Origin of the sequence: Anoxybacillus sp. ST4 (assembly GCF_019448545.1) — a bacterium.
Classification (GTDB): domain Bacteria; phylum Bacillota; class Bacilli; order Bacillales; family Anoxybacillaceae; genus Anoxybacillus; species Anoxybacillus pushchinoensis.
Map to the genome: position 1 here is coordinate 172,669 of NZ_JAHZOE010000002.1, position 57,671 is coordinate 230,339.

A 57,671-nucleotide genomic window follows, 5' to 3' on the forward strand; every position below is an offset into this window, starting at 1 on the left:
AAAAAGAGGGAGTTAGTGTCCATGAGTGGCTTGAAAAGCGAGCCGCTGTCTATCGGCCGGGGGAAACAGGACTGCTCGCTTTAGACTGGTGGAACGGAAACCGTTCAGTATTGGTCGACACGGATTTAACCGGGTTGATCATCGGTTATACGTTGCTGACGAAACCGGAAGAAATTTACCGTGCATTGCTTGAAGCAACGGCCTTCGGTACACGGAAAATTATCGATGCCTTTGTTGAAAGCGGTATCAATGTGGATGAGCTGTATGCATGTGGCGGATTGCCACAAAAAAATAAGTTACTCATGCAAATTTATGCCGATGTGACCAACCGTGAGATTAAAATTGCAGCGTCGAAGCAAACTCCAGCGGTAGGAGCAGCTATGTTCGCGGCGGTCGCGGCCGGCAAAGAAAACGGTGGGTATGAATCAATTATTGAAGCGGCACGAAACATGGGGAAAGTACGGGAAGAAACATTCAAGCCAATTCCGGAGAATGTCGCCATTTATGAACAGTTGTATCAAGAATATAAGAAGCTGCATGACTATTTTGGTCGTGGGGAAAACGATGTGATGAAGCGGCTTAAACATTGGAAAGAGCCCGCACGGGCGGTGAAAGAATCTATAAGTTTATCATGAATAGGGAGGGAGAATCGTGTTATTATTACGTCCTTATGAATTTTGGTTTGTGACAGGAAGTCAGCATTTATATGGGGAAGAGGTATTACAACAAGTGGAAGAGCATTCGAGAACGATCGTCAATGAGTTGAATCGTGATTCCGTGTTCCCGTTCCCCTTCGTTTTCAAATCGGTCGTAACAACTCCAGAAGAAATTCGGAACGTTTGCCTTGAGGCGAATGCGAGCGAACAATGCGCCGGGGTCATTACTTGGATGCATACGTTCTCGCCAGCAAAGATGTGGATTGGCGGCCTGTTGGAGTTGCGAAAACCGTTATTGCATCTTCATACGCAGTTTAACCGTGATATTCCATGGGACAGCATCGATATGGACTTTATGAACTTAAACCAATCGGCTCACGGTGACCGAGAATACGGATTTATCGGTGCGAGAATGGGAGTGGCTCGGAAAGTGGTCGTTGGTCATTGGGAAGACCCAGAAGTCCGGGAGCGGCTGGCGAAATGGATGCGGACGGCCGTCGCCTTTGCGGAAAGCCGCCAGCTCAAAGTGGCTCGTTTCGGCGATAACATGCGCGAAGTGGCGGTAACGGAAGGGGACAAAGTGGGAGCGCAAATTCAATTCGGTTGGTCGGTCAACGGTTATGGTGTTGGGGATTTAGTGCAATCGATTCGTGGTGTTTCTGAACAAAGCATTAACGAACTGCTTGATGAATACGTCGAACTGTATGACATGGTACCTGCCGGCCGTCAAGATGGACCTGTTCGCGAATCCATCCGCGAACAGGCTCGGATTGAGCTTGGGTTAAAAGCCTTTTTGCAAGATGGCAACTTCACCGCCTTTACGACGACGTTCGAGGACTTGCGTGGTATGAAGCAACTCCCAGGACTTGCGGTTCAACGGCTCATGGCAGAAGGATATGGATTTGGCGGCGAAGGCGATTGGAAAACAGCCGCCCTCGTCCGATTGATGAAAGTGATGGCCGATGGCAAAGGGACGTCGTTCATGGAAGACTACACGTACCACTTTGAGCCGGGCAACGAACTGATTCTCGGCGCTCATATGCTCGAAGTATGTCCGACGATAGCGGCAACGCGACCGCGCATTGAAGTTCATCCGCTTTCCATTGGCGGAAAAGAAGATCCAGCCCGCCTCGTGTTTGACGGCGGCGAGGGCGCGGCGGTCAATGCTTCGCTGATCGATTTAGGGCACCGCTTCCGTCTCATTGTCAATGAAGTCGATGCGGTAAAACCGAAACACAACATGTCGAAATTGCCAGTTGCCCGCATTTTATGGAAACCGCGCCCATCGTTGCGCGATTCGGCTGAAGCATGGATTTTAGCTGGCGGCGCGCATCATACGTGTTTCTCATTTGCGGTTACAACAGAACAATTGCAAGACTTTGCGGAAATAATCGGTGTGGAGTGTGTAGTGATTAATGAACATACTTCTGTCGCATCGTTCAAAAATGAATTGAGATGGAATGAGGTGTTTTGGGGTAGAAAACAAGGTTTACTATAATTTTAACATATAAGGAAAATATTTTATTTTGTTAGAAGGATAAAATAGACCATCGGTGAATGCAAGAACATAGTAAAAAGGATGATAATAATGGTTGTGCAAAGAAATAAAAAAAACAATTATATACTTTGCTATACTAGATTACCCGAAGAAGATATCATTTACTCTGAAAAGTTAGCCTATAGCATGCATCTTGCCTATAGTGACGATGGAGAAAATTTTGAACCTTTAAACCACAATTTCGGAATTTTGTTTGCGAGGGCAACCGAGAATGATAATGGCTCTCTAAATGCGAAAAGTTTGAAAAATCCATATATTTTTTACCTGGCAGACGGGACTTTTGGGGTAGTGGCTGTTCGTACAGAGTCAGATGGTACGAATGATGAAGAAAGTAAAGGAAAAGTTCTCGTTTTTTCATCATCTGATTTACTACAATATGAAGAAATTGGCTTGCTTGATTTAAAGGGAGACGCATTTGTTAACGATGTAGTTTGTAATTACGACGATGAAAAAAAGGGCTATATAATCAAATGGAATGATCACTTAGGAAATTATTATATGAATTTTATAGGAGACATTTTGAAACTACGCGATGTCTCCCATCCTGAGCCTGTAGAACCCTTTCAACTACGGTCTATGCGACCAAAAATACAAGGAGTTGTTCCTAGGAATATTATACAAGTTTCTGAAGAAATAGCCCACAGATTAATTTGTAAGCTCACAGTACCTGTCAACATTAAAATGGAAGTTCCAGAAAAAGTTATTGTTAAAACCGAAAGAGATTTGGAAAATGTGAAAGCAATCGCGATATATAGTGATGACACAACTGACATCAAACGAGTGAAATGGAATAAAAATGATATAGACTGGACTAGACCTGGGGTTTATAGGGTAACCGGTACAGTACACCAAGATCGTTATCCATTTCCGATCGCCATTGACAGAGCGGACCCATGCATCACGAAATGGAATGGAAAGTACTATTTTATAGCTACGAATGATGCGGATGGAAACCACTCCTTATATATAAGGGAAGCAGACACGATTCCAGGATTAGTTCATGCTGAAGAAATACTGATACTTGATTCAGAGACATATGAAGATATTAAAGGTTTATTGTGGGCACCAGAGTTTCATATTATTGGTAATGACCTTTACATTTTTCATGGTGCAACGTCGGATGGCTTTTACTATGAACAATCACATGTCATGAAATTACGAAGGGGCGGGAACCCCACTTGTGCAAATGATTGGTCAAGGCCATATCGTGTTTTAAAGAAAGATGGCACATATTTATGCGAAGCGGGAAGGACAATATCTTTAGATATGACCGTAATTCCCTGGAATGGGGAGTACTATGTAGTCTGGTCTCAGAGGGAGTTTATACCACAGGATCTTGGAGCGTGGCTCTATATTGCAAAAATTGATCCAAATGAACCTTGGAAATTAGTTTGCGATCCGACAGTACTTACTAAACCTGAGTATGGGTGGGAAAATAACAATGTCTTTGTGGTTGAAGGACCATTCGCTCTAATTAGGGACAATAGGTTATTCTTAACATATTCTGGATCATTAATAGATGAAACATATGTTATAGGGCTGTTGACGGCTGAAAAAGGTTCGGACTTGATGGATCCTACTTCTTGGAAAAAGTGTAACTATCCATTGCTTACCTCGATGAGTGTTGTAGGTGAATATGGTCCAGGACATAATTCCTATATATCAGATGATTATGGGGTTATATGGAACGTGTATCATGCAAGACCAGGAATAAAAGCTCCTCGTTCTTCTGGGATTCGGAGGGTACATTTTGATATAGATGGTTATCCGAGGTTAGACTTAACAGAGGATAGGGACATTAACAAAGATTTAAGCAAAATAGCTATTGATGTTGTTTTAGTTTGAAAATAGAAAGGGAGAGTGACAGATGGCTGAAAAAACAGCAACGATGATCATAGAGAAAGATTTCAAAGTCGCTGAAATCGACAAGCGTATCTATGGTTCGTTTATCGAGCATCTTGGTCGTGCTGTATATGGAGGAATTTATGAGCCGGGTCATCCTGAAGCTGATGAAAATGGCTTTCGTCAAGATGTTATTGAATTGGTGAAAGCGTTGCAAGTGCCAATTATCCGATATCCAGGTGGGAATTTTGTGTCTGGTTACAACTGGGAAGATGGAATTGGTCCAAAAGAAAAACGCCCACGACGGCTTGATTTGGCATGGAAGACGATCGAAACAAATGAGGTTGGATTGAATGAATTTATTGATTGGGCAAAGATGGTCGGAGCCGAAGTGAATATGGCCGTCAACTTAGGCACGCGAGGTATTGATGCGGCACGAAACTTGGTCGAATACTGCAACCATCCATCGGGCTCGTATTACAGCGATTTGCGTATTTCTCATGGCTATAAAGAGCCACATAAAATTAAAACATGGTGTTTAGGTAATGAAATGGATGGTCCGTGGCAAATTGGTCATAAGACAGCTGTTGAATATGGGAGAATTGCTTGTGAAGCAGCCAAGGTGATGAAATGGGTGGATCCGACAATTGAACTTGTGGCGTGTGGAAGTTCTGGAAGAAATATGCCGACATTTGCGGAATGGGAGGCGACTGTTCTCGATCACACGTACGAGCATGTTGATTATATTTCCCTACATCAGTACTTTGGAAACCGAGATAATGATACGGCAAATTACTTAGCCATGTCGTTGGAAATGGATGATTTTATTCGATCTGTTGTAGCGATTGCTGATTATGTGAAGGCGAAAAAGCGCAGTAAGAAAACAATCTATCTTTCGTTTGATGAATGGAACGTATGGTATCATTCCAATGAAAATGATAAGCGGGTTGAGCCTTGGACGATTGCTCCACCTTTATTGGAAGATATCTATAATTTTGAGGATGCACTTCTTGTTGGTTGTATGCTTATTACACTAATGAAACATGCAGATCGAGTGAAAATTGCTTGTCTAGCTCAGTTAGTTAATGTCATTGCACCAATCATGACGGAAAAGAACGGTCCAGCATGGAAGCAAACGATTTATTACCCGTTTATGCATGCTTCTATTTACGGAAGGGGAGTAGCGCTTCATCCAATCGTTTCTAGCCCGAAATATGATAGTAAAGATTTTACGGACGTCCCATACCTAGAATCAATCGCTGTTTACAATGAAGAGAAAGAGGAAGTAACGATATTTGCGGTTAACCGTGATATGGAAGCACCATTATTACTCGAATGTGACATTCGCAATTTTGAAAATTATCGTGTCATTGAACATATTGTCTTGGAGTGTGACAATGTAAAGCAAACAAATTCAGTACAATCGTTCCCTCTTGTTCCTCATCGAAATGGTGATGCTCGATTGTTGGATGGAAAGTTGCTAACTAAGCTATCGAAGCTATCATGGAACGTCATTCGTTTGGCTAAACATTAAATAAAGGATTCTTTCCAAATGTATGATGATTTTTGATTATTTGTGGACAGTTTGATAAGATGTGAGGGGTGCAACTTTTCTCTCCAAGAGTCAAAAAACTAACTCGAAGCACACATGTGTTTTGAGTTAGTTTTTTTCTTTTCAGAAAATTTTTATTGACGAAAACGAAAAAATTTACTAAAATTTTTACTAGTAGGCGAAAACGCTTACATAAACAAGTTCAAAAAAGGGGAGGAGAACGAATGTTTAAACGTTATTGGAAATGGTTTGCTTTGATCGTGACGTCAGCACTTGTGTTGGCGGCTTGTAGTGGCAAACAATCATCGACGGACGACAAAGGGGAAGGATCAAGTGAGAAAGTTGTGTTGACAGCATGGGCTTGGAACGTAAATGTTGGCGCTTTAAATGAAGCGATGAAAGAGTTTCAGAAAAACAACCCAAACATTGAATTAAAAGTAGAAGATATTGGGCGTTTAGATGTATATGATAAATTATCCACAGGTTTAGCCGCGGGGGGGACAGGTCTTCCTGACATTGTTCTTGTAGAAGACGATCGTATACATGGTTATGTAAATGCGTTTCCAAAAGGGTTTGTTAATTTGTCAGAAAAAGGATTTGATCAATATAAAGACGTGTTTCCCCCATTCAAAAAAGATTTAACATCTGTTGATGGAAAGTTTTATGCGATGCCGTTTGATGCAGGTCCAACAGGAATGTTCTATCGCACAGATTTGTTTGAAAAGGCAGGAGTAAAAGCAGAGGACATTGAGACATGGGACGATTTTTTAGCAGCAGCGAAAAAAATTAAAGAGGCAACTGGTGCATTTGCTATGCCTCTCGACAAGTTTAAAGACGATCCGATTTTCCGTATGATGCTTAATCAGCGCGGTGTTTATTACTTTGATCAAGATGGAAACATTGACTTAACAAATCCGAAAGCTGTAGAAGCGATGGACATGTTGAAAAAGTTTGATGAGGCTGGACTCATTAAGGATGTTGACGGATGGAATGGTGTTGTATCAGCAACAGTGGATGGTTCGGTAGCTACTGTTCCGTTTGGTGCATGGTATTATGGAACAATTGTTGATCAAGCAAAAGATACGAATGGAAAATGGGGAGTATTTTTGCTTCCAGCGTTTGAAGCGGATGGCAACCGCGCGGCAAATTTAGGTGGAAGTAGCTGGATGATTCCTGCTTCTTCAAAACATGTTGATGAAGCATATAAGTTTTTAGAGTTTTTCTCGACAACGAAAGATATTCAGTTAATGGCGATGGAGAAATATGGTTTATTCCCATCATTAGCGAGTGCATATGATTCTGAATTATTTACTAGTGGTGTAGAATTTTTCGGAGGACAAAAAATTTGGGAGTTATTCGCAAATGAAATGAAAGATATTCCAACAGCTTATTATACGAATGACTATGCTGTTGCTTTAGATGAAGCAATTAAAGCACAGGCTGATGTGTTTAACGGAAAAGAACCAAAGAAAGCGCTCGAAGAAGCAGCTAAACGTTTGAAAGATCGCACGAAGCGAGAAATGAACACTTATTAAAATATTGATATTTGAAAAATGAATGAGAGATTTAGCGATATGACTAAATCTCTCATTTCTACTTAAAAGCAAATGAGGAAAGGAAGAGGGCATTTGAGTACGAAAATCGTTGAAGCAAACTCGATGACTCCTAAAGTTGAGGGGCACACAAAAATGAAAAAACATGTATGGAAAAAGAAAATCGTGCCGTACATTTTCATTGCGCCTTCTGTCATTTTCTTTTCAATTTTTATGCTTTATCCAATTGGATACTCTTTCGTTATGAGTTTTCAAACGAGTGTAGGAGGGGAGATGACATTTAACGGTTTTGAAAACTATAAACGCCTATTTAGTGATGCGATTTTTTTAAAAGCATTAAAAAATACGTTTATTCTTTTAGCTGTTCAAGTACCACTTATGCTTTTTTTAGCGATTATTTTAGCCGTTCTTCTTCATTCGTCACTTTTAAAATGGAAAACGATGTTTCGTGTATCTTTTTTCTTACCAGCTGTTACGTCGCTTGTGGCGTATTCAATTATTTTTTCAATTATGTTAATGAACGATGGCTTGATCAATCAACTATTAGAGTGGTTAGGAATCGGAGCAATTCCGTGGTTATCTCATCCATTTTGGGCGAAAGCATCTCTTATTTTAGCGATGACATGGCGTTGGGTTGGATATAATATGGTCATTTATTTAGCTGCTCTACAAAATATTTCTGAAGATTTATATGAAGCAGCAAGTATCGATGGGGCAAGTAAAGTGAGACAATTTTTCTTAATCACTATCCCTCAGTTGAAACCGGTCATTTTATTTACAGCTATTTTATCAACAATCGGAACACTTCAATTGTTCGATGAACCATATACGTTGACAAAAGGTGGACCGAGCGATGAGACGTTAACGATTGGAATGTATTTATATCAAACAGGTTTTCGTTATTTTGACTTTGGATACGCCTCAACCATTGCATATGTCATTGTCGTTTTAATTGCTATTTTGAGCTTTATTCAGTTTAAAGTATCGGGGGATGAGCGATGAAAAAAATAGGTTTATACGTTACGTTAACGATAGGGGCGCTCATTTCGTTATTTCCGTTTTATTGGGCGTTTATCGGTGCGACGAATGAAAGCGGGAAGCTTTTTTCGAAGCAGCTTTCATTTGTTCCGGGGACAAAGTTGGTTGAAAATATAACAAATTTGAATGAGTCTATTGGAATCGGTCGAGTGTTGTTTAACTCCTTGTTTGTTTCTCTTACGTATACAATCTTTAGTTTGCTTATTTGTACGATGGCCGCATATGCATTTGCTAAATTTGAATTCAAAGGAAGAGATACGATTTTTGCTATTTTTCTCTTGTCGATGATGATTCCATATCATGCAACCGTTATCCCATTGTTTAAAATGATGGCTGCGTTTGGATGGTTAAATACGTATAAAGCATTAATTTTTCCGAATTTGGCGTATCCATTTGCAATTTTTTTAATGAGGCAAAACATGTTGGCATTTCCTAACGCTCTCATTGAAGCAGCAAGAATAGACGGGGCAGGAGAATGGCGTATTTTCTTTCGCATCGTATTGCCGTCCATGAAACCAGCGCTTGCAGCGACAGCTATTTTTCTATTTATGTACCAATGGAATAGTTTTTTATGGCCGCTCATTGCTGTTTCGTCAACAGATATGTACACGTTCCCGGTTGCGCTTTCTAGTTTATTTGGGCTATCGCGTATTGATTATGGGCAAGTTATGGCGGGTGTGACATTAGCTACTGTTCCAATTATTATTTTCTTTCTAGCGCTACAACGCCATTTTATTTCAGGTATGTTAGGAAGTGCGGTGAAGTAAAATGCCTATCTTTATTAACGAATCATTAGGACAGTTTCACTTGCAAACGAAGGAAAGCAGCTATATTTTTTGTGTATTGAAAAACGGACAACTCGGTCATTTACATTACGGAAAAAAAGTAAATCATCGTGACAATTTTTCTCACTTATTTCAGTTGCCGAATGAGCCCGTTGGCAATGCAACATTTTTATACAAAGGAGATCAAACGTTTTCTCTTGAAGTCATCAAACAAGAGTATCCTTCATATGGGACAACAGACTTTCGTGAACCAGCATTTCACATATGGTATGAAGACGGAAGTCGTATTACTCAATTTGTTTTCCAATCATACGAGGTGTTGAAGGGGAAACCAAAGTTGGAAGGTCTCCCAGCCACATATGTAGATGATGAGAATGATGCCGCGACGCTCATTGTTACGTTGTGCGATAAAAGAACGGGAATAAAGCTGCAGTTGCAATATAGTGTATTTGAGCACGAGAACGTCATAACGAGAAGTGCTCGTTTAATAAATAACGGAAAACACTCGGTTGCTATTGAGAGAATGTTAAGTGCAGTTGTCGACTATCCCGATTCTCAGTTTGAAATGGTTCATTTAGATGGCGCCTGGATTCGTGAGCGTCACGTTACTTCTAGAGTGATACAAAAAGGAGTACAGTTTATTGATAGTAAGCGCGGTACGAGCAGTTCACAGCATAATCCTTTTTTCGCTTTAAAGCGTAAAGATACGACAGAGCATATAGGGGAAGTGTACGGCTTTAGTCTCGTATATAGTGGAAACTTCATTGGAGGGGTGGAAGTAGACCATTATGACGTTGCTCGCGCTTTCATAGGATTGAACCCATTTGACTTTAGATGGATATTACATCCGAATGAGTCGTTTCAAACGCCCGAAGTCGTCATGGTATATTCATCTGATGGACTAAACGGAATGAGTCAAACGTACCATCGTTTATACGCTTCGCATCTTGTTCGAGGACTTTGGCGCCATCGTCCGCGCCCGATTTTAATTAATAATTGGGAAGCAACGTATTTTCAATTCGATGAAGAAAAATTACTGGCCATTGCAGATGCAGCAAAAGACTTAGGCATTGAATTGTTCGTTTTAGATGATGGGTGGTTTGAAGGAAGAAATGACGACACGACGTCGCTAGGAGATTGGCGTGTGGATCAAAATAAAATTCCGAACGGCTTATCTTCATTAGCTGAGCGAATAAACGAGAAAGGGTTACAGTTTGGAATTTGGATTGAGCCGGAGATGGTGTCAGAAAAAAGTAGATTGTATGAGGCACATCCGGATTGGGTGTTGAAAGCTCCAAATTGTTCTACCGTTTCGCACGGAAGAAATCAATATATTCTCGATTTAACGAGAAAAGATGTGAGAGATTATTTGTACGAGACGATTAGTCATCTTCTAAAAAGCGCAAACATCACATACGTGAAATGGGACATGAATCGCAATATGACGGAAGTTGGTTCAGCTTCAATAGAAGCGAATAGGCAAGGGGAAGTTGCTCATCGTTACATTCTCGGACTATATGAATTACTTGAACGATTAACCTATACGTTCCCACATGTTTTATTTGAATCTTGCGCGAGCGGCGGAAATCGTTTTGATCCGGGGATGCTCTACTATATGCAACAAGGTTGGGCAAGTGATAATACAGACGCATTTGAGCGTATCAAAATTCAATATGGAACATCACTTGTCTACCCAATTAGTTCAATTGGTGCACACGTATCCGCTGTACCTAACCATCAAACAGGGCGTGTGACCCCTTTGGAAACAAGAGCGCATGTTGCTATGTTTGGAGCGTTTGGGTACGAATTGGATGCCACCGCTTTAACCGCCCAGGAAAAACAACAGGTGAAAGAACAAATTTTGTTTTTTAAACAACATCGAAAACTTTTGCAATACGGTACGTTTTACCGTTTACTTAGTCCATTCGAAGGGACGGATGCTGCTTGGATGGTTGTTTCAGATGACAAAAAGGAGGCGATCGTTGTCTTTTATCGTCTTTTAGCTAAACCAAATCCTCCATTCGTGAGGCTTCGCTTAAAAGGATTAGATGTATCGTTTAAATATGAGGTAAAGATGGAGAAACAGACGCAAGTGCTCTATGGAGATGAGCTTATGCATATCGGTCTTTTTATCCCACCGTTTTACATGGGGACGGTAAAAACAGAGGAGACAGTCATGATTGGAGATTATGTATCTTGCTTGGCGGTGTTAAAGGCAGTCGATTAGGAGGAGAAATATATGGATGAGCTAGTACGTGATTTTGCTCGATTATTCGGTGAAGAAGGGAAAGAAGTACATACTTTCTTCGCCCCCGGCCGTGTCAATTTAATCGGTGAACATACAGATTATAACGGAGGATACGTTCTCCCGTGTTCGCTGCATATGGGGACGTATGCAGTCGCTCGTTTAAATGATGATGGGATGATTCGGCTCTATTCAAAAAACTTTTATGAAGATGGAATCGTTTCGATGACAAAAGAAGAACTTGCCTATGATGAGCGTCATGGATGGGCGAATTATCCAAAGGGAATTATCCAAGTACTTATGCCGAAAAATGTTCAAAAGGGCATTGACGTCCTGTACTATGGCAACATTCCAAATGGGGCAGGGCTATCTTCTTCTGCTTCTATTGAGCTTGTGACCGCCGTCACGTTAAATGAATTGTTTCAACTAAACATAGAGATGATGGAATTAGTAAAAATCAGTCAAAAAGTCGAAAACGAATATATCGGTGTGAATTGTGGCATTATGGATCAATTTGCGGTTGGAATGGGGAAAGCAGGACATGCGTTATTGCTTGATTGCCAGACGCTCCAGTATGAATATTTGCCTCTTTCTTTAGAAGATTGCTCGATTGTTATTGCAAATACGAATAAAAAGAGGGGATTAGCTGATTCAGCATACAATGAGCGACGCGCGACATGCGAGCAGGCGTTAGCGAAATTACAACAATATGTACGCATCAACTCGCTTGGAGATATGACGATGGAGCAGTTTAATCAATATGCACATGTATTGTCTCCGATCGAACAAAAACGGGTGCGACATGTCGTTTCAGAGAATGAACGGACAAAACAAGCTGCCACTGCTTTACAACAAGGAGATTTATATACGTTTGGACAACTCATGCGCCAATCACATGAATCGTTGCGTGATGATTATGAAGTGACTGGAAAAGAGCTAGATACGCTCGTGGAAGCAGCGTGGAAACATAAAGGTACGATTGGTGCGCGCATGACAGGGGCAGGCTTTGGCGGCTGTACAGTAAACATTGTAAAAGACGATTGTATTTCGTCTTTTATTGAGGAAGTAGGGCAAATGTATGAAACTGAAATCGGTTATGCCGCGAGTTTTTATGTAGCTAAAATTGGCGATGGGGCAAAACAGCTTACGAAAGAAGGAGAGAGTGCGCGATGATTCTCGTTTGCGGTGGGGCTGGATACATTGGGAGTCATGCAGTGTATCGTTTAATCGAAAAAGGAGAACAAGTCGTTGTTGTTGATAATTTACAAACGGGGCATCGAAAAGCTGTTCATCCAGAGGCGATATTTTATGAAGGTGATATTCGTGATCGCCACTTTTTAAACAGCGTATTTCAAAGGCATGAAATCGATACAGTTATCCATTTTGCAGCACATTCTCTTGTTGGAGAAAGTGTGAAACAGCCTTTAGCTTATTACAACAACAACGTTTATGGAACAGAAGTGTTGCTTGGTGTCATGAATAAACATGGCGTCAAACAAATTGTTTTCTCCTCAACGGCTGCTGTGTATGGGGAACCAAAACAAATTCCGATTCAAGAAATAAATGAAACAAACCCTGAAAGTCCGTATGGAGAAACAAAACTAGCGATGGAAAAAATGATGAAATGGGTGAACATCGCATACGGCATTCGCTATGTTTCTTTACGATATTTTAATGTTGCTGGAGCGTATGGGACGATGCTTGGTGAAGATCATCGTCCGGAGACACATTTAATTCCACTTATTTTGCAAGTGCCGTTAGGAAAACGAGAAGAGATTCATATTTTTGGAGATAATTACGACACGCCTGATGGCACGTGCATTCGAGACTACATTCATGTGCTGGATTTAGTCGATGCTCATCTATTAGCGGTAGAAAAACTAAGAAACGGTGGGGAAAGCAACATATACAATTTAGGGAATGGCAACGGTTTTTCTGTGAAAGAAGTCATTGAGGCTGCACGACGCGTGACGGGACATCCGATTCTTGAAAAAGTTGTGCCGAGACGCCCTGGAGATCCTGCGCGTTTAGTTGCTTCATCGGAAAAAGCAAAACGTGAACTTGGATGGAAACCGATATACACATCTATTGATGAAATCGTCGCTTCAGCGTGGGAGTGGCATCAGGCGAATCCGAACGGATATGAAGAGGTGTAACTCATGGTGAACATTTATGAAGAAATTGAAACACTCATTCAATATGCGCTCCATCATCGCTTAATTGAACGAGAAGATATCATTTATACGCGCAATCGAATATTAGCGTTGTTGAAATTAGACGAATGGCAACAAGTTGATGTTATTCCTTTCTCGGATCGCCCGCTTGTTTCCGTTTTACAACATATCACGAATTGGGCCGAAGAACATGGACGACTTGTTGGAAAGACAGTGACAGAGCGCGATTTATTTGATACAGAGATCATGAATTGTTTTGTGGCACGTCCATCAACGATTATTCAAACGTTTTATGAAAAATATAAACGAAATAAGCAAGAAGCAACAACTTGGTTTTATGAACTTAGTCAAGCATCCAATTACATTCGTGTAGACCGAGTGATGAAAAATAGACGATGGAAAGTGCGAACGAAATATGGGGATATGGATATAACGATCAACTTATCTAAGCCGGAAAAAGATCCTCGTGATATTGCGCGCATGAAGGAGACAAAAGAGCAACATTATCCTTCCTGCTTGCTATGTATTGAAAATGAAGGATATGCTGGAACGATCCGACACCCTGCGCGAGCGAACCATCGCATTATCCCTATTGAGTTATGTGGGGAACGTTGGTTTTTTCAATATTCACCTTACGTTTATTACAACGAACATTGCATCGTACTGCGTGATAAGCATGTACCGATGAAAATGGAAAGAAAAACGTTTGAACGGTTGCTTGATTTTGTCGATCAATTTCCGCATTACTTTATCGGCTCCAATGCTGATTTACCTATTGTAGGAGGATCGATTTTATCGCATGATCATTTTCAAGGTGGAAAATATACATTTGCGATTGAAAAAGCTTCATCCGATTTTTCATTCACACTTCCAGCTTATCCGCATGTACAAATGAGCGTCATTCGTTGGCCGATGTCGGTGATACGTATCCGAGGAACAAAACAAGATGTGTTAGAAGTGAGTGATTTTATTTACAAACAATGGCAAAAATATAACGATCCGAAGGCGAATATATACGCACAAACAAACGATGTACCGCACAATACGGTCACGCCAATTGCTCGTAGACGCGAGGAATTGTACGAGATGGATATTGTGTTAAGAAACAATCGCACATCAGAGCAATATCCGTACGGCATTTTTCATCCACATGAGGAATTGCATCATATTAAAAAGGAAAATATCGGTTTAATTGAAGTGATGGGATTAGCTGTATTGCCTAGTCGATTAGCGAATGAATTAGAGACGATTGCAACATACATGAAAAATAACACACGAAGAGAGCAATGGGATTCGTCGCTATTGAAACATTGGGAATGGGTGCAAGAGATCATGGAGAGATATTCGATCATTGATGATGTACATGAGCTATTAAAAGAAGAAGTAGGAAAACGATTTGAACAAGTGCTTGAACATGCGGGAGTGTTTAAGCGGACGGAAGAAGGAAAGCGAGCGTTTCATCGCTTTATTCAACACCTTCAGGAACGAAATGAATAAAGATGGGGGAAAAAAGGATGTATATCGGTGTAGACTATTATCCAGAGTACTGGCCAAAAGAAATGATTGAAGAAGATATTCAAGGAATAAAAGAGCTTGGAGCTAACATCGTTCGTATTGGGGAGTTTTCTTGGCATTTAATGGAGCAGACAGAGGGGAATATTGACTTTTCTTTTTTTGATGAAGTAGTGAAAAAGTTGAAGGAGAACGGGCTTTCAATTATGTTTGGTACGCCGACAGCGACATTTCCCGCTTGGTTAGCAAAAAAACATCCAGACATTTTATCTAAAGACGAGTTTGGACGTGTTCGTGTTTTTGGTGGAAGAAGACAATATTGTTTTAATTCAACAACATATCGCTTATATGCGGCAAATATAACGAAGCAGCTTGTGACACATTACAAAGGTGAAGAAGCGATTATTGCTTGGCAAATCGATAATGAATTTGGACATGAAGGAAGCGATATGTGTTATTGTGAACAGTGTCATCGTGAGTTTCAGCAATTTTTGAAAGAAAAATATAAACAAATTGACGCATTAAATGAAGCGTACGGAACAATTTTTTGGGGACAGACATATAACGATTTTTCAGAAATTCCAATGCCAACGAAAACAATTACGACGCATAATCCATCTTTGCAGTTAGATTGGGCTCGTTTTCGTTCATTTTCAGTTAATCGTTTCGCTCATGAAATGACAAACATCGTAAGAAAACATAAAGGTTCCCATCAGCAAGTGACAACAAACGTATCTGGGGGCTTCTTTAACAAGTGGTTTGATCATGAGGAAAACGTTCGTCTCATGGACTTCGTGTCTTATGATAACTACCCTGTATGGGGAGGGTTAGACGAACCGATTTCCCCGGCAGCGATTGCGATGAGCCATGATTTTAACCGCGGATTGCTTGGGAGAAACTATTGGATTGTTGAAGAACTTATGGGAGCGCAAGGGCATGAGATGATTGGATATTTACCGCGGCCGAATCAAGCAAAAATGTGGTCGTATCAGGCGTTCGCTCATGGATGTACGAATATGTTATATTTTAGTTGGCGTGGAATGGATCGAGGAGCAGAGCAATTTTGTTATGGTATCGTTGACCATAGCAATATACGAGGCAGGAAATATAAAGAAGTGCAATCTGTTTTTTCACATATTCCGACATTTGAACATGTGTTACAATCACCTATTCAAGCCGATATTGCTGTTTTATATGATTATGATAACATTTGGTCGTGGCGTTTTCAGCCACAAAGCAAGGCGTTTGATTTTACAACCGAACTTCTTCGGCTATATGAGCCGTTTTATCGTTTAAATGCGAACATCGACGTTATTCCTGTGTCGCGTGATTTTTCAACATATAAAGTACTTATCGTTCCAGTGTTACAAATTATCGATGAAACGTTGGCTGAAAAATTGAAAACGTTTGCCCGGTGCGGCGGGACGATTATATTTTCTTTCCGCACGGGATTGAAAAATAAACAAAACAACATCCATTTTAAACATATATTACCTGCATATGTGAGTGACCTTGTCGGTGCGCATATTCACGAAGTGGAGTCGCTTGCTTATCGTCGTGTTCCAATCATCGGTGAAGGACGATGGAAAGATCGAAAAGCTATGTGTTCCGTTTGGCGCGATTTGCTTGAGCCAACAACGGCTACTGTGTTATATCGATATGATGATCCATTTTATCCGTTCGCCGCGATAACTGAAAATGAATATGGTGATGGGAACGTTTATTATATTGGTGGGGGTATAGATGACGATGTGCTGAATGACCTTGCAAAGGAAATTGTGCAAAAACATCACATATGGCATGTAGAAAGTGACGAAGGTGTCGAAGTGTATCGACGTGTATGTGATGATGGTGAGTACATGTTCATCTTAAACCATACAGATCAAGAAAAACGGTTTCACCATTTGACCCTCAAACCGTATGATAGTCAAATCGTTAAAATTTAGCATAAATAAAGGGGTTGCATCAATGGCTACATTGAAAGAAATCGCAGAGAAGGCAGGGGTGTCCGTTGCCACTGTATCGCGTGTATTAAATTATGATATGACGTTATCTGTATCGGACGAAACGAGAAAGCGCATTTTTGAAATTGCGCAAGAGCTTAACTATAAAACGCCGAGGGAACGTAACCAGCTACATGCCAAAGATCGACTTCGCTTTGGGGTTGTGAACTGGTACTCGGAATCTCAAGAGCTTGACGATCCATATTATATGGCGATCCGACTTGGTGTTGAAAAGGAATGTTTTCGACGTCAAATCGAGTTAGTTAAGTTATTTAAGAAAGACGGTTCGTACGAATCAGAGTGGTTAACGGGGTTGGACGGAATTATTGCGGTTGGGAAATTTGGAAAACAACATATTCATCTTTTTACATCGGTGACGAACCATCTTGTTTTTGTTGACTATTCACCTGATGAAGATCGCTTTGATTCTGTCGTTGTTGATTTTCGAAAAGCGACAGCTCGTGTTCTTCAATATTTAATTGATCTCGGCCATAAACATATCGGCTACATCGGAGGGCGCGAATATGTTGATGACGGTCAACTCATTCAAGATGAACGCGAACGCACATTTTATGAATATTTATATTTGCGTGGTATGTTCATCCCAGAATACGTATTAACGGGACGCTTTATTGCAGAAGATGGATATATGTTAATGAAACAAGCACTCCAGCTCCCAAATCGTCCAACCGCGTTCTTTATCGCCAGCGATTCGATGGCGATCGGGGCATTGCGAGCGCTTCATGAAGCTGGAGTTGATGTACCAAATGAAGTGGCTATCGTAGGCTTTAACGACATTCCAACATCGAAGTTTGTCCAGCCACCGTTATCGACTGTGCAAGTTTATACGGAATTTATGGGCGAGACGGCCGTTGAATTGCTTGTTGAACAAATTCAAACGAAAAGAGAAATACCGAAAAAAATTGTTGTTCCAACAAAACTTGTTGTGAGAGAAAGTAGTTGTATCTACACAGTAAAGAAATAGCTTCCGCTTTAGCGAAGGCTATTTCTTTTATTACGAGAATTTATTTAGTTTGTTTATTGAACAAACTAAATAAACATTGATATAATAAAAGGTAAAGAATGTTGTTTCTTCCGTTTTATACTTAATTGAAGGAAGGGTGAGAAAGCTATTGAAGAGGGTTGGATGGGGGATTTTAAGTACAGCACGTATTGCAAGGGAGACGATGATCCAGGCCATTCAAAGGGCAGGGAATGCCAAGATCGTAGCAATTGCAAGTTGCAATGAGCAAGTCCAGCACGTTGCACAACAGTTTCATATTCCGAAAGTATACGATAATTATGAGGCATTGCTCGTTGATCCGGAGGTTGAGGTAGTATATATTCCATTACCTAACCACTTGCACATGGAATGGGCGATTAAAGCAGCAGAGCATAAGAAACATGTCCTTTGTGAAAAACCAGCTGCCTTATGTGAAGAGGATGTTCGAAAAGTAGTGAAAGCTTGTCGAGAAAACGGTGTAATCTGGATGGAAGCGTTTATGTACCAGTTTCATCCACAACACAGACGGGTAAAAGAAATGATTGCTTCAGGAGAAATTGGAGAGGTAAAAAGTATACGATCAAGCTTTTCTTTCTATCTTGCTGAGCGGGAAAGTAACATTCGCATGAATGAAACATTTGGTGGCGGAAGTTTACTAGACGTGGGATGTTATTGTATTCATTCTATTCGATTTTTGTTACAAGCGGAGCCGGTTGTACTATCTGTTTGTTCCACTTATGATGATCAATATGGTGTAGACACACTTACAAGTGGGTGGCTCCAAATGAATAACGGTGTTCACGCCTCAATCGACTGTAGTTTTAATATGTTCCCTCGCAATGAGTACGAAATTATTGGCACAAAGGGGAAATTAGTTGTCCCGAGAGCTTATCGGCCGGACATACAACAAGGTGACGGTCTAATTATCATTCAAACGGATGAAGGAATAGTGAAGGAGGAAATTGTCAAAGGCGATCAATATCGTTTACAAGTGGAGCATTTTTCACAATGTGTCATTGATCGAACGAAGCCAAGCTACTCAGATGACGAAATCATTCAACAAGCTAAAGTGCTCGATGTATGCCGCCTTTCAGCGAAAACAGGGAAGGTAATCGAATTAGTTGAAACAAGGAAGGAAGAGAGAGAAAAATGAGGATTGTACAGGAGAAGCGAACAGAAGTGGATGGTCAACCGATTTTTTCATTTACACTTACGAATGATCACGGAATGGAAGTTATTTGTTTAAACTACGGTTGTATCATTACAAGTATATTTGTTCCTGATAAAAATGGAAAATATGAAAATGTTGTCTTAGCGTTTGATGACTTTTCTTCGTATTTGACAAACCGTCCGTATTTAGGAGCTGTCATCGGAAGGGTAGCCGGGAGAATAAAAAATAGTTGTTTTGAGTTAAATGGAGAAACGTATAGATTATATGCAAATGAAAACGGAAACCATCTGCACGGTGGAGAGAAAGGGTTTCATCACGTCATTTGGCAAGCGGCAGGGTTTTCGAAAAAAGAAGAAGTTGGTGTCCGTTTTTCACATCGGAGTGTTGATGGGGAAGAAGGATATCCTGGGAACGTTGATGTGCAAGTCACATATACATTAAACAATGAAAACGAACTAATTATTTCTTATCAAGCCATTTCTGATCAAGATACGCCGTTTACATTAACGAATCATACGTACTTTAATTTGAGCGGTAACGTAAAAAAAGATATTTTGCAACACGAATTAAAAATGAAAAGTGACCGTTTTTTACCGTTAGATCATGATTTTATACCGACTGGGGAAATAAAAGATGTGACAGGTACACCTTTTGATTTACGTCAAGGGAAAAAATTGAGAGAAGCCATTGAGTCAACTGATCCGCAAATTCGTTTAGTCGGACAAGGATATGACCATCCATTTATTTTAAATGCTCATCATGATGAAGAAATTGTCTTATTTGACCGTGAAAGTGGACGAACATTAGTTGTTGAAACGGATGAAGTTGGTGTCGTCGTATATACTGGGAACCAAATTCCTCACGGTGAAAAAATGAATGGTCTGCGATCTCGAAAGTATTTAGGCATTTGTTTAGAGACACAAGCGTTGCCAGATGCGGTTCATCATCCTCATTTTCCGTCTTGTATATTGCGAGCAGGACAATTGTATTCATCGACAACAAAATATACGTTTTATGTACAGGAGGCGAATAATAGATGAACTACCGACGCTTAGGGGATACCGAAATGGAAGTAAGTGAAATAAGTTTTGGCACATGGGCAATCGGCGGAGCTTGGGGACAGACGAATGATACAGACGCATTAAAAGGATTACAACATGCAATTGATGCGGGTGTTAATTTTTTTGATACTGCAGATGTGTACGGAGATGGTCATAGTGAAGAGCTTTTAGCCAAAGCAACAAAAGGAAAAGAAGATGATATTTATATTGCCACAAAATTTTGTCGGGCTGGAGATATTTATGATTTCCGCACGTATTCGGAAGAAAAAGTGCGGGAATACTGCGAAGGAAGTTTAAAGCGTTTACGAAGAGAACGGATTGATTTATATCAAATCCATTGCCCGCCATTTGAAATATTGAAGGACGGTCAAGTATTTGAAGTGTTAGATAAACTGAAACAAGAAGGTAAAATTCGTTACTATGGTGTGAGTGTTGAGACGGTGGAAGAAGGGCTGTTTTGTTTAACAAATCCAAACGTGAAAGCATTGCAAGTCATCTTGAATATTTTCCGACAAAAACCGTTAGAGAGATTACTTCCACAAGCGAAAGCTCAGGGAGTAGGAATTTTAGCTCGATTGCCCCTTGCAAGCGGGTTATTAACAGGAAAATTTAAGAAAAATACGGTGTTTGCAGAGAATGATCATCGTTATTTTAATCGTGATGGTAGTCATTTTAATGTTGGTGAGACGTTTGCTGGGCTTGAGTTTCAAAAAGGTGTGGAACTCAGTGAACAATTGAAATGGATTGCGAATGGAAGAGGGAATATGACAAGAGCTGCATTGCGTTGGATTTTGGATCACGATGAAGTAACATGTGTCATTCCAGGTTTCAAAACGGCAGAGCAAGTAGAAGACAACTTAAAGGCATTGACTGTTCCATCTTTTAGCCAAGAAGAAAAAGAAAAAATAAAAGCTTTTTATAAGCAGCAAGTCCATCCATTCATCAGGGGCGCGTATTGAAATAAAAAGAGGCATCCAAGAAAATTGGGTGCCTTTTAGATTTTTAGAGAAATACTTCTACCTTCTCGCCTTTTTTTAAAAATTCTTCAATAGCAAAAAAGGAAATGCCTAATGCCGTTGAATAAATAGACAACTTAGAAAATTCAATGACGACATGTGTGCGATGATACGGTAATGTTCGTTGGTTAATGATTTTTTTGATTGATGGCTTGATCCAAGGTTTTGCCATCGATAAACGATTACCAATAACGACTTGTTCCGGATTAAACGTATTAATTAAATTATTGATACCAATGCCTAAATAGTGACCAATGTGCTCAAATAAACGTAGAACGTCCCCATTCTTGCCTTCAGCCAGTTGTAGTAACATTTCAAGGGATGTTTCATTATTCATAGTCACCCTTGCCTTTTCTAACAGTGCCTGTTCGGACGCATAGAGCTCCCAACATCCAATATTTCCACAACGGCATCGCAGTCCGTTAACTTCGATCGTCATATGCCCGCTCTCTCCAGAAAAGCCGTTTGTCCCCCGATATAATTCACCGTTCAAGATGAGACCAACACCGATCCCCATGCCCGCACTAATGTAGATGACATTGTTATAATTTTCTCCAGATCCTTTTCGCTTTTCACCGTATGCCCCAGCGTTCGCCTCGTTATCGATGATTACAGGCACGTGGAAAGCTTTCTCGATATCTTGTTTCAAAGGTATATTTACCCATTCTAAATTTGGTGCAAACAATAGTTTCCCTTCTTTATCGACAATCCCAGGGACACCAATCCCAATCCCGATGAGACCGTAGCGACTTCTCGGCATTTGTTCTAATAAATCAGTAATCGTCTCTTTAATAAGTGTGAGGACAGTTGGATAATCTTTGCAATGAAATGTCGCCTTCTTTTCTTGGATAATATTCCCTTGTAGATCAGTCAATATCCCTATGATGTAATGAACGCCTAAATCAATTCCAATTGCATATCCTGCTTTCTCATTGAACAATAACAGGACAGGACGACGACCGCCACTTGATTCACCTTGTCCGATTTCATATACGAGTTCTTCATCCATTAATTCTTTTACGAGAGAAGATACGGTACCTTTATTTAGCCCTGAGCGTTGTGCGACATCTGCCCGAGATAACGGTCCTTGGCTTTTCACCATGTCAAGAACAAGCGCCTTATTAATTTTCTTTATTAAATGTGGATTTCCAGTTATTTTTGTCAAGTTCATCACCCTGTTTATCAATGTATCATAATTGTATGAAAAATTCTAGTTGACTTTGTTCGTTTTATAGACAAACAAAATAAAGGAAATTATAATGTAAGGCAAGAAGAGAGAAAGCATCTTCACATTTTGAGAGATTTTGTTTATTGTGAACATATGTTTTATTGCTATGGAAAGATAGGGGGGGATTGAATGACCTTCAGTCGTTTTAAGCAGAAAATCGCACGATTCAACACGTTACGAAATCAAATTTTAACGATTTACATTTTTGTTATGACACTTGTGTTATTGTTTGTTGGAATTATTACATTTCATATTGTTTCATCGTTATTAAAGAAAAATGCTGAGGAACAAATACAGCAAACCATTATCCAAGTGAATGGAAGATTAGAATCTTTGTATAAACAATTAAATTCATTGACCTCTCAAATTGTCAACGATATGTATGTTCAGCGTGCGTTTTCTAAGGAGATACAAGGCGAGCGCTTGATGTTTGAAGAGAGACAATATTTAATGCAGGTTGTAAACTCGTATCAAACGTATTTTGATGGAGTTCAATCGTTTGAATTGTACACAAACGATTATAAACGAGTATTTCCGCTTAATGAAATGAATTTAGTAGAACGTGTTGGTTCTCAATGGGTTGAGGAAATAAAAAAACAACGTGGAAAGATGATTTGGATTGGAAAAGATCCGACATCTTCCCGGTTTTTCGTCGTAGCTCGTCAAGTTCGACTGACGGATCATTCCTTTTCCCCAGGGGGCTATTTATTAGTTCGGATCCATAGCGATTACTTTCAATTGGACGACCTTTCTGATCAAAAAGTGGAAAATACAAGTTACACAGTAGTGATCGATGAGCATAATCAAAAAATAGTTTCTAACTTACCGTCACACCTCACGTCTATTCTTGATGGAGGTGGAAAAGAAGAAAAAAATTATATGGTCGTTAAACAAGCATCGCCCTTTACAAAATGGAAAGTAATCATTGTGACCCCTTTAGAATCGCTTATAAAAGGCACTGATATTTTAAAAAATGCGATCATTCTTTCGGGGGCTCTTGGTTTTGTCATTTTTTTTATTTTTTCCTTTTTTCTATCTACGATCGTTGCGCAACCAATTTTAAAGTTAACGAAAATTATGCAGCGCGGCAGAAACGGGAAGTTAAAATTAAGCCCCCCGATTTCATCTACTATCGAAATTGATGAGCTAATAGAGACTTACAACTCTTTGGTAAATGACATTAACCATTTAATACAAGTTGTTTACGAAAAAGAGCTAATTCGAAGCCAAGCCGAATTAAAAGCTTTGCAAGCACAAATTAACCCGCACTTTCTCTTTAATACACTTGATACGCTATATTGGTCCCTCATTGAAAAAAACGAGGAAGAGTTAGCGAAATTTGTATTAAATATGGCTGAACTGTTTCGCTATACAATTAGCCATTCGACTCAAGATGAGTGGGTCACAATTCGTGAAGAGATGGAGCATATTCAACGTTATATGGAAGTGATGAAAGCAAGGTGGGGAGAACGATTTGTTTGGAAAATAGATGTTTCAAATCATTGCTTACATGTTCATATTCCGAAATTGCTCATCCAGCCCCTTGTTGAAAATGCGGTGTTACATGGAATTGGAAACAAAACAGGGATAGGAACCGTTTGGATCATTATTAAAGAATGTGTAGACGGAAAGGAACTTCTTGTTCAAGTCAAAGATGACGGTAATGGAATGGATGAAAAACAATTACGTCTATTAAAAGAAAAGTTAGGAAAAAGAACAATTTCTTCGATGAAGGGGAGTGGGATCGCACTAATGAATGTAAATCGACGGCTACAACTTTACTACGGTGAGGATCGAGAGTTACGTATAGAGAGCGAAGCAGGGAAGGGAACGTGCGTATCATTTCAAATTCCTAAAAGTAGGTGAAGCTTCGTGAAAGATGTAAGAACGATTTTAATTGTTGACGATGAGCCAAGGGCGCGCGAAGGAATGAAAAAAGTTTTGGATCTATGGTCTATGGGGAAATACGAAATTATATGTGCAAGCAGTGGTGAAGAGGCGATTACTATTTTGCAAAGAAAAAAAGTGCACGTGTTATTAACGGATATCCGAATGCCGCAGATTACAGGCTTAAAGCTCATTCGAACATTAAAAGAACAAAAGGATGCACCTGTCGTCATTATCATTTCCGCTTATTCTGAGTTTGCGTACGCTCAGGAAGCTATTTCGTTAGGGGTTGTCAACTATTTGCTTAAACCGGTAGATAAAGATAAACTCATTGAAGCAGTGCAACAAGCACTTGCTATATCGGAAAGTCGGGAAAAAGCAAAAAAGATTGAACAAATTATAGATCATCACATTATAGGAGTACAGGAGGAGAAACTTTCTTCGCCAGTTAAAAATGCAATTCAGTTTATTCATGAAAATCTTCATAAACATGTCAGTCTAACTGATGTAGCTAAGCAAGTGTATTTGAATCCGAGCTACTTTAGTGCTCTATTTAAACAAGAGACGAGGATGACATTTAGCGAATATGTAACGAGATGTCGATTGCAAAAAGCTAAAAATTTACTGGTGAATACGAACTTGTCGATTGCCGAAATAAGTGAGATGACAGGATATCAGACAACAAAGTACTTTATTAAGATATTCAAAGAATTTGAAGGAATTACCCCATATCGTTTTCGGAAAGAGTACCTAAAGAAAATGGAATTTTAAATGATAAGCGTTACCTTACCGATAGGAATTGATCGTGCTACATTAAAAATAAGAAAACGAAAGGGGGATTTTGAAAATGATAAAGAAAGCGCATACAATAGTGTGGATGGTAATTTTTGTGCTTGTATTAGCAGGGTGTTCGGAAAAAACGACCGAAAAAGGCTCGACGGAGAAAGGGGACGAGAAGATAACACTTACTTTCATGCACCTTTGGCCAGCGGGAAGCTCTAAACAACATAATATGATCGTAAATGAAATTATTAAAGAGTTTGAAGAGCAAAATCCAAATGTAAAAGTAAAACAAGAAATTTTGGAAAACGAACAGTATAAAAACAAATTAAAAGTGTTAGGGGCTTCAAACGAACTTCCTGATATTGGGATGACGTGGGCTGCAGGGTTTCTAGAGCCTTATGCAAAAGGAGGACTCTTTGCTCCTCTAGACGATTTGTTGGATGGTGGGTTACGTAACAACTTTGTATCAGGAACGACAGAGCCTTATGCATTAGATGGAAAAACATATGCTCTTCCTTTAGAGTTAAACATCACGCCTATTTACTATAACAAAGGGATTTTTGAAAAATACAACTTAGAAGCTCCTAAAACGTATGAAGAGTTTAAGCGTGTTGTGCAAGTACTTGTAGATAACGGAGTTTCACCAATTGCTTTAGGAAATAAAGATCGTTGGACAGGATCAATGTGGTATATGTATTTAGCTGATCGTATTGGCGGAGCAGATACGTTAAAAAATGCGATCAATGGAAGCGGTACATTTGAAGACCCGAGTTTAGTACAAGCAGCTGAAGAAATTCAACAATTAGTCAAAATGAAAGCGTTTATTAAAGGATTTAACGGCTTATCGAATGATGAGGCAAAAGCAGAATTTACAAATGAAAAGGCTGCGATGTATTTAATGGGAACATGGGATTTGCCACAATTTACAACGAATGAAGATGTTCCAAAAGAATTCAGAGAAAAAGTAGGATTTTTTAAATTCCCAACTGTTGAAGGTGGAAAAGGGAATATCGATAGTTGGGTTGGTGGACCAGGAGTAGGCCTATTTGTTTCTGAAAATTCAAAGCATAAAGAAGAAGCGAAACAATTTGTGAAATTCTTTGTTGAAAAATGGGGAGAACGTTCTGTAACAAGAGCGGGCGTGATTCCAGCAACGAAAGTGAATACTGAGAACGTCGATTTGCCACAAATGTACATTGACGTGTTAAATGAATTAGCGAACGCAAGCAATATTACATTGTTTGCTGATGTGCAAATGAATCCAGAAGCTGCCCAAACGCACTTAAATTTAATTCAGTCACTGTTTGGCGAGAGTATAACACCAGAGCAATTCGCAAAACAACATCAAGAGGTGCTCTCTAGCACACGCTAGATATGTAGAACAGAAAAAGGACATATTGCTACAATATGTCCTTTTTCCTCAAAAGGATGGGGAGGAAATAAAATATGGACAAGGTAATGTCTGATAAACGAGTCATTGCATTATACGTGCTACCCGCTTTATTGCTCATTGTGATACTAGTTTATATCCCAATCATTATGACAGGATACTATAGCTTGATGAAATGGGATGGAATAGGAGAGAGAACGTTTATTGCGTTAGACAACTATAGACAACTGCTAAAAGACAATATGTTTTGGAAAAGTGTGTATCACTCGTTTCTACTAGCTGTTTTTTCTGTTTTCAGTCTCGGTGGCTATTTAGTTGTTTCACTCATTCTTGCTGGGAAAGTAAAAGGAGCGAATATACTTCGGAAAATTTATTTAATCCCGATGTTGCTTTCTTCAGTAGCTATTGCTCAGCTATGGTTACGAATTTATCATCCTTCCAATGGGATGCTGAATCAACTTCTCTCATTCTTAGGAGTGGAGGATACGCCTAACTGGCTCGCTGATCCTTCGATTGTGCTGTACTCTGTTTTTATTCCTATTATTTGGCAATATGCGGGGTTCTATATACTAATTTACTATGCTGCTTTGAAAAATATCCCGTCATCTATCATTGAGGCAGCTATTATTGATGGGGCTAATCCGTGGCAATTGGCATATAAAATTAAATTGCCGCTCATTGCTGGCGTGATTAAAGTAACAGTCGTATTAGCTGTGGTCGGTTCTTTAAAATATTTTGATTTAATTTATGTGATGACTGGTGGTGGACCAAACGGGGCGAGTGAAGTGATTGCCTCTTACATGTATCAAAAAGCATTTCGTAGCTTCAATTTCGGATACGGAAGCGCCATTGCTTTTTCTCTGTTGATTCTTTGTATTGCTGCTACATGGTTAATTCGAAAGTTAACGCATACAGAAGAAGAAGTTCAATACTAACGTTGTAAGAGGTGCTCATACGATGAAAAGAACGATTATATATGCAAAAAAAGCTGGTATGTTTCTATTTTACATGGTGTTATTCGCAGTTGCCGGTCTACAAATCCTCCCCCTTATCTGGCTGTTATTTTTCTCTTTGAAAAATAATCATGAAGTATTTAATACCCCTCTTTTCTCTTTACCTTCTCCCCCACGTTGGGAAAATTATGTGAAGGTATGGATTGAAGGGGATATTGGTCGCTATTTCTTTAATAGTTTATGGATTACTACCGTATCGGTTGTTTTTACTGTATTGTTAGCTAGTTTCGTGACGTTTGCAATCACACGAATGAATTGGAAATTAAAACATGTTGTGCTTGGGTTGTTCATGGTTGGATTAATGATTCCGATCCATTCGACTCTCATTCCTCTGTTTAACTTTTTTATGAAAGTAAAGTTAATTGATCACCCGATGTCAATTGTTTTAACAAATATTGGTTTTAATTTACCGATTACAATTATGATTTTGTTAGGTTTTTATAATGCGTTACCGCGAGAACTAGAGGAATCTGCTATCATGGATGGATGTTCTGTTCATCGAATGTTTTTCCAAGTCATTTTACCGATGACTTCTCCAGTAATTGTCACAACAACGATTATTAATATGATTTACAATTGGAATGAGTTTGTATTTGTAAATACCTTCATCAGTTCAGATGAATATAAAACGCTCACAGTCGGAATACAAAATTTCATTGGACAGTATACAACAGATTGGGGAGCAATTGGAGCAACTTTAATGATTAGCGTTTTACCAATTTTAATTCTTTTCTTTTTCTTAAGTAATAAGATCATGGAAGGGATTACTGCTGGAGCTATTAAAGGATAAGAAAGGGGTAATAATATGCCGACGAACATGTTTTTTAACGCCCATCATTCACCTGTTGGAGCGTTTGCAAGTTTTACACTAGGTTTCCCTGGTAAAAGCGGGGGATTTGATCTTGAGCTTGCCCGTCCTCCAAGACAAAATATATTTATAGGTGTACAGTCTTTAAATGAACCAGGTATATATGATGTGTTGCCATTTTTAGAAATAGCGAATGAAGATGAAAGTAAGAGGTATGATATTGAAAACCCTGATCCGAGTCCGAAAAAACCAAAAATTTTGTTTCCGATCGCGAAGGATCAAATTGAAAGAGAGTTCCATGTTGGAACGGATACATGGAAAGCAAAAGATTTGACACTTACTATTTATTCTCCAGCTAAGTCGGTGCCTGATCCGGAAAAAGCGAATGATGAAGAGTTAAAATTGGCGATAGTTCCAGCTATTATTGCCGAGATAACGATTGACAATACAAAAGGAACAGGAACAAGACGTGCTTTTTTTGGATTTGAGGGGAACGATCCGTATACATCCATGCGGCGAATCGATGATACGTGTCCTGGAATTCGGGGTGTCGGACAAGGACGAATCGTTAGCATTGCTACAAATAATGACGATGTGCGTTCGGCGCTACATTTCAGCATGGAAGATATTTTGACAACACCGCTTGAAGAAAACTGGACATTTGGTCTTGGAAAAGTCGGTGCACTTATCATGGATGTTCCACCAGGGAAGAAGAAAACATACCAATTCGCAATTTGCTTTTATCGGGGTGGCTATGTTACGGCAGGCATGGATGCTTCTTACCTTTATACTCGTTTCTTCAAAAACATTGAAGAGGTCGCCCTTTATGCGTTAGAGCATGTAGAAGTGTTAAAGGAACAATCATTCCACTCTAACGCGCTCATCGAGAAACAATGGTTGTCTGATGACCAAAAGTTTATGATGGCTCATGCAATACGCAGTTACTATGGTAATACGCAGCTACTAGAATGTGAGGGAAAACCTATTTGGGTTGTTAATGAAGGCGAGTACCGAATGATGAACACGTTTGATCTCACTGTCGATCAGCTATTTTTTGAATTAAAGATGAATCCATGGACTGTAAGAAATGTATTGGATTTATACGTCGAGCGCTATAGTTATGAAGATTGTGTTCGTTTTCCTGGTGAAGAGTTAGAGTACCCAGGTGGTATCAGTTTTACTCACGATATGGGAGTAGCAAACACATTTTCTCGTCCACATTATTCGTCTTATGAATTGTATGGGATTAGCGGGTGTTTTTCTCATATGACACACGAACAACTCGTCAACTGGGTGCTTTGTGCTGCAGTATACATTCGACAAACAGGAGATGTGACGTGGCGCGATAAACATCTGTCGGTTTTGGAGAAATGTCTCGAAAGTATGGTTCATCGAGATCATCCGGATCCTGAAAAGCGAAATGGAATTATGGGGCTCGATAGTAACCGCACGATGGGTGGAGCAGAGATTACGACATATGATAGTCTCGATGTATCGCTTGGCCAAGCACGTAACAACTTATATTTAGCTGGAAAGTGTTGGGCAGCTTATGTTGCATTAGAAAAGCTGTTTAAGGATGTTGGCAACGAGCAATTGGCTATGCTAGCTGGAAAGCAAGCCGAAAGATGTGCTGCAACAATTATAAGCTATGTCACAGATGAGGGATATATTCCGGCAATAATGGGTGAAGGGAATGATTCAAAAATCATTCCGGCGATTGAAGGACTTGTATTCCCTTACTTTACGAATAACCATGAAGCATTGGATGAAAATGGGCGTTTTAAATCATATATTCAAGCATTGAAAACACACTTGAACTATGTGCTACAGGAAGGAGTTTGTCTATTTTCAGATGGAGGATGGAAAATTTCCTCTACAAGTAACAACTCATGGTTAAGTAAAATTTATTTATGCCAATTCGTTGCTCGCCATCTTCTAGGCTTGGAGTGGAACAAACAAGGAAAACGCGCCGACGAGGCTCATGTCTCATGGCTTACCCATCCGGAGCTTTCGATCTGGAGTTGGAGCGATCAAATTATTTCTGGTGAGATTAGTGGAAGTAAATACTATCCGCGCGGTGTGACGAGCATTTTATGGTTAGAAGAGGGGAACGAATTCCCCCCTTCTCAGGGGATGAAAAGTCTCTCTGAATCGGTGGAATGATTAATTCAAGGAGGGGTATTCGGGATGATTGAGAAAGTTGAAACTTCTCGTAAAATGGTTGCGGTAACATTCGATGACGGCCCAAACCCGATCTATACGCCACGCATATTGGATTTATTTAAGAACGTTTCGGGAAAGGCGACATTTTTTATGATTGGTGAACATATGGCTATGTATCCTGAGATCGTCGAGGCAGTTGTTGCTCTTGGGCATGAGATTGGAAATCATACGTACTCACATCCCGACTTGACATTAATAAATCGTCATGAATGTTTGCACGAAATTCAATATGCTGATAAAATAATCGAAAATTTTACAGGAAGAAAACCTAAAGTGTTTCGGCCACCATATTTTCGTTACAATGAGGATGTAGAACTTATTGTTAGTCGTTTCAAATATCAGACGATTGGAGCGGTGAATGTAGATGCATTAGATTGGGAACAGCCCGGTCGAGACCATATTATCACTAAGACGCGCGAGTGTATAAACAATGGGGTGATTTTGCTTTTCCATGATGGTTTTGGGGATCGTTCCCAAACAGTTGAGGCAGTTGAAGTGCTTATCGAGGAGCTATCTATACAAGGATATGAGTTTGTCACTGTTAGTGATTTGTTGCAATCGGAAAAAAGAATTGTATAAAAATGATGACATCTAAAAAAGGAAAGGAAACTTCGTATGTAATAATAGGGGGGATAAATCCCCCTATTATTGTATAATGATGTTAGTTACAAAGTTTAGATAGGACGGATGCGTAATGAACTTTGGTACTTTAGAAGGAAAGTTTTATCGCTTTTGTGAGTGGATTACAAAACTTGCATATATCAATGTGCTATGGATTTTATTCACAGTGGTAGGAGTTCTCTTTCTCGGTTTTTTCCCAGCAACTGTTTCTCTTTTTACAATTGTAAGGAAGTGGTTGTTATTCCATGATCACAACTTTCCGATATTTAAAACATTTTTCAAAGTATATAAACAAGAGTTTTTCAAAGCGAATGCTTTAGGTTTAATATTTACTACCATATTTATAGTGTTATATATGGATATGTTATATCTTTCAAATTTGTCAGCAAATATACACACCTTTTTTTTCATTGCTCTATCCATTAGCTTTATTTTATATACAGTTACTTTGCTATATATTTTCCCTGTTTACGTTCATTATAATTTGAAGTTTTTTCAATACTTGAAATATGCGTTCCTAATCGGAATGGCAAATCCTCTCATCACGAGTATGATGGTAATTACGATCGGATTATTATGCGTTGTATTTTTTTATTTACCCGGAATTATTCCTTTTTTTAGCGTGAGTTTGTTCGCCTTGCTAGTGATGACGGGTGCCCTCCATGCTTTTAAAAAGGTTGAAAGAAAGCAAGAGAAATGGGGATCATCTAACAGTGAAACATAGTTAACGTTTTTTAAAATCTTAATATTTTATTAAAATAAACAATAGGAAATATCTTTAGTTTTTTAAGTAAATATTAAATTTTTTAGATCCAACAGAAAAGAAAATGTGCAGTAGAATAATATAAAGTCCTCCATGTTACTCACAGCTAGAAAAAATGAGATGAGAGTTTCTCATCCCCGTAATAGTTTACACATTGTATCAAGTTGTAAGAAGATCAGCTGTTTTCAAGGAATGTTCAAAGTGAAGTGGGGGAGAAGCGATGTACAGAGTAGTGCTTGTAGATGATGAGGTATTTATTAGAGAAGGACTGAAGGTGTTGATTGATTGGAAAGGCTGTGGATATGAGATTTGTGGTGAGGCTAGTGACGGGGAGGATGCGTTGAAGATAATTGAAAAGGAACAGCCGGATGTGGTCATTACAGATATTCGCATGCCTGGGATGGATGGATTAGAGCTTATTCGGTGCGTAACTTCAAGTCAATTTATTAGTCCTAAGTTTATTGTTATTAGCGGACATAGTGAATTCAGCTACGCCCAACAAGCCATTAAGTATGGGGTTTGCGACTTCATTCTTAAACCGATTTCTAAGAAGGAGTTAGAACGTGCGTTGGAGAGAATTTTTCGTTTATTAGATGCACAAAAGGAACAAGCGAAAGTGATGGAAGAGCAACTTTTAAAAATATTGTTTCACAAGTTAATTAAGGGAGAGAATGACTGTGAGACCGTGTATGAGCAAGTTCAACGCTTTGGTGTTCCTGCCTCATCCTTATTCTGTTACGTTATGGTAGAAGTGAACCGTGATAATGATGAAGAACGTTTGGATAATATTTACGTGGGACATAAAATTGAGGATCTTTTCAAAAAGAAAATTAAACAACCTCTCCACTTTCCTATTTATGAACATGAGTTAGATCGATACGGATTGTTATTAATGACCGGACAAGAAACAGAAATGTTTGAGAACATAAGCATATTATATGAGCAGTTGAAGCAATTAGGTTTGAGCACGACTGTGTACGCTAGCGACTTCATTTTAGGTTTTAATCAATTACGGAAGGCTGTTGAACAAGTATACTATATGATGAGTTACAAATATGTGATCGATGACGGACCGATCTTGTACGAACGAATTGAAGGGATAGACATTTATTATGGTGATATTGACGGGAAACTTTGTGAAAAATTGATTGAATATATAGAAGAATCACGAATAGCAGACGTTTTATGTGTTGTAAATCATATTTTTGACGAATTTCGAACAAAGCTTTTTGCTGTTGAGGCTGTGAAATCTTCGATCACTTATTTAGTGAGAGAAGTAACTAATATTGTAAAACAGTTCGGAGGGGATGCAGAACAGTTAAAAACATTTTCAAATGTAATGAAATGTAGAAATTATAATGTTAGTTTGAATGAGTTAGAACAGCGATTTAGTCATTTTGTTGTTGAATGCGCGAATTTAGTCTCCCAGTTAAGAGAACAACTGATTACGTGTGAAATCCACAAAGTAAAAAAATATATTGAAGAAAACTACCATAAAAATATTAGTTTAAAACATATCGCTCAGCAGTTTTATATGAATCCAGTTTATTTGGGACAGCTTTTTAGAAAAACATATGGTGTTTATTTTAAAAAATTTTTACTACAGTTGCGCATTCAGCAAGCGAAAAAGCTTCTTCGGACAACGGATTTAAGGATTTATGAAATTGCTGAACAAGTAGGGTTTGGGAGTGTTGATTATTTTGTCACACAATTCGAAAAAATGGAAGGGTTTACACCTACTGAGTATCGTAAGCAAACAATTCGCACGTAATTTTTTTAGAAGACGCATGGAGCTTTTTCATAATATAAAGTTAAAAGATAAGCTAACGCTACTTTATATTTTTGCAGTATTTATCCCTGTCGTTGTAACGAATTGGCTTTTTTACTACGTTACCACACAAAATTTGAAGCAACAAAGGATACACGATGCATCATTAGTCATCGAGCAAATAAAAAATGATTGGAAGCAACATGTCGAGCAAGCTATGGGCATTTCAACATTGTTGTACATGGATAATCAAATTAATGAAATGTTAGATCGGCAGTATCAGTCAGAAGCAGAATACGTACAATCTTACAATGAAATTTTACCTCAGTTTAATAAGTACCGTTATATGTATCCGTTTATTCGCTCTATCACCTTTTTCACTAGTAATCCTACTGTCATGTTTTCGGCTCAAGTTCAGCCACTCACGGTGAATATACAACAAACGGAATGGTATCGACAGATGAGTTCGTTACCGAACCTTATTCACGTGAATGGCGAGTTTTTTATTGTGAGAAAATTGGATTATTTTACGGTTTATAATGAAACATTAAAATTTGTCAAAATAGATTTAGATAGAAATGTAATAAACTATTTATTTCAAAATAAAACATTCCCAGGAAGTGTTTATTTAGTTAATTCTAAAGGAAAAATCGAATATGCAACAAGCTTACCTACTTCTAGTGACATCCAAGATACCGTTGCTCATTTTCAAGTTGGGAACGAAAACATAATTGTAGAACATAAGTACGGAGAAGGAGAGTACTTTAAAGGTTGGAAAGTAATAGGATTAATTGATTCTGAGAAAATATATAAGGAGATCCATTATTCGGGGGCATTTGTCTTTTATTTAACGATTTTAAACTTGCTTATTCCTTCTTTAATTATTTTTTCTATTTCCCGATCATTGAATGCTCGTATTAGGAGAGTGTTGAAATATATAAAAAAGATAGAAAATGAGCAGTTTGAAACCATTCAAACGGACATCTATCGTGATGAAATAGGTCAGCTCACTCAAGCATTCAATCATATGTCATATAAAATGAAAAGACTAATTAAAGATGTGTATGTAGCTAGTATCCAAAAAAAGGAATTAGAATTAAAAAAGAAACAAGCCCAACTTGAAGCATTACGAAATCAAATTAATCCGCACTTTCTTTTTAACGTTCTAGAAACTATTCGTATGAGAAGTGTAGTTAAAAAAGAATACGAAACGGCTGAAATGATTGAAAATATGGCTAATATTTTAAGAAAATCAATTAGTTGGGGAAGAGATTGGGTGACGGTGCGTGAGGAGATTCGCATAGTGAGGTCTTTTCTTAATTTACAGAAATACAGATTTGGTGATAAGATTTCCTACGATATCCAAGTAGATAAGGAATTATATGAGAAAACAATTCCGAATATGATCATCCTCACTTTTGTTGAAAATGCATTTAAACATGGAATGGAGACTAAAAGAGAAAATGGAAAAGTGAATGTCCAAATAATAAAAGAAGAGGAGTGGATGAAAATATGCATTCGTGACAATGGTCCGGGAATTGAAGAACAGACTCTTATGAAGCTTTTTGAATCATTGAATAAGGAGGAGGAATGGGGAAATATAGGGATTAAAAACGTGTATTATCGTTTGAAAATGTTGTATGGAGATCGGTTCATTTTTCAAATTTTCAATGATGACGGAACAGTTGTGAAAATTTTTCTGCCGCTGGAACTGGAGGAATAGAGACTATATGTTGAGGGGATTATCTGTATACTAACACATTGTATGTAACATAAAACATGGCAGCCTTCCGAAAAAGGTGGGGAATCCCACATTTTGGGGGCTTTTTTATTTATATACTTATCGCGGTGAACTTAACTTTTTTAAGTACAATCTTAACTTTATATGGTTAATCAAGCTTTTGTGTAGGCGTTATAATGAAAGCACTTACAAGAAAGGGGGAGAGAAGATGAATGAAAAAGCAATTACACGAAAAAGGGGGAAAAGAATGAGAAGGAATGTACTTGTTTCTTTACTGTTAAGTTTGTTGCTTCTTTTAGTAACCGCTTGTAACGAAAAAGCGAACGTCGGTAGCGATAAGGGTGAGTCATCTTCAACAAACAACGATGAGAAAGCACCTTTTACTTTTACTTATTTTAATGGAGGTACCTCATTAAAAAATATTGAAGCAAATCAAACGAGAATAGGAAAAATTTTCGAAGAGCAAACTGGTGTTAACGTGAAAATGGAATATTTAGTAGGTGATCTTAATACGAAAATTGGTACGATGATTGCCAGTGGACAGTATCCTGATACGTTAGTACCTGATGCGGCTATTGATAAATTGATTGATGCCAAAGCGTTTATCCCGTTAAACGATCTTATCGAAAAACATGCTCCAAATTTAAAAAAATTATATGAACCATATTTAGAACAAATGAAGTCAGAAGATGGAAACATATATATATTACCTTTTGGTGTCAACCACGGTTACGTTCCGAATCCAGATATTGACCAAGGGGCGTTTTGGATTCAAAGACGCGTATTAAAAGAGTTTGGATATCCAAAAATTAAAACGTTGGATGAGTATTTCGACTTGATTGAGAAATATAAAGAAAAGTATCCGCAAACAGATGGGAAGCCTACGATTGGCTTTACTGCACTCACTTATGACTGGAGATTTTTCGCTATTTCCAACCCGCCAGCGCATTTAGCTGGTTACCCGAACGACGGGGAAGTTATTGTTGATATGCAAACGCACGAGGCTAAAGTGTATGGAAATGGGGAGTATACGAAACGTTGGTTGAAAAAATTAAATGAGATTAATGCAAAAGGTCTATTTGATAAAGAATCATTTGTTTCTAACTATGACGAGTATTTAGCAAAAATTGCTTCTGGAAGAGTGCTAGGCTTTTTCGATTATGGTTGGCAGGCAGGGCAGGCATTAGATTCTCTGAAGCGATCAGGAAATGACGATTTACGTTATATGCCACTTCCGATTGTGTTTGATAACAATATTAAGGATCAATATATAGATCCTCCGGCCAATGTGTTTAATCGTGGACTTGGTATCACGGTTAGTGCGAAGGATCCGGTTCGTATTATCAAATACCTGGATAATATGGCTAAAGAGGAAAATCAAAAATTAATGATGTGGGGAATTAAAGGGGAAACGTATGAAGTTGATGAAAATGGTCGTTACTATCGAACAGAAGAGCAAATCCAAAAAACATCAGATGAACAATTTCGTGAACAATTTGGATTTATTTACTTCGAATGGCATTGGCCACGTGGAAACGGTATGTTTTCTGACGGAAATGCATGGGAGCCGCGCAGGCAACCTGAAGTCGCTCAAGCAAGCTATACCGAAGGAGATAAAAAGATTTTAGAGGCTTACGGTGCGAAAGTATTCTCAGACTTATTTGCAAAGCCTGATGAACGTCCTTGGTATCCGGCATGGGGCGCGCCACTCAAACAAGGATCACCAGCGCAAATTTATCAACAAAAGAAACAAGATTTACAAAGAAAATATTTCCCGAAATTAGTTTTAGACCCACCTAGTAAATTCGAAGATAATTGGAAAGATTATGTGACAGAATACAACAAATTGGATATAAAGGCGTTTGAAGAGGAGATTACGAAATATGTAAAAATGAAGGTGGAACAGAGTAAGGGGAAAAAATAAAAAAGTTCAAGATAAAGATGGACCGGTCTACTATTTATAGTTTGACTAGGTCCTTCTTTTCCAAATGTAAATAACATAGTAAAAGAGGTGCTAAAAATTGGAGCTAGAAAAAAACGTTCGAAAAGAGCCTTCCCCTCCTATGTTACCGAAGAAGGTGAAAAAGAAGAGGAAGTTTTGGAAAACAGTTATTCAGCAAAGAGCTTTAATTTTGATGAGTTTCCCGTTTCTCATTTGGTTATTTGTTTTTAAATATGTTCCGTTGTGGGGCTGGACAATGGCTTTCCAAGATTATCGTCCTGGACTTCCATTTAGTGAGCAAGAGTGGGTTGGATGGAAACACTTTAAGTTTCTCTTTCAAGATGAAGCATTTTTACGAGTGTTGCGCAACACATTGGCAATGAGTGTCATTAATCTCGTCCTCGGTTTTGTTACTGCAATTACTTTAGCCATTTTGTTTAATGAGCTGTATAATGGGAAATTTAAACGAATTGTACAAACGATTAGCTATATGCCTCACTTTCTTTCTTGGGTAGTAGCAGCGGGGATCATTTCATATGCTTTATCGCTGGAGAACGGTATTGTCAATATTGTACTACAGAAATTGGGGATCATTGATGAACCTATTCTTTGGTTAGGGATCGGTGAATACTTTTGGGGCATTATCGGAGTTTCAGAAGTGTGGAAAAATGTAGGTTGGAATACAATTATTTATTTGGCTGCTATCGCAATGATTGATCCTGAGCAATATGAGGCAGCAGAAATTGATGGGGCATCGAGATTACAACGCATTTTCTATATTACCCTCCCTTCTTTAAAACCGACCATTGTTATTTTGCTCATTTTAAATTTAGGGAATATTTTAGAAACGGGATTTGAACCGCAGTACTTATTAGGAAATCCGATGAACTTAGATTATTCTGAGAATCTCGATATTTTCGTTCTTAAGTATGGTATTTCCATGGGGAATTTTTCACTTGCTACAGCAGCAGGAATTTTTAAAACAGTCGTAAGCTTCATTTTATTGTTTAGTGCTAACCATATTGCTAAACGTCTCGGACAGGCAAGATTATTTTGAGATTGGAGTAGATGGATATGCAAAAAATCAATGTAGCGTTTAGGAGTAAGGTTCGTTACATGTCTAGGGGAGACATATTATTTAACATATTTAACTACAGTTTTATGATCATGTTGTGCATTGTAATGCTTTATCCGATGTTAAATACATTGGCCATTTCCCTTAACGATGCAAATGACACGATAAAAGGTGGAATATATCTTTGGCCACGAGAGTTTACATTATATAACTATCAATATGTGTTGAAGGAAAATACATTATTAAACGCGTTATTTATTTCTGTGTTGAGAACCGTTCTGGGCACAGCCATTTCAGTATTTTGTACAGCCATGGTAGCGTATGTTATTAGTCGGAAAGAATTTATATTTCGAAAATTTGTGACCATCGCTTTCGTTTTAACAATGTATTTTAATGGTGGGTTAATTCCAACGTATTTATTAATGAGAGACCTCGGTTTGATTGGGACGTTTTGGGTCTATATCATTCCTGGCATCATCGGTGTATTCAACTTGATCGTTATTCGTTCATTTATTGAAGGTCTTCCTGATAGTTTAGTTGAATCGGCTCGTATTGATGGTGCTGGGGAATTTACTATATTTTTTAAAATTATACTTCCTCTTTCCTTGCCGGTTCTAGCTACGGTGTCTCTTTTTGTTGCTGTGTATCAATGGAATTCGTGGTTTGATGTGTTTCTCTATAATTCATCTAATCCCAATTTAAGTACTTTACAGTATGAATTAATGAAAATCTTACAAAATACGAATGCCACAATGTCAGGGAAAACGGCAGCGGACGCATTTGCAAATGCGAGTGGACAATCGAACGCAGTGACCCCTGCATCGATTCGAGCCACAATGACAATTATTGCTAGTTTGCCTATTATCTTGGTTTATCCGTTTTTACAAAAGTATTTTATTAAAGGATTAACTTTAGGAGGAGTAAAAGGGGAGTAAAAATATACAGTTTGGAGGGAAATAAGTATGATTCCGCCGTTACGTGAAGTGTACAAAGAGCATTTTCGCATTGGTGCCGCTGTTAGCCCTATTACAATTAAAACGCAAAAAGATCTATTAGTAAGCCATGTGAATAGCATTACTGCCGAAAATCATATGAAATTTGAACATCTTCAACCGAAAGAAGGGGAATTTACGTTTGAACAGGCTGATGAAATTGTTCATTTTGCCTTATCTAACAACATGGTAGTACGCGGCCATACCCTCGTATGGCATAACCAAACTCCGACTTGGATGTTTTATGATCGAGAAGGAAAGGTAATTGGAAGAGAATTGTTATTTGAACGGTTGAAAGCACATATTTCAACTGTTGTACGACGATATAAGGGAAAAGTGTACTGCTGGGATGTCGTTAATGAGGCCGTTGCGGATGAAGGTAACGATTTATTGCGTATTTCTAGATGGAGTGAAATAGCTGGCATGGAATTCATTGAAAAGGCATTTCTCTATGCACGGGAAGCTGATCCAGATGCCCTTTTATTTTACAACGATTATAATGAGTCATTTCCTGAAAAAAGGGAGAAAATTTACAAGTTAGTGAAGTCACTACTTGAAAAATACATACCAGTTGATGGTATAGGGTTGCAAGCACATTGGAGTTTGACTCGTCCGACATTAGAAGAGATTCGTTTAGCTATCGAACGATACGCCTCCCTTGGTGTCCAACTACATATTACAGAGTTGGACATATCTATGTTCGAGTTTGATGATCATCGAAATGATTTAATAAAGCCGACGGATCAAATGGTTGATAAGCAAGCGGAGCGATATGACCAAATTTTTTCCTTATTTAAGGAGTACAGCGATGTCATTCGAAATGTAACATTTTGGGGCATCGCAGACGATTATACATGGCTTGATAATTTTCCAGTCAAGCAAAGAAAAAATTGGCCGTTTTTGTTTGATGAAAATCATCAGCCGAAGCCAGCTTTTTGGAAAGTTTGTACATGTTAATAATTTTTGTAAAAAATTATACTTATTAGGAGGAGGATAAAATGTATAAGCGTCGTGTCAAGAAAGTCTTCCTTGTATTACTTATGTTTTTGCTTATCGTTCCGACGTTTCCTATCTCATATGCACAAATGAATTCCATCCTCGTTTATGAGGAAACATTTAGTGAACAAGGAAACTATGTTCAATCTGGTGGTGCAACCCTCACTCTAGTAGAAAATAAACTGTTTACAGGGAATGAAGATGGAACTGCATTATATATTAGTAATCGATCGAATAACTGGGACGGAGTAGATTTCTATTTCTCAGATCTTGGATTACAAGATGGAAAAACATATACGATCAACATTACAGGATATGTCGATGAAAGTGAAGTTGTTCCTTCAGGAGCTCAAGTGTATTTGCAAACTGTAGATAAAACATATGGATGGTTAGCAAGTGCCGACTTAAAGAACGGAGAATCGTTCACTATAAATACAACGTTTACTCTTGACATGAGTAAAGGAGATACCCGTCTTCGTATACAATCCAACGATAATGGTAAAACAGTTTCATTTTATGTCGGGTATTTTTCAATTTCAACTAGTGATGTAGGAGGAGAAGATGGTGAGACTCCTATTTTAAGACCACCGGCTTTACCTTTTGAAATGATTGATTTTGAAGATCAAAGTTTAGGTGGATTTGAGGGGCGTGCAGGAACAGAGAAATTAACTGTAACCAACGAGGATAACAAAACCCCAGGGGGATCGTACGCATTAAAAATAGAAAATAGAGTGCAAAACTGGCATGGTCCTTCCTTACGCATTGAGAAATATATTGATCTAGGATATGAATACACAATTTCCTTGTGGGTTAAACTCATTTCACCTGAAAATGCACAAATTCAATTATCTACTCAAGTCGGAAGTGGAAGTGGTGCGAGTTACAACAATATTTTAAGTAAGGTAATTAGTACTGATGATGGATGGGTACTGTTTGAAGGAAAGTATCGCTACAATAGTTCGGGAGGGGAATATTTAACGATTTACGTGGAAAGCCCAAATAGTAGTACTGCATCTTTTTATATTGATGATGTTCGTTTAGTAAAGAGTGGAGACCTTATCTCTGTACAAAAGGATCTTCTCCCTATCAAGAGCGTTTATGAAAGTGACTTCTTAGTTGGTAGTGCCGTATCAGCTGCTGATTTGGATGGAGAGAGACTCGAGCTTCTCAAGTTGCATTACAACAGCATAACAGCAGAAAACGCTATGAAACCTAGCTATTTACAACCCACTAAAGGAAACTTTACCTTCGAAGCAGCAGATAGTATTGTAAATAAAGCTATAGAAGAAGGGATGAAAGTACATGGACATGTTCTCGTATGGCATCAGCAGACACCCGAATGGATGACCACTAGAGAGGATGGAAGCTTTCTCAGTAGGGAGGAGGCGTTAGAAAACTTAAAAAACCACATCGAAACCGTTATTGAACATTTTGGTAATAAAGTTATTTCGTGGGATGTTGTCAATGAAGCGATCATTGATAATCCACCTAATCCAAATAATTGGGAGGAGTCATTAAGGAAGTCACCATGGTACTATTCAATCGGTCCCGATTATGTTGAGCAAGCTTTCCGAATCGCACGACAAGTTGTAGACGAAAATGGTTGGGATATTAAGCTATATTACAATGATTACAATGAAGATAATCAAAAGAAAGCACAAGCCATTTATCATATGGTAAAAGAGCTTAATGAAAAATTTGAACAAGAGCATCCTGGCAAAAAATTAATTGATGGAATTGGAATGCAAGGACATTACAGTATACGAACAAATCCAGATAATGTAAAAATGTCGTTAGAAAGATTTATTTCTCTTGATGTGGAGATTAGTATCACTGAACTCGATATTCAAGCTGGAACGGATAATCATCTTACGGAGGAACAGTCCAAAGCACAAGCCTATTTATACGCTAAATTATTCAAAATATTCAAAGAAAAAGCGTCGTATATCTCCCGAGTTACGTTATGGGGATTAAACGATGCGGCAAGTTGGCGTGCGTCAACAAGCCCATTGTTATTTGATCGAAATTTACAGGCCAAGCCGAGTTACTATGCTGTAATTGATCCTGATACATTTATACAAGAAAATCCTATTGTGACGGAGGAGGCACGGGAAGCAGTTGCTTTGTATGGTACACCTGTAATTGATGGAGTCGTCGATTCCATTTGGAACGGTGTGCCTTCTATCCCTATTGACCGTTATCAAATGGCGTGGCAAGGTGCAAGCGGAACTGCTAAAGTTCTTTGGGATGAAGGGCATCTGTATGTGTTAGTACAAGTTAACGACGACCAGCTAGATAAGTCGAGTACAAATCCTTGGGAGCAGGATTCGGTAGAGGTGTTTGTGGACGAAAATAATGCAAAAACATCGTTTTACCAAGAGGATGACGGACAATATAGAGTAAATTTTGACAACGAAACATCGTTCAATCCACCAAGCATTGAAAATGGATTCATATCCGAAACTAATGTATTTGGGACTAATTATGTAGTGGAGATGAAAATCCCTTTGAGAAGTATACAAGTAAAAAATGGTTATGAAATAGGGTTTGATGTTCAAATTAACGATGGGAAAAATGGTGCGCGTCAGAGTGTAGCAGCCTGGAATGATACAACTGGAACTGCGTATATGGATACATCTGTATTCGGGACACTTGTTCTTTTGACTACTTTAGATAATGAAGATACACCAGGCAGTGGCACAACACCAGGCAGTGGCACAACACCGGGCAGTGGCACAACACCGGGCAGTGGCACAACACCGGGCAGTAGCACAACACCGGGCAGCGGTACAACACCGGGCAGTGGCACAACACCGGGCAGTGGCACAACACCGGGCAGTGGCACAACACCGGGCAGCGGTACAACACCGGGCAGTGGTACAACGCCGGGTAGCGGTACAACGTCAGGAAGTGGCACAACACCAGGCAGTGGCACAACGCCAGGCAGTGGCACAACGCCAGAAAAAGGTGCAGTTGTCGTTGAGCCGAAAGTGGAAGTGAAAGAGAGAGATGGAAAAGTTGTTGAAAAAGTTGCTACCGTTTCGTTGAACGATATTGCAACAATTGTCAACGAACTTTCAAATGAAAAGAAACAAGTCGTCATTTTCACAGGTTCGCTCGTTAAAGATGTAGCAACAAAAGTAGACGTACCTGCGGCGTTGTTTGTTCAAGCAGCGAATAAGCAATCCGATGCGACGATTGTTAGTGCGAGTGAACAAGCGGTGTATAAATTGACAGCAAAAGAAGTGAAGCAAGCAGTAGATCAAGTGGCTAAACAACTCGGAACGACGGTAGATCAAGTAAGCATTTCCATCGAGATGAAAGTAAAAGATGCGCCACAATTACGGGTGAAAATGTTGTCTGATGCGGTACAGTTCCACGTTGTCGCAAAAGCAAATGGAAAGGAACAAGCTATTGATCGCTTTACTCAATATGTCGAGCGAGAGATTGCGCTCAAACAACCTGTTCAGCCAAATCGCGCGGTAGTTGTGCGCGTCAACGATGATGGGTCATTGACTCCAGTACCGACAACGTTCGTCGATCAAAAAGCGGTAGCGAAGTCGTTAACGAACTCGACGTATGTTGTCGTCGAAGGAGCAACAACGTTTGCCGATGTCGGTCAACATTGGGCGAAGCCGTATATTGATTCGTTGGCAGCAAAACAGCTCGTTCGCGGGGTAACAGAGACGGCGTACCGACCAAATGAGCCGATGACGCGTGCACAATTTGCCGTATTGCTAGTGCGTGCCCTCGCGTTGCCGGGTGAAACATATGATGGACGATTTGCCGATGTGAAAGGAACAGAATGGTTTAACCAACATGGTGAACTTGCTGCGGCGGTAAAGTACGGCATGATTCAAGGAAAGACGCCAAGTATGTTTGCACCAAATGAGCCGATTACACGCGCGCAAGCAGCTGTCATGATCGAGCGTGCTCTTAACCTTTCGTTCGTCAACTTTGACGAGGCGGCAAAAGATCAAACGAAGAAACTAGCGGATTTCCGTGATGCGAGTCAATTGCCAGCATGGTCAAAACAGGCCATTGAAGCAATATATCAAGCAGGGATCGTACAAGGTCGCCCAGACGGTACATTTGACCCAGCAGGTCGAATGACACGTGCGGAAATGGCAAAGGTGTTGTTAAAAACTTTGCAATTAATCAACTTGTATAACTAAGTTGATGAAAGGGGCTAGTTTCAAGTAATTATCTAGCCCCTTCTTGATAGTAAAATATAGGATTGCGTTCCAACGTAGATGAAAATATTTATTCTTTGGAGTGTTCTTTTTCGATGGACATAGTAGAAAAAGAGGGAAGTGAATTGAGTGATGGGATATGAATCGTGTTGGCTAAGGTATGAGAAAAATGCCAGTTATAAAGAGGCTTGTTTTGAAACAATAGTTGTGAAAGAATTGGACCCTATCTTATATGCTGCATTAGAAGAATTGAAATTTGGCATTACATCAATGTTTGGTGTCGAACCAGATGTTGTATCGCGACCTGTTACAAAAAGTTTTATTTGGATTGGGACGATTGATGATGAGGAGTTAATGAAAACACTGTTATGTGATAAGGAATTATTACGTATTCGTTCTGATGTGTATATCATCCGATCGTTTATTGATAAAGGGATATTACGTATATATATTGCTGGAAAAAATAGTACAAATACATTGTATGGTGTATTTCATTTTTTACGACTGTTGCAAATGAAAGAAGATATACATCATCTATCAATTGTTGAACATTCGAACAATTCCCTGCGCATGATTAACCATTGGGATAATATGGATGGTAGCATTGAACGTGGATATGCTGGTAGATCTATTTTCTTTCATAATGGTCGTTTTTTAAACAATGGTAATCGAGTGAAAGATTATGCAAGATTACTTTCATCAGTAGGAATTAATGCAATTTCAATTAATAATGTAAATGTTCATCAGACGGAAACAAAATTAATTACTGATGAATTTTTACCAGAGTTATCGGAAGTAGCTAGTATTTTTAGGACATATGGGATTAAAACATTTTTGAGTGTCAACTATGCTAGTCCAATTGAAATTGGAGGGCTTCCAACGGCAGACCCTCTTGATTCTAAAGTTAAACAATGGTGGAGTAATATTACTCATCGTATTTATCAATTCATCCCGGACTTTGGTGGTTTTATCGTTAAAGCTGACTCTGAATTTCGACCTGGTCCGTTCACGTATGGACGTAGTCATGCTGATGGGGCAAACATGTTGGCTGAAGCGTTGAAACCGTTCGGAGGTATTGTTATTTGGAGGTGTTTTGTATATAACTGTCAGCAAGATTGGAGAGATCGAAAGACAGATCGGGCAAAAGCAGCGTATGACCACTTTAAACCATTAGATGGACAGTTTCACGATAATGTCATTTTGCAAATTAAAAACGGTCCAATGGACTTTCAAGTTAGGGAGCCTGTTTCTCCGTTGTTTGGTGCAATGCCGAGAACGAACCAAATGATGGAGGTTCAAATTACACAAGAATATACGGGACAGCAGAAGCATTTATGTTATCTCGTTCCTCAATGGAAAGAGGTATTGGAATTTGATACGTATGCAAATGGGAAAGGATCAGAGGTTAAAAAAGTAATCGATGGTTCTTTGTTCAACTATCGTTATAGCGGTATGGCAGGAGTATCTAATATTGGTGATGAGCCGAATTGGACCGGTCATACGTTAGCCCAGGCGAACTTATACGGTTTCGGTCGACTTGCTTGGAATCCTAGTTTATCAGCTGATGAAATTACGAAGGAATGGATTATACAAACATTTGGAGATGATCCACAAATCATCCAACTGATTAGCGATATGCTTCTATCTTCCTGGAGAATTTATGAAAATTACACTTCTCCTCTTGGAATAGGATGGATGGTAAATCCGGGGCATCATTATGGACCAAACGTGGATGGGTATGAATATTCACATTGGGGAACGTATCATTACGCGGATCGACATGGGATTGGTGTTGATCGGACAACATGGAGTGGGACAGGATATGCATCGCAATACTTTCGGGAAAACGCTACAATATACGAATCGTTAGAGGACTGTCCTGATGAATTATTGCTGTTTTTTCACCATGTACCGTATTCACACCGACTGAAATCAGGAAAGACTGTCATTCAACATATTTATGACACTCATTTTGAAGGAGTGGAACAAGCCAAGCAGTTGAAAAAAAAGTGGGAGCACCTAGAGGGGAAAATTGATGAAAAACGTTACAAAGACGTATTAGAACGATTAACAATTCAAATTGAACATGCTAAAGAGTGGCGTGATGTTATTAATACTTATTTTTATCGTAAATCTGGCATTAAAGATCAATACGGACGAAAAATTTATCAATGAGGAGGGAGTTTATGAAGGTTGTGAAAATACCGAGACATGGGTATGAAAAGTTTCAAGATAAGTGGAGATTTTGTGTTGGAACAGGGAGATTAGGACTCGCTTTGCAAAAGGAATATATCGATCATTTAAAATTCGTTCAACAAAAAATATCGTTCCAGTACATTAGGGGACACGGCTTACTTTCGGATGATGTTGGAATTTATCGAGAGGTCGAAGTTGCAGGAGAAATGAGACCGTTTTATAACTTCACATACATTGATCGCATCATTGATTCGTATTTATCACTAAACATACGTCCGTTTATTGAATTGGGATTTATGCCGAGTGCTCTTGCTTCAGGAGATCAGACCGTTTTTTATTGGAAGGGTAACGTAACTCCACCAAAGGACTACAACAAGTGGAGAGATTTAATTGTTGCAGTCATTTCTCATTTCATACAGAGATACGGAATAGAGGAAGTAAGAAAATGGCCTTTTGAAGTATGGAATGAGCCGAACTTAGAAGTTTTTTGGAAGGGAGCAGACAAACAAGAATATTTTAAATTGTATGAGGTGACAGCACGTGCTGTAAAGAGTGTTGATTCTCATTTGAAAGTTGGGGGACCAGCAATTTGTGGGGGAAGTGATGACTGGATTGTAGATTTTCTTAACTTTTGTGGGGAGCGGGACGTACCAGTTGACTTTGTTAGTCGACATGCCTATACATCCAAGGCGCCACACAAAGTAACGTTTGAACATTACTATCAAGAACTTCATCCTCCTGAAGAAATGATTGAGCAATTTCGATCTGTTCGCAACTTGATTCGTCAGTCCCCATTTCCACACTTACCTTTGCATATTACAGAGTATAATACATCGTATAGTCCCATTAACCCGATTCACGATACCCCGCTCAATGCGGCATATATTGCTCGCATTTTGAGCGAGGGTGGAGACTATGTAGACTCATTTTCTTATTGGACATTTAGCGATGTGTTTGAAGAAATGGACGTTCCAAAATCATTATTTCATGGTGGATTTGGGCTAGTTGCATTTCATTTAATTCCGAAACCAACATTTCATGTTTTTACATTTTTTCGGGCGTTAGGAGAGGAATTGCTTTATCGGGATTCAGAAATGATTATTACAAAAAGAAAAGACGGAGCGATTGTTGCGATACTATGGAATTTAGTAATGGGCAAAGAGGAATGTGAGAGAACGATACAGCTCGATATTCCTGTTCCTTTTTCAAATATTTTTATTAAGCGTCAAATAGTTAATGAACAACATGGGAATGTGTGGAGAGTGTGGAGGCAGATGGGGAGACCTCGTTTTCCAAGTCAAAAACAGATTGAAACGTTAAAGCAGATAGCACATCCACATATCTTGACAGAATGTAAAAAAGGGTTGAATGGCATCGTTCAGTTGCCGGTTGTTCTAACGAAAAATGAAGTGACGCTCATTGAAATTGAATGCATGAGCGATGATACAGAAAGTTATGTCGGTTTAGATGATAGTGAGATAGCTTCGTATCCTTTGTAAATATAGAGAAAATGTCATTGGAGGAATAAGATGGATGTAATCACAATTGGGGAGTCAATGGTTGTATTTACACCAACGAGTGATGGACTAATTAGACAAGCGAGTACGTTCACAAAGAGAATTGGAGGAGCAGAGTCCAATGTTGCCGTTGGTCTAGCACGGCTAGGTCATCGTGTTGGATGGATTAGCAAAGTAGGGGATGATGAATTTGGAAGGGCAATCTTATCCTTTTTAAAAGGGGAAGGAATAGATGTTAGCCAAACAAAGGTAATTCATCAAGCACAGACGGGCATTTATTTTAAAGAAAAGAGAAGACACAATGACATCCGTGTATACTATTATCGCCATGGTTCGGCAGCAAGTCAGTTAACCCCTGAAGATTTAGATGAGGAATACATTTCTAAGGCAAAGTATTTGCATATTACTGGAATTACTCCTGCATTAAGCGGAAGCTGCCAAGAAACTATTTTTGCTGCAATTGCGATAGCACGATATTACAAAGTGAAAGTTGTTTTTGACCCAAACCTTCGGATGAAATTATGGCCTAATTTAGATGTGGCGAAAGAGGTGATGTCTCGTCTCATTGATCAGGCAGATATTATTCTTCCTGGAATTGAAGAGGCTTCATTTTTGTTAGGGGAAGGAACAATTGAAGAGTGGGGAAGAAAGCTTATTGAAAGTGGTGCTTCACTCGTGGCTATTAAACTAGGAGCCCAAGGGGCACATTATTTTACAGAAACGGGCAATGGATACGTTCCGAGTTTTCCAGTCAGTCATGTTGTTGACCCTGTAGGGGCTGGCGATGGTTTTGCTGCCGGGCTGTTATCTGGATTAATTGAAGGTTTACCAGTAATCGACGCTGTGCGACGAGCGAATGCGGTTGGGGCACTGGTAACGATGGTGGAAGGAGACGTAGAAGGAATGCCAGAGCGCGTAGACGTAGAACGATTAGTCAATCAATCGGGAGAAGATATAACGAGATGAGGAAGAAGGGATTCCATGGATTTGTTTGAATTCATTAGGAGTATTACAATTGTCCCAGTTATACGGGGAGCAACAGTGGATAATATTATTCCAATAGGGTTGGCTTTGCAACAAGGTGGAATTCCAATTATGGAGATCACGATGGAAACGAGAGGAGCATTGTATGCACTTGAAAAAGCAGTGCTAGAGTTAGAAGAAATGGTTGTTGGTGCGGGAACGGTAATTGATTCCGAAACAGCGCAACGAGTCATCGAAGTCGGAGCTCAGTTCATCGTTTCCCCGTCCTTCTCTGTTGATGTCATTCAAATAGCGAAAAAGCGGAAGATTTTTAGCGTTGCCGGGGGATTGACCCCTACGGAAATTGTCGCTGCTTTTCAGTGCGGAGCGGATATGATAAAGGTATTTCCTGCATCTACTTTTGGACCAAAGTATATTCAACAAATAAAAGAACCCCTTCCACACATTCCTTTGATGGTAACGGGAGGGATAAATGAGGAAACTATTTGTGAATATATCAAAGCAGGGGTAGATGCGGTCGGTATAGGCAACTCCCTAGTCAACACGAGGCGATTATTAAATGATAGAGAATTACAAGAAATTACACGAAGGGCGCTTACACTTACAACCATTACACGAAAGGGGTACACTTTATGAAGTTGGGGGATTGTGAAAAGGAGAAGGGCAAATATGTTTATTCATGATGATTTTTTATTACAAAACAAACACGCTCAAGAGTTGTATCATGGTTATGCTAAGATGTTACCAATTATAGACTATCATTGTCATTTGAAAGCAAAAGAAATCGCTGAAGATCGCCGATTTCACAACATGACAGAGCTATGGTTAGAAGGTGATCATTACAAATGGCGGGCAATGAGAGCGTTGGGGATAGAGGAAAAATATATTACTGGGGATGCGACAGATATTGAAAAGTTTCGGGAATGGGCAAAAGTGGTTCCACACTGTATAGGCAATCCACTATATCATTGGACACATTTAGAATTAAAAAGGTATTTTGGTGTTGACGATCTTTTAAATGAGAAAACATGGAAAATTGTGTGGGATCATTGTAATAAACAGCTTCTGGAAGAAGAATTTTCTGCTCGAGCTCTCATTCTTAAGTCGAATGTAGAATGGATTGGAACTACGGATGATCCGCTCGATAATTTAGTGCACCATAAAAAGATTAATGAAGATCCGTCATTTTCGGTAAAGGTAATTCCGTCCTTTCGTCCGGATGCTGTTATAGAAATTAATGACGGATATTTTCTAGAGTATGTGCACAAATTAGGGGAGGTTACGGGCATACCGATTGAGAATTATAAACAACTGCTGGAAGCTATTGAGAGTCGAGTGCATGATTTTCATGAAATTGGTTGTCAAGCGGCTGATCACGGTCTTGAATCAATGACTTATGTAGAGAGTGATTTTTATGAGGTTAGTACGTTATTTCAAAAGAGGAGAGACGGGTTTATTTTGAGTCATGAAGAGGAGCAAAAATATAAGACATTTACTCTTCATTTTCTAGGGTGTTTATATCACTCGCTTGGGTGGATTATGCAATTGCACATTGGATCCGTTCGGAATGCTAATAAGAAGATGTTTCGGAAGATTGGTTCGAATACAGGTTATGATTCGATTAACGACTTTTTTATGGCTAAGCCATTGAACGATTTTTTAAATGCTTTGGATGAGGTGGATCAGCTCCCTAAAACAATCATATATACACTAAATCCGTCCTATAACTATATCGTGGCGTCAGCAATTGGTAATTTCCAATCAGAAGGGATACAAGGAAAAATCCAATTCGGGGCTGCTTGGTGGTTTAACGATCATCAAGATGGAATTGTAAGACATTTAAAAGATCTTTCTAATGTCGGAATATTAAGTACATTTATTGGTATGGTAACTGATTCTAGAAGTTTTTTATCTTACGTACGTCACGAGTATTTTCGTAGAATCTTATGTAATTTATTCGGCTCTTGGATTGAGGAGGGAATAGCTCCTAAAGACTATGATTTTTTAGGGGAGATTGTACAAAATGTATGTTATTTCAATGCTAAAAAGTACTTCGATCATTGAAGGGGTAGGTAGATCATGAAAATGACGTTTCGATGGTTTGGAGAAGAAAATGATACAGTTTCACTAGACGACATTCGACAAATTCCAGGTGTTGAAGGAATTGTAGGCGCGCTATACCATATTCCGGTCGGAGAAACTTGGCCTCTAGAAGATATATTACAGCTAAAACACCGAGTTAACGAAAAAGGGTTTCATCTTCATGTAATTGAAAGTGTTAATGTTCATGAAGATATTAAGTTAGGCCTTCGATCTAGGGAGGTGTACATTAACAATTATAAACAAACGATTCGCAATCTTTCAAAAGCAGGGGTGAGAGTGATTTGTTATAACTTTATGCCTGTTTTTGACTGGATTCGATCTGATTTAGCGAAAGTGCGTCCAGATGGTGCAAGTGTATTAGCTTATGAAAGGGAAAAGATTGAAGAAATAGAGCCAGAAGAAATAGTAAGATTTATTGAGAATGGGTCAAATGGTTTTTTACTTCCCGGATGGGAACCGAAACGATTGAAAACAATAAAGTATTTCCTCAAATTATATAAAGGGGTAACAGAGGATGATTTATTGGATCACTTACGTTACTTTTTGGAACAAATTATTCCAGTCGCAGAGGAATGTGGTGTTCAAATGGCTATTCATCCGGACGATCCACCGTGGTCAGTGTTCGGCCTACCTCGCGTTGTAAAGGATAAAAGAGATTTAGAAATAATAACCAATATGGTTGATAGCCATTCAAATGGATTGACTCTATGCTCTGGATCATTAGGGGCAAGCCCAAATAACGATGTGGTCGAGATATTTAGATATTTTTTAGAGAGAAAGCGTGTACCGTTTGTTCATGTAAGAAATATAAAAACCTTCGAAAATGGAAATTTTGAAGAAACGTCACATCGCAGCTGCGACGGCTCATTAAACATATGCGAGATTGTGAAAGTTTTGCATGAATTAGATTTCAAAGGTTATATTCGTCCAGATCATGGTCGAACAATATGGGGGGAGAAAGCACGGCCGGGTTATGGATTGTATGATCGAGCTCTTGGCATTATGTATTTGTTAGGTATTTGGGATAGTTTGGAGAACGAGAAAAGAGAGACAGGGAAGGGGATAAATAGATGATACCCATTCATCAAAATTTAAAAGGGAAAGTAGCAGTTGTAACAGGTGGCGGAGGCACTTTATGTAGTTACATGGCAAAAGAGTTGGCTCGTCAGGGTATGAAAGTAGCTATTTTGAATCGAACGCTTGAGAAGGCAGAGCAAGTGAAAGAAGATATTATGAAAAGTGGTGGAGAAGCTTTAGCTATTGAATGTAATGTGTTGGATGTGGGTAGTGTAACTAAAGCTGCTGAAGAAGTTCTCGCTACTTATGGATCATGTGATGTACTTATTAATGGTGCAGGTGGTAATCATTCGAAAGGGATCACGTCAAAAGAAGTTCTAGAACTGTGGGATTTAGGAAATAAAGAAATTATAACTTTTTTTGACTTGACTAAGGAAGGTTTTGAATATGTTTTCAATTTAAATATTCTCGGTACACTCATTCCATCGCAACTGTTCCTTAAACAGATGATTGGTAGAGGGGGAACGATCATTAACATTTCCTCAATGAGCGCTCCGAGGCCGATGACGAAAGTACCTGCATATAGCGCAGCAAAAGCTGGAGTGGAAAATTTCACAAAGTGGCTTGCTGTACATGTGGCTGAGGTGGGGGTACGTGTTAATGCGATAGCTCCGGGGTTTTTTTTGACAAAACAAAATGAGCATCTTCTTAAACATGTGGATGGTTCATACACAGAGCGCACGAGGAAAATTATATCTCATACCCCTATGAGAAGATTAGGTAATCCAGAAGATTTGTTAGGGACATTAGTTTGGTTGGTGGATGATCGGATGAGTGGTTTTGTAACAGGAGCGATTATACCTGTAGATGGTGGTTTTTTAGCATATTCAGGAGTATAGTTTGGAGATATTAATCAACGTGATTTTTTCGAAAGGATAAAAGAGTATGCGGATTACTGTTCAGCATGTAGTTGATCAATTAGTGAAGGGAGTAGAAAAAGTTCCTAATACTGTAGACTCCCTCAAGTATGGTGAAACCAACATGGAAGTAAAAGGGATTTCGGTGAGTTTTATGCCTACTTATTATGTCATAGAGCAAACGATCCTGAGGAGGGCTAATCTTCTTATCACACATGAAGGATTATTTTATAGTCATAGTGATCATATGGTAATGTTCCAAAATGATTCAGTATATCAAGAGAAGCTACGCTTAATTCGAGAGTCAGGTATAGCAGTTTATCGTTTCCATGATTATTTGCATCGACAAAAGCCCGACGGCATAATGCTTGGCTTGCTCCGTGCTTTAGGATGGGAAAAATATGTTTCTAATCATCGCTTGCATACAACAATAATTTCCATTCCTCCTACAACATTAAGCGATATTGCTGAATATGTGAAGAGGCAGTTGCAAATTCCATTTGTGCGGGTCACTGGAGATTTGTCTATGTATTGTACACGAATCGGAGTGTTAGTAGGTTATAGGGGGAGTGGGGAATTATGTATCCCTTTATTTGAACAAGAAAAGTTAGATTTAATTATTTATGGAGAAGGTCCAGAATGGGAGGTTCCAGAGTATGTGAGAGATTCCTTACAACAAGATAAACGTAAGTCTTTAATCGTACTTGGCCATTCTGAAAGTGAAGAGCCAGGGATGAAATATTTGGCGGAGCAATTGCAGTCAACGTTTCCTAATATCCCTGTTCATTTTATTGATGAAAGGCCTGTGTTTCAAATAGTTTAGTTAAAGTATTTTCCTGTTTTTTGAATTTTGGAGGAGGATAAAAATGAAGATTGGACGAGGGCATAAGCTGTTATTTATCGGTGATTCAATAACCGAATGTAACCGTACAAAAGGCAAGGATAATGAATTAGGAGCGGGTTACGTCTCTTATGTAAACGCTCTACTGCAAGTAAATTATCCAGAAATGGGGATCCGGGTTATTAACAAAGGGGTCAGTGGAAATACTGTTCGGGATTTGAAGGAGAGGTGGCAAGAAGATGTTATGCATGAGCGGCCGCACTGGCTATCAATCTTAATTGGAATTAATGACGTTTGGCGTCAGTACGATACTCCTTTTATGAAAGAAAAGCATGTGTACTTAGATGAATATGAAGAAACATTGCGAACACTTGTTACAGAAACAAGACATTCAGTCGAAGGAATCATTCTTATGTCGCCATTTTATATAGAAAGTAACAAATTAGATGCCATGCGTTGTACAATGGATCAATATGGTTCAGTTGTAAAAAAAATCGCGAAAGAAACAAATAGCCTATTCGTCGATATACAAGAGGCCTTTGATAGGTTACTAAAATTTTTTTATCCTGCTTCGTTAGCTTGGGACCGTATTCATCCATCAGCACCAGGGCATATGGTTATTGCACAAGCTTTTTTGGACGCAATTAATTTCGATTGGAAAAAAGAATTGTGACAACTTTGTTTATTAGATAGACAAACTAACTTAAACCTGTTATAATTCAACTTGAAGATTTTATAAAAATCAGGGAGGAATCCGACATGGTTTATTTTGAAAACGTTAACAAGGTAGTTTATGAAGGGCCAACATCGAAGAACCCGCTTGCTTTTAAGTTCTATAATCCTCAAGAAAAAATAGGGGATAAAACAATGGAGGAGCATTTGCGCTTTTCAGTGGCATACTGGCATACGTTTGTAGGAGATGGATCGGATCCTTTTGGTGCTGGAACAGCTATTCGTCCTTGGAATCGATATAGTGGCATGGATTTAGCCAAAGCACGTGTTGAAGCAGCGTTTGAATTATTTGAAAAGTTGGACATTCCATTTTTCTGCTTTCATGATGTTGATATTGCGCCAGAGGGAGATAATCTTGTAGAGACATATAGAAACTTAGATGAAATCGTTGATATGATTGAACAATATATGAAGACGAGTAAAACAAAGTTGCTTTGGAATACGGCTAACTTATTTACGCATCCACGTTTTGTGCATGGTGCAGCCACTTCTTGCAATGCTGATGTGTTTGCATATGCGGCGGCGAAAGTGAAAAAGGGACTAGAAATCGCTAAGCGGCTCGGTGCAGAAAACTATGTATTTTGGGGCGGGCGAGAAGGGTATGAAACGTTATTGAACACCGACATGAAGCTAGAGCTTGACAATTTAGCCCGTTTCTTGCATATGGCTGTTGACTACGCAAAAGAAATTGGTTTTGATGGACAATTCTTAATTGAGCCAAAACCGAAAGAACCAACGAAACATCAGTATGATTTTGATGTCGCTACAGCGTTAGCATTTTTACAAACATATGGACTAAAAGATTATTTTAAATTTAATATTGAAGCTAACCATGCGACATTGGCCGGGCATACATTCGAACATGAATTGCGAGTTGCACGCATTCATAACATGTTAGGTTCTGTTGATGCAAATCAAGGAGATACGTTGCTTGGTTGGGATACAGATGAATTTCCAACGGATCTATATACAACAACACTTGCGATGTATGAAATTTTACAAAATGACGGACTTGGCCGTGGTGGATTAAATTTCGATGCTAAGGTAAGACGTGGCTCGTTCGAACCGGAGGACTTATTTTACGCTCATATTGCCGGTATGGATAGCTTTGCAATTGGATTAAAAGTTGCACACCGCCTAATTGAAGATCGTGTATTTGAATCCGTCATTGAGGAACGATACAAGAGTTATACTGAAGGAATTGGTCGCGACATTGTTGAGGGTAGAGCCAATTTTCATACGCTAGAGACATATGCATTGCAACTTGGGGATATCCACAATCATTCAGGACGTCAAGAGCGTTTGAAAACGTTGCTTAATCAATATTTACTCGAAGTTTGTGCAGGACGTTAATGAAATGAGGGATGAACTTGGAACACGTCATTGGTATTGATTTAGGAACAAGTGCAGTTAAAGCATTACTTATTGACTGGACAGGAAAGATCAAAGGGGAGAGTACGGAAGCGTATCCCCTTTACCAACCACATTCAGGATATAGCGAACAAAACCCAGAAGATTGGGTAGAAAAAACGATTACTGCATTGCGAAAAGTGTTGCAAGTATCAAATGTTGATCCAAGTTCGATTGTTGGCATCAGTTTTTCTGGGCAAATGCACGGGTTAGTGTTATTATCTGAAAACAATGAGGTTGTGCGACCAGCTATTCTTTGGAACGATACAAGAACGACGGAGCAATGTCGATGGATTGAAGAGAGAATTGGAAATGAGAAATTGTTATCCATTACAAAAAATCGGGCACTTGAAGGATTTACATTACCAAAATTATTGTGGGTGAAAAAACATGAACCCCATCTTTATAAGCAAGTTCGTACGTTTTTATTGCCGAAAGATTATGTTCGCATGCGCCTTACTGGCCATGTTGCCATGGAATATTCCGATGCGGCAGGAACGTTACTTCTTGATATAAGAAAAAAAGAATGGAGTCAAGAAATTTGTCAATTACTTGATATCGACATTCGGTTATGTCCCCCACTAGTGGAAGCTACCGATTATGTTGGTACGTTGTTACCTGAAATAGCGGAAAAAACAGGTCTTACAACAAGTGTAAAAGTATTTGCTGGGGGAGCAGACAACGCATGTGGTGCGATTGGTGCAGGTATATTGGAAGAAGGACAAACGATGTGTAGTATTGGGACATCTGGTGTTGTACTTGCATTTGAGCAAACAGGTGAAAAAGAATTTGGAGGAAAAGTACATTATTTTAATCATGCAAAACCAGATTCGTACTACATTATGGGCGTAACATTAGCTGCCGGATATAGTTTTGATTGGTTCAAGCGCACGTTGCTAAATGATATGTCCTTTTCCGAAATTGTCAAACGAGCGTATGGTCAATCATCTATTGGGGCAAATGGATTATTGTTTACGCCGTATTTAGTCGGAGAGAGAACACCTTATGCAGATGCAGATATTCGATCCTCTTTCATCGGAGTGGATGCTACTCATACGATATGGGATTTTGCTCGTGCTGTTTTAGAAGGAATTACATTCTCTTTAAATGAATCTGTTGAAATTATTAGAGCAAGCGGAAAACGAATAGATACCGTCGTTTCAATTGGAGGGGGCGCTAAAAGTGCAGAGTGGTTACAAATTCAAGCGGATATATTTGCCACCCCAATTGAAAAGTTAAAAAACGAGCAGGGACCGAGCATGGGCGCCGCGATGATTGCAGCTTATGGGTGTAAGTGGTTTCCGTCCTTAGAACATTGTGCTCGTGTATTTAAAGAGGTAGAACAAATTGTTGAGCCAAATA

43 protein-coding genes (2 of these 43 only partly in view) are annotated in these 57,671 nt (G+C 39.0%); 42 read left to right on the top strand and 1 reads right to left on the bottom strand.

Annotated features, from left to right (window positions below):
• The 16 genes from K1I44_RS03045 to K1I44_RS03120 all read left to right on the top strand — a co-directional run.
• Nucleotides 1-635, top strand: partial view of a ribulokinase gene (locus K1I44_RS03045; protein ID WP_219985211.1) — the 3' end only. It extends 1,060 nt beyond the left edge of the window; the window shows 635 of its 1,695 coding nt (coding positions 1,061-1,695); its start codon lies off the left edge, out of view; its stop codon occupies nucleotides 633-635.
• A gap of 16 nt (nucleotides 636-651) precedes the next feature.
• On the top strand, nucleotides 652-2,154 hold the full coding sequence (gene araA / locus K1I44_RS03050; protein WP_219985212.1) for an L-arabinose isomerase: 1,503 nt from the start codon (nucleotides 652-654) through the stop codon (nucleotides 2,152-2,154).
• Nucleotides 2,155-2,244: 90 nt separating this feature from the next.
• Entirely contained in the window at nucleotides 2,245-4,059 is a 1,815-nt protein-coding gene (locus K1I44_RS03055; RefSeq protein WP_255573179.1) for a family 43 glycosylhydrolase, read from the top strand.
• 22 nt (nucleotides 4,060-4,081) lie between these two features.
• A complete protein-coding gene (arfA, locus tag K1I44_RS03060; protein ID WP_219985214.1) occupies nucleotides 4,082-5,590 on the top strand; it encodes an arabinosylfuranosidase ArfA in 1,509 nt (502 codons plus the stop codon).
• Nucleotides 5,591-5,832: 242 nt separating this feature from the next.
• Nucleotides 5,833-7,143: an ABC transporter substrate-binding protein gene (locus tag K1I44_RS03065; protein WP_219985215.1), complete on the top strand. Its 1,311-nt coding sequence runs from the start codon at nucleotides 5,833-5,835 to the stop codon at nucleotides 7,141-7,143.
• A 153-nt stretch (nucleotides 7,144-7,296) separates the two neighbouring features.
• A complete protein-coding gene (locus K1I44_RS03070) occupies nucleotides 7,297-8,163 on the top strand; it encodes a carbohydrate ABC transporter permease (RefSeq protein ID WP_219985216.1) in 867 nt (288 codons plus the stop codon).
• Nucleotides 8,160-8,966 (top strand): carbohydrate ABC transporter permease, encoded by an 807-nt coding sequence (locus K1I44_RS03075; protein WP_219985217.1) that lies wholly within the window; start codon nucleotides 8,160-8,162, stop codon nucleotides 8,964-8,966. The genes K1I44_RS03070 and K1I44_RS03075 overlap by 4 nt, the downstream gene beginning before the upstream one ends.
• A gap of 1 nt (nucleotide 8,967) precedes the next feature.
• The gene (locus K1I44_RS03080) at nucleotides 8,968-11,211 is read left to right on the top strand and encodes an alpha-galactosidase (protein WP_219985218.1); all 2,244 of its coding nucleotides are present in this window, start codon (nucleotides 8,968-8,970) and stop codon (nucleotides 11,209-11,211) included.
• 12 nt (nucleotides 11,212-11,223) lie between these two features.
• Nucleotides 11,224-12,402, top strand: coding sequence for a galactokinase (locus tag K1I44_RS03085; RefSeq protein WP_219985219.1), 1,179 nt, complete (start codon nucleotides 11,224-11,226; stop codon nucleotides 12,400-12,402).
• Complete coding sequence (galE, locus tag K1I44_RS03090) at nucleotides 12,399-13,385, top strand: UDP-glucose 4-epimerase GalE (protein WP_219985220.1); 987 nt, start codon at nucleotides 12,399-12,401, stop codon at nucleotides 13,383-13,385. Before K1I44_RS03085 ends, galE begins: the two co-directional genes overlap by 4 nt.
• Before the next feature lie 3 nt (nucleotides 13,386-13,388).
• The gene (gene galT / locus K1I44_RS03095) at nucleotides 13,389-14,900 is read left to right on the top strand and encodes a UDP-glucose--hexose-1-phosphate uridylyltransferase (protein ID WP_219985221.1); all 1,512 of its coding nucleotides are present in this window, start codon (nucleotides 13,389-13,391) and stop codon (nucleotides 14,898-14,900) included.
• A gap of 17 nt (nucleotides 14,901-14,917) precedes the next feature.
• Nucleotides 14,918-16,861 (top strand): beta-galactosidase, encoded by a 1,944-nt coding sequence (locus tag K1I44_RS03100; RefSeq protein ID WP_219985222.1) that lies wholly within the window; start codon nucleotides 14,918-14,920, stop codon nucleotides 16,859-16,861.
• A 22-nt stretch (nucleotides 16,862-16,883) separates the two neighbouring features.
• On the top strand, nucleotides 16,884-17,903 hold the full coding sequence (locus K1I44_RS03105) for a LacI family DNA-binding transcriptional regulator (protein WP_003397820.1): 1,020 nt from the start codon (nucleotides 16,884-16,886) through the stop codon (nucleotides 17,901-17,903).
• A gap of 136 nt (nucleotides 17,904-18,039) precedes the next feature.
• Nucleotides 18,040-19,074, top strand: a complete 1,035-nt coding sequence (locus tag K1I44_RS03110; protein WP_370627952.1) for a Gfo/Idh/MocA family protein — start codon at nucleotides 18,040-18,042, stop codon at nucleotides 19,072-19,074.
• Nucleotides 19,071-20,132, top strand: coding sequence for an aldose epimerase family protein (locus tag K1I44_RS03115; RefSeq protein WP_219985223.1), 1,062 nt, complete (start codon nucleotides 19,071-19,073; stop codon nucleotides 20,130-20,132). Before K1I44_RS03110 ends, K1I44_RS03115 begins: the two co-directional genes overlap by 4 nt.
• Nucleotides 20,129-21,112 (top strand): aldo/keto reductase, encoded by a 984-nt coding sequence (locus K1I44_RS03120; protein WP_219985224.1) that lies wholly within the window; start codon nucleotides 20,129-20,131, stop codon nucleotides 21,110-21,112. The genes K1I44_RS03115 and K1I44_RS03120 overlap by 4 nt, the downstream gene beginning before the upstream one ends.
• 43 nt (nucleotides 21,113-21,155) lie before the next feature.
• Here the strand turns inward: K1I44_RS03120 and K1I44_RS03125 are convergent, their stop codons facing one another.
• On the bottom strand, nucleotides 21,156-22,340 hold the full coding sequence (locus K1I44_RS03125; protein WP_219985225.1) for an ROK family transcriptional regulator: 1,185 nt from the start codon (nucleotides 22,338-22,340) through the stop codon (nucleotides 21,156-21,158).
• Nucleotides 22,341-22,526: 186 nt separating this feature from the next.
• Here K1I44_RS03125 and K1I44_RS03130 point away from each other — a divergent pair, with 186 nt between their 5' ends.
• The 26 genes from K1I44_RS03130 to xylB form a co-directional block, all read left to right on the top strand.
• Nucleotides 22,527-24,263: a sensor histidine kinase gene (locus tag K1I44_RS03130; protein WP_219985226.1), complete on the top strand. Its 1,737-nt coding sequence runs from the start codon at nucleotides 22,527-22,529 to the stop codon at nucleotides 24,261-24,263.
• Nucleotides 24,264-24,269: 6 nt separating this feature from the next.
• On the top strand, nucleotides 24,270-25,055 hold the full coding sequence (locus K1I44_RS03135) for a response regulator transcription factor (RefSeq protein ID WP_219985227.1): 786 nt from the start codon (nucleotides 24,270-24,272) through the stop codon (nucleotides 25,053-25,055).
• A gap of 76 nt (nucleotides 25,056-25,131) precedes the next feature.
• Nucleotides 25,132-26,439, top strand: coding sequence for an extracellular solute-binding protein (locus K1I44_RS03140; RefSeq protein WP_219985228.1), 1,308 nt, complete (start codon nucleotides 25,132-25,134; stop codon nucleotides 26,437-26,439).
• Nucleotides 26,440-26,513: 74 nt separating this feature from the next.
• Entirely contained in the window at nucleotides 26,514-27,392 is an 879-nt protein-coding gene (locus tag K1I44_RS03145) for a carbohydrate ABC transporter permease (RefSeq protein WP_219985229.1), read from the top strand.
• Nucleotides 27,393-27,450: 58 nt separating this feature from the next.
• Nucleotides 27,451-28,260: a carbohydrate ABC transporter permease gene (locus tag K1I44_RS03150; RefSeq protein WP_370627955.1), complete on the top strand. Its 810-nt coding sequence runs from the start codon at nucleotides 27,451-27,453 to the stop codon at nucleotides 28,258-28,260.
• 15 nt (nucleotides 28,261-28,275) lie between these two features.
• Nucleotides 28,276-30,441 carry a glycoside hydrolase family 52 protein gene (locus K1I44_RS03155; protein ID WP_219985231.1) on the top strand — a complete coding sequence of 722 codons (2,166 nt, stop codon included), beginning with the start codon at nucleotides 28,276-28,278 and terminating at the stop codon, nucleotides 30,439-30,441.
• A 24-nt stretch (nucleotides 30,442-30,465) separates the two neighbouring features.
• Nucleotides 30,466-31,080 (top strand): polysaccharide deacetylase family protein, encoded by a 615-nt coding sequence (locus tag K1I44_RS03160; protein ID WP_219985232.1) that lies wholly within the window; start codon nucleotides 30,466-30,468, stop codon nucleotides 31,078-31,080.
• Between the two features lie 115 nt (nucleotides 31,081-31,195).
• Nucleotides 31,196-31,846 carry a YesL family protein gene (locus tag K1I44_RS03165; protein ID WP_219985233.1) on the top strand — a complete coding sequence of 217 codons (651 nt, stop codon included), beginning with the start codon at nucleotides 31,196-31,198 and terminating at the stop codon, nucleotides 31,844-31,846.
• A gap of 259 nt (nucleotides 31,847-32,105) precedes the next feature.
• Complete coding sequence (locus K1I44_RS03170) at nucleotides 32,106-33,656, top strand: response regulator transcription factor (protein ID WP_219985234.1); 1,551 nt, start codon at nucleotides 32,106-32,108, stop codon at nucleotides 33,654-33,656.
• A complete protein-coding gene (locus K1I44_RS03175; RefSeq protein WP_370627953.1) occupies nucleotides 33,574-35,376 on the top strand; it encodes a sensor histidine kinase in 1,803 nt (600 codons plus the stop codon). Before K1I44_RS03170 ends, K1I44_RS03175 begins: the two co-directional genes overlap by 83 nt.
• A gap of 265 nt (nucleotides 35,377-35,641) precedes the next feature.
• Nucleotides 35,642-37,318: an ABC transporter substrate-binding protein gene (locus K1I44_RS03180; protein WP_219985255.1), complete on the top strand. Its 1,677-nt coding sequence runs from the start codon at nucleotides 35,642-35,644 to the stop codon at nucleotides 37,316-37,318.
• 139 nt (nucleotides 37,319-37,457) lie between these two features.
• Nucleotides 37,458-38,393, top strand: coding sequence for an ABC transporter permease (locus K1I44_RS03185; protein WP_052009560.1), 936 nt, complete (start codon nucleotides 37,458-37,460; stop codon nucleotides 38,391-38,393).
• A gap of 17 nt (nucleotides 38,394-38,410) precedes the next feature.
• The gene (locus K1I44_RS03190; RefSeq protein ID WP_219985235.1) at nucleotides 38,411-39,346 is read left to right on the top strand and encodes a carbohydrate ABC transporter permease; all 936 of its coding nucleotides are present in this window, start codon (nucleotides 38,411-38,413) and stop codon (nucleotides 39,344-39,346) included.
• A 27-nt stretch (nucleotides 39,347-39,373) separates the two neighbouring features.
• The gene (locus tag K1I44_RS03195; protein ID WP_219985236.1) at nucleotides 39,374-40,360 is read left to right on the top strand and encodes an endo-1,4-beta-xylanase; all 987 of its coding nucleotides are present in this window, start codon (nucleotides 39,374-39,376) and stop codon (nucleotides 40,358-40,360) included.
• 41 nt (nucleotides 40,361-40,401) lie between these two features.
• Nucleotides 40,402-44,574: an endo-1,4-beta-xylanase gene (locus tag K1I44_RS03200; protein WP_219985237.1), complete on the top strand. Its 4,173-nt coding sequence runs from the start codon at nucleotides 40,402-40,404 to the stop codon at nucleotides 44,572-44,574.
• A gap of 150 nt (nucleotides 44,575-44,724) precedes the next feature.
• Nucleotides 44,725-46,767 carry an alpha-glucuronidase family glycosyl hydrolase gene (locus K1I44_RS03205; protein WP_219985256.1) on the top strand — a complete coding sequence of 681 codons (2,043 nt, stop codon included), beginning with the start codon at nucleotides 44,725-44,727 and terminating at the stop codon, nucleotides 46,765-46,767.
• Nucleotides 46,768-46,778: 11 nt separating this feature from the next.
• Nucleotides 46,779-48,287 (top strand): GH39 family glycosyl hydrolase, encoded by a 1,509-nt coding sequence (locus K1I44_RS03210; protein ID WP_219985238.1) that lies wholly within the window; start codon nucleotides 46,779-46,781, stop codon nucleotides 48,285-48,287.
• A gap of 30 nt (nucleotides 48,288-48,317) precedes the next feature.
• The gene (locus K1I44_RS03215; RefSeq protein ID WP_219985239.1) at nucleotides 48,318-49,271 is read left to right on the top strand and encodes a sugar kinase; all 954 of its coding nucleotides are present in this window, start codon (nucleotides 48,318-48,320) and stop codon (nucleotides 49,269-49,271) included.
• Nucleotides 49,272-49,286: 15 nt separating this feature from the next.
• Nucleotides 49,287-49,925, top strand: a complete 639-nt coding sequence (locus K1I44_RS03220; protein WP_219985240.1) for a bifunctional 4-hydroxy-2-oxoglutarate aldolase/2-dehydro-3-deoxy-phosphogluconate aldolase — start codon at nucleotides 49,287-49,289, stop codon at nucleotides 49,923-49,925.
• 33 nt (nucleotides 49,926-49,958) lie between these two features.
• Complete coding sequence (gene uxaC / locus K1I44_RS03225) at nucleotides 49,959-51,353, top strand: glucuronate isomerase (protein WP_219985241.1); 1,395 nt, start codon at nucleotides 49,959-49,961, stop codon at nucleotides 51,351-51,353.
• A 15-nt stretch (nucleotides 51,354-51,368) separates the two neighbouring features.
• Nucleotides 51,369-52,466: a mannonate dehydratase gene (uxuA, locus tag K1I44_RS03230; RefSeq protein WP_219985242.1), complete on the top strand. Its 1,098-nt coding sequence runs from the start codon at nucleotides 51,369-51,371 to the stop codon at nucleotides 52,464-52,466.
• Complete coding sequence (locus K1I44_RS03235; RefSeq protein ID WP_219985243.1) at nucleotides 52,463-53,308, top strand: SDR family oxidoreductase; 846 nt, start codon at nucleotides 52,463-52,465, stop codon at nucleotides 53,306-53,308. Before uxuA ends, K1I44_RS03235 begins: the two co-directional genes overlap by 4 nt.
• A gap of 46 nt (nucleotides 53,309-53,354) precedes the next feature.
• Complete coding sequence (locus K1I44_RS03240) at nucleotides 53,355-54,149, top strand: Nif3-like dinuclear metal center hexameric protein (protein ID WP_219985244.1); 795 nt, start codon at nucleotides 53,355-53,357, stop codon at nucleotides 54,147-54,149.
• Nucleotides 54,150-54,192: 43 nt separating this feature from the next.
• Nucleotides 54,193-54,840 carry an SGNH/GDSL hydrolase family protein gene (locus K1I44_RS03245; RefSeq protein WP_219985245.1) on the top strand — a complete coding sequence of 216 codons (648 nt, stop codon included), beginning with the start codon at nucleotides 54,193-54,195 and terminating at the stop codon, nucleotides 54,838-54,840.
• 86 nt (nucleotides 54,841-54,926) lie between these two features.
• Nucleotides 54,927-56,252 (top strand): xylose isomerase, encoded by a 1,326-nt coding sequence (gene xylA / locus K1I44_RS03250; protein ID WP_219985246.1) that lies wholly within the window; start codon nucleotides 54,927-54,929, stop codon nucleotides 56,250-56,252.
• 17 nt (nucleotides 56,253-56,269) lie between these two features.
• A protein-coding gene (gene xylB, locus K1I44_RS03255) for a xylulokinase (protein WP_219985247.1) crosses the window boundary here: on the top strand, nucleotides 56,270-57,671 show its 5' portion. The gene runs 101 nt beyond the window's last position; only the first 1,402 of its 1,503 coding nucleotides appear in the window; it begins with the start codon at nucleotides 56,270-56,272; its stop codon lies beyond the right edge, outside the window.

Coding starts and splice junctions, on each gene's coding strand:
- K1I44_RS03055 (WP_255573179.1), top strand. CDS start 2,245: ATGGTTGTGCAAAGAAATAAAAAAAACAATTATATACTTTGCTATACT.
- arfA (WP_219985214.1), top strand. CDS start 4,082: ATGGCTGAAAAAACAGCAACGATGATCATAGAGAAAGATTTCAAAGTC.
- K1I44_RS03065 (WP_219985215.1), top strand. CDS start 5,833: ATGTTTAAACGTTATTGGAAATGGTTTGCTTTGATCGTGACGTCAGCA.
- K1I44_RS03070 (WP_219985216.1), top strand. CDS start 7,297: ATGAAAAAACATGTATGGAAAAAGAAAATCGTGCCGTACATTTTCATT.
- K1I44_RS03075 (WP_219985217.1), top strand. CDS start 8,160: ATGAAAAAAATAGGTTTATACGTTACGTTAACGATAGGGGCGCTCATT.
- K1I44_RS03080 (WP_219985218.1), top strand. CDS start 8,968: ATGCCTATCTTTATTAACGAATCATTAGGACAGTTTCACTTGCAAACG.
- K1I44_RS03085 (WP_219985219.1), top strand. CDS start 11,224: ATGGATGAGCTAGTACGTGATTTTGCTCGATTATTCGGTGAAGAAGGG.
- galE (WP_219985220.1), top strand. CDS start 12,399: ATGATTCTCGTTTGCGGTGGGGCTGGATACATTGGGAGTCATGCAGTG.
- galT (WP_219985221.1), top strand. CDS start 13,389: ATGGTGAACATTTATGAAGAAATTGAAACACTCATTCAATATGCGCTC.
- K1I44_RS03100 (WP_219985222.1), top strand. CDS start 14,918: ATGTATATCGGTGTAGACTATTATCCAGAGTACTGGCCAAAAGAAATG.
- K1I44_RS03105 (WP_003397820.1), top strand. CDS start 16,884: ATGGCTACATTGAAAGAAATCGCAGAGAAGGCAGGGGTGTCCGTTGCC.
- K1I44_RS03115 (WP_219985223.1), top strand. CDS start 19,071: ATGAGGATTGTACAGGAGAAGCGAACAGAAGTGGATGGTCAACCGATT.
- K1I44_RS03120 (WP_219985224.1), top strand. CDS start 20,129: ATGAACTACCGACGCTTAGGGGATACCGAAATGGAAGTAAGTGAAATA.
- K1I44_RS03125 (WP_219985225.1), bottom strand. CDS start 22,340: ATGAACTTGACAAAAATAACTGGAAATCCACATTTAATAAAGAAAATT.
- K1I44_RS03130 (WP_219985226.1), top strand. CDS start 22,527: ATGACCTTCAGTCGTTTTAAGCAGAAAATCGCACGATTCAACACGTTA.
- K1I44_RS03140 (WP_219985228.1), top strand. CDS start 25,132: ATGATAAAGAAAGCGCATACAATAGTGTGGATGGTAATTTTTGTGCTT.
- K1I44_RS03145 (WP_219985229.1), top strand. CDS start 26,514: ATGGACAAGGTAATGTCTGATAAACGAGTCATTGCATTATACGTGCTA.
- K1I44_RS03150 (WP_370627955.1), top strand. CDS start 27,451: ATGTTTCTATTTTACATGGTGTTATTCGCAGTTGCCGGTCTACAAATC.
- K1I44_RS03155 (WP_219985231.1), top strand. CDS start 28,276: ATGCCGACGAACATGTTTTTTAACGCCCATCATTCACCTGTTGGAGCG.
- K1I44_RS03160 (WP_219985232.1), top strand. CDS start 30,466: ATGATTGAGAAAGTTGAAACTTCTCGTAAAATGGTTGCGGTAACATTC.
- K1I44_RS03165 (WP_219985233.1), top strand. CDS start 31,196: ATGAACTTTGGTACTTTAGAAGGAAAGTTTTATCGCTTTTGTGAGTGG.
- K1I44_RS03170 (WP_219985234.1), top strand. CDS start 32,106: ATGTACAGAGTAGTGCTTGTAGATGATGAGGTATTTATTAGAGAAGGA.
- K1I44_RS03180 (WP_219985255.1), top strand. CDS start 35,642: ATGAGAAGGAATGTACTTGTTTCTTTACTGTTAAGTTTGTTGCTTCTT.
- K1I44_RS03185 (WP_052009560.1), top strand. CDS start 37,458: ATGTTACCGAAGAAGGTGAAAAAGAAGAGGAAGTTTTGGAAAACAGTT.
- K1I44_RS03190 (WP_219985235.1), top strand. CDS start 38,411: ATGCAAAAAATCAATGTAGCGTTTAGGAGTAAGGTTCGTTACATGTCT.
- K1I44_RS03195 (WP_219985236.1), top strand. CDS start 39,374: ATGATTCCGCCGTTACGTGAAGTGTACAAAGAGCATTTTCGCATTGGT.
- K1I44_RS03200 (WP_219985237.1), top strand. CDS start 40,402: ATGTATAAGCGTCGTGTCAAGAAAGTCTTCCTTGTATTACTTATGTTT.
- K1I44_RS03205 (WP_219985256.1), top strand. CDS start 44,725: ATGGGATATGAATCGTGTTGGCTAAGGTATGAGAAAAATGCCAGTTAT.
- K1I44_RS03210 (WP_219985238.1), top strand. CDS start 46,779: ATGAAGGTTGTGAAAATACCGAGACATGGGTATGAAAAGTTTCAAGAT.
- K1I44_RS03215 (WP_219985239.1), top strand. CDS start 48,318: ATGGATGTAATCACAATTGGGGAGTCAATGGTTGTATTTACACCAACG.
- K1I44_RS03220 (WP_219985240.1), top strand. CDS start 49,287: ATGGATTTGTTTGAATTCATTAGGAGTATTACAATTGTCCCAGTTATA.
- uxaC (WP_219985241.1), top strand. CDS start 49,959: ATGTTTATTCATGATGATTTTTTATTACAAAACAAACACGCTCAAGAG.
- uxuA (WP_219985242.1), top strand. CDS start 51,369: ATGAAAATGACGTTTCGATGGTTTGGAGAAGAAAATGATACAGTTTCA.
- K1I44_RS03235 (WP_219985243.1), top strand. CDS start 52,463: ATGATACCCATTCATCAAAATTTAAAAGGGAAAGTAGCAGTTGTAACA.
- K1I44_RS03240 (WP_219985244.1), top strand. CDS start 53,355: ATGCGGATTACTGTTCAGCATGTAGTTGATCAATTAGTGAAGGGAGTA.
- K1I44_RS03245 (WP_219985245.1), top strand. CDS start 54,193: ATGAAGATTGGACGAGGGCATAAGCTGTTATTTATCGGTGATTCAATA.
- xylA (WP_219985246.1), top strand. CDS start 54,927: ATGGTTTATTTTGAAAACGTTAACAAGGTAGTTTATGAAGGGCCAACA.